Annotated in this window: 57 protein-coding genes, 1 tRNA gene, 3 pseudogenes and 1 riboswitch (1 of these 62 only partly in view); of the genes and pseudogenes, 32 read left to right on the top strand and 29 right to left on the bottom strand. The window is 60.4% G+C overall.

All coding sequences use genetic code 11. The features are described from left to right. Positions 1-65 precede the first annotated feature (65 nt). Together ygfZ and AACY19_RS20425 are read left to right on the top strand one after the other, a co-directional pair. Positions 66-1,007 (top strand): CAF17-like 4Fe-4S cluster assembly/insertion protein YgfZ, encoded by a 942-nt coding sequence (gene ygfZ / locus AACY19_RS20430; protein ID WP_339453372.1) that lies wholly within the window; start codon positions 66-68, stop codon positions 1,005-1,007. Between the two features lie 35 nt (positions 1,008-1,042). After that, the gene (locus AACY19_RS20425; protein WP_339453370.1) at positions 1,043-1,864 is read left to right on the top strand and encodes an HDOD domain-containing protein; all 822 of its coding nucleotides are present in this window, start codon (positions 1,043-1,045) and stop codon (positions 1,862-1,864) included. Between the two features lie 148 nt (positions 1,865-2,012). On the opposite strand, the gene AACY19_RS20420 is transcribed toward AACY19_RS20425, so the two are convergent. Together AACY19_RS20420 and AACY19_RS20415 are read right to left on the bottom strand one after the other, a co-directional pair. Next, the gene (locus tag AACY19_RS20420) at positions 2,013-3,398 is read right to left on the bottom strand and encodes a sensor histidine kinase (RefSeq protein ID WP_339453368.1); all 1,386 of its coding nucleotides are present in this window, start codon (positions 3,396-3,398) and stop codon (positions 2,013-2,015) included. Next, complete coding sequence (locus tag AACY19_RS20415) at positions 3,391-4,062, bottom strand: response regulator (protein WP_007898613.1); 672 nt, start codon at positions 4,060-4,062, stop codon at positions 3,391-3,393. The genes AACY19_RS20420 and AACY19_RS20415 overlap by 8 nt, the downstream gene beginning before the upstream one ends. A gap of 448 nt (positions 4,063-4,510) precedes the next feature. Here AACY19_RS20415 and AACY19_RS20410 point away from each other — a divergent pair, with 448 nt between their 5' ends. From AACY19_RS20410 to AACY19_RS20395, 4 genes are read left to right on the top strand one after another with little or no spacing between them, the layout of a single operon-like run. Next, complete coding sequence (locus AACY19_RS20410) at positions 4,511-5,488, top strand: Bug family tripartite tricarboxylate transporter substrate binding protein (RefSeq protein WP_339453365.1); 978 nt, start codon at positions 4,511-4,513, stop codon at positions 5,486-5,488. 56 nt (positions 5,489-5,544) lie between these two features. Next, a complete protein-coding gene (locus tag AACY19_RS20405; protein WP_339453363.1) occupies positions 5,545-6,003 on the top strand; it encodes a tripartite tricarboxylate transporter TctB family protein in 459 nt (152 codons plus the stop codon). Position 6,004: 1 nt separating this feature from the next. After that, the gene (locus AACY19_RS20400; protein WP_339453361.1) at positions 6,005-7,519 is read left to right on the top strand and encodes a tripartite tricarboxylate transporter permease; all 1,515 of its coding nucleotides are present in this window, start codon (positions 6,005-6,007) and stop codon (positions 7,517-7,519) included. Beyond that, the gene (locus AACY19_RS20395) at positions 7,512-8,546 is read left to right on the top strand and encodes an AbrB family transcriptional regulator (RefSeq protein WP_339453359.1); all 1,035 of its coding nucleotides are present in this window, start codon (positions 7,512-7,514) and stop codon (positions 8,544-8,546) included. Before AACY19_RS20400 ends, AACY19_RS20395 begins: the two co-directional genes overlap by 8 nt. A 119-nt stretch (positions 8,547-8,665) precedes the next feature. Here AACY19_RS20395 and ung read toward each other — a convergent pair whose 3' ends face one another. Continuing rightward, entirely contained in the window at positions 8,666-9,358 is a 693-nt protein-coding gene (ung, locus tag AACY19_RS20390; protein WP_339453357.1) for a uracil-DNA glycosylase, read from the bottom strand. Between the two features lie 132 nt (positions 9,359-9,490). Between ung and AACY19_RS20385 the strand changes: the two genes are divergently transcribed. Continuing rightward, positions 9,491-10,603, top strand: a complete 1,113-nt coding sequence (locus AACY19_RS20385) for an enoyl-CoA hydratase/isomerase family protein (RefSeq protein ID WP_339453355.1) — start codon at positions 9,491-9,493, stop codon at positions 10,601-10,603. Positions 10,604-10,660: 57 nt separating this feature from the next. On the opposite strand, the gene AACY19_RS20380 is transcribed toward AACY19_RS20385, so the two are convergent. Continuing rightward, complete coding sequence (locus AACY19_RS20380; protein WP_339453353.1) at positions 10,661-11,068, bottom strand: hypothetical protein; 408 nt, start codon at positions 11,066-11,068, stop codon at positions 10,661-10,663. A 342-nt stretch (positions 11,069-11,410) separates the two neighbouring features. Further along, positions 11,411-11,511, top strand: a riboswitch (guanidine-I (ykkC/yxkD leader). A gap of 63 nt (positions 11,512-11,574) precedes the next feature. On the opposite strand from AACY19_RS20380, the gene AACY19_RS20375 reads away from it, so the two are divergent. From AACY19_RS20375 to AACY19_RS20320, 12 genes are all read left to right on the top strand, one after another. After that, positions 11,575-12,642, top strand: a complete 1,068-nt coding sequence (locus AACY19_RS20375) for a putative urea ABC transporter substrate-binding protein (RefSeq protein WP_339453351.1) — start codon at positions 11,575-11,577, stop codon at positions 12,640-12,642. An 18-nt stretch (positions 12,643-12,660) separates the two neighbouring features. Then, positions 12,661-13,476 (top strand): ABC transporter permease, encoded by an 816-nt coding sequence (locus AACY19_RS20370; protein WP_339453349.1) that lies wholly within the window; start codon positions 12,661-12,663, stop codon positions 13,474-13,476. Continuing rightward, the gene (locus AACY19_RS20365) at positions 13,473-14,261 is read left to right on the top strand and encodes an ABC transporter ATP-binding protein (protein WP_339453347.1); all 789 of its coding nucleotides are present in this window, start codon (positions 13,473-13,475) and stop codon (positions 14,259-14,261) included. The genes AACY19_RS20370 and AACY19_RS20365 overlap by 4 nt, the downstream gene beginning before the upstream one ends. A 13-nt stretch (positions 14,262-14,274) precedes the next feature. Beyond that, positions 14,275-15,000 (top strand): urea amidolyase associated protein UAAP1, encoded by a 726-nt coding sequence (locus AACY19_RS20360; RefSeq protein ID WP_339453345.1) that lies wholly within the window; start codon positions 14,275-14,277, stop codon positions 14,998-15,000. Positions 15,001-15,011: 11 nt separating this feature from the next. Then, on the top strand, positions 15,012-15,653 hold the full coding sequence (locus tag AACY19_RS20355) for an urea amidolyase associated protein UAAP2 (protein ID WP_339453343.1): 642 nt from the start codon (positions 15,012-15,014) through the stop codon (positions 15,651-15,653). A gap of 281 nt (positions 15,654-15,934) precedes the next feature. Next, entirely contained in the window at positions 15,935-19,582 is a 3,648-nt protein-coding gene (uca, locus tag AACY19_RS20350; RefSeq protein WP_339453341.1) for an urea carboxylase, read from the top strand. Between the two features lie 24 nt (positions 19,583-19,606). Continuing rightward, positions 19,607-21,379 carry an allophanate hydrolase gene (atzF, locus tag AACY19_RS20345; protein WP_339453339.1) on the top strand — a complete coding sequence of 591 codons (1,773 nt, stop codon included), beginning with the start codon at positions 19,607-19,609 and terminating at the stop codon, positions 21,377-21,379. A gap of 201 nt (positions 21,380-21,580) precedes the next feature. After that, positions 21,581-23,068, top strand: a complete 1,488-nt coding sequence (locus tag AACY19_RS20340; RefSeq protein ID WP_339453337.1) for a sensor domain-containing diguanylate cyclase — start codon at positions 21,581-21,583, stop codon at positions 23,066-23,068. Next, a complete protein-coding gene (locus AACY19_RS20335) occupies positions 23,061-23,291 on the top strand; it encodes a cysteine-rich CWC family protein (protein WP_038358305.1) in 231 nt (76 codons plus the stop codon). The genes AACY19_RS20340 and AACY19_RS20335 overlap by 8 nt, the downstream gene beginning before the upstream one ends. A gap of 33 nt (positions 23,292-23,324) precedes the next feature. Continuing rightward, positions 23,325-24,017 (top strand): pseudouridine synthase, encoded by a 693-nt coding sequence (locus tag AACY19_RS20330; protein ID WP_339453332.1) that lies wholly within the window; start codon positions 23,325-23,327, stop codon positions 24,015-24,017. Between the two features lie 317 nt (positions 24,018-24,334). Then, complete coding sequence (locus AACY19_RS20325) at positions 24,335-25,219, top strand: alpha/beta fold hydrolase (RefSeq protein WP_339453330.1); 885 nt, start codon at positions 24,335-24,337, stop codon at positions 25,217-25,219. A 158-nt stretch (positions 25,220-25,377) separates the two neighbouring features. Further along, a tRNA-Gly gene (locus AACY19_RS20320) sits at positions 25,378-25,451 on the top strand. A gap of 13 nt (positions 25,452-25,464) precedes the next feature. Here the strand turns inward: AACY19_RS20320 and AACY19_RS20315 are convergent. Further along, a complete protein-coding gene (locus AACY19_RS20315; RefSeq protein WP_339453328.1) occupies positions 25,465-25,875 on the bottom strand; it encodes a hypothetical protein in 411 nt (136 codons plus the stop codon). A 366-nt stretch (positions 25,876-26,241) separates the two neighbouring features. On the opposite strand from AACY19_RS20315, the gene AACY19_RS20310 reads away from it, so the two are divergent. The 4 genes and pseudogenes from AACY19_RS20310 to AACY19_RS20295 all read left to right on the top strand — a co-directional run. Continuing rightward, entirely contained in the window at positions 26,242-26,421 is a 180-nt protein-coding gene (locus AACY19_RS20310; RefSeq protein ID WP_339453327.1) for a type II toxin-antitoxin system HicA family toxin, read from the top strand. A 36-nt stretch (positions 26,422-26,457) separates the two neighbouring features. Continuing rightward, positions 26,458-26,865, top strand: a complete 408-nt coding sequence (locus tag AACY19_RS20305; RefSeq protein ID WP_339453325.1) for a type II toxin-antitoxin system HicB family antitoxin — start codon at positions 26,458-26,460, stop codon at positions 26,863-26,865. Between the two features lie 143 nt (positions 26,866-27,008). Then, the gene (locus tag AACY19_RS20300; protein ID WP_102900239.1) at positions 27,009-27,326 is read left to right on the top strand and encodes a helix-turn-helix domain-containing protein; all 318 of its coding nucleotides are present in this window, start codon (positions 27,009-27,011) and stop codon (positions 27,324-27,326) included. Continuing rightward, a pseudogene (locus AACY19_RS20295) lies at positions 27,319-27,948 on the top strand (HipA N-terminal domain-containing protein); the annotation flags it as partial. The gene AACY19_RS20300 and the pseudogene AACY19_RS20295, both read left to right, overlap by 8 nt. A 278-nt stretch (positions 27,949-28,226) precedes the next feature. On the opposite strand, the gene AACY19_RS20290 reads toward AACY19_RS20295, so the two are convergent. After that, the gene (locus AACY19_RS20290) at positions 28,227-28,589 is read right to left on the bottom strand and encodes a DUF6124 family protein (protein WP_108225313.1); all 363 of its coding nucleotides are present in this window, start codon (positions 28,587-28,589) and stop codon (positions 28,227-28,229) included. A 571-nt stretch (positions 28,590-29,160) separates the two neighbouring features. Here AACY19_RS20290 and AACY19_RS20285 point away from each other — a divergent pair. Continuing rightward, positions 29,161-29,889, top strand: coding sequence for a class I SAM-dependent methyltransferase (locus tag AACY19_RS20285; RefSeq protein ID WP_339453316.1), 729 nt, complete (start codon positions 29,161-29,163; stop codon positions 29,887-29,889). Between the two features lie 40 nt (positions 29,890-29,929). Here the strand turns inward: AACY19_RS20285 and tam are convergent, their stop codons facing one another. Continuing rightward, positions 29,930-30,700, bottom strand: a complete 771-nt coding sequence (gene tam / locus AACY19_RS20280; protein WP_339453314.1) for a trans-aconitate 2-methyltransferase — start codon at positions 30,698-30,700, stop codon at positions 29,930-29,932. A 165-nt stretch (positions 30,701-30,865) separates the two neighbouring features. On the opposite strand from tam, the gene AACY19_RS20275 reads away from it, so the two are divergent. Beyond that, the gene (locus AACY19_RS20275; protein WP_339453312.1) at positions 30,866-31,276 is read left to right on the top strand and encodes a low affinity iron permease family protein; all 411 of its coding nucleotides are present in this window, start codon (positions 30,866-30,868) and stop codon (positions 31,274-31,276) included. 45 nt (positions 31,277-31,321) lie between these two features. Here the strand turns inward: AACY19_RS20275 and AACY19_RS20270 are convergent, their stop codons facing one another. The 8 genes and pseudogenes from AACY19_RS20270 to AACY19_RS20235 all read right to left on the bottom strand — a co-directional run. Beyond that, entirely contained in the window at positions 31,322-31,825 is a 504-nt protein-coding gene (locus tag AACY19_RS20270; protein ID WP_339453310.1) for a DUF4142 domain-containing protein, read from the bottom strand. A 76-nt stretch (positions 31,826-31,901) separates the two neighbouring features. After that, positions 31,902-32,057: a KGG domain-containing protein gene (locus tag AACY19_RS20265; protein ID WP_150795512.1), complete on the bottom strand. Its 156-nt coding sequence runs from the start codon at positions 32,055-32,057 to the stop codon at positions 31,902-31,904. Positions 32,058-32,173: 116 nt separating this feature from the next. Next, positions 32,174-33,523, bottom strand: a complete 1,350-nt coding sequence (locus AACY19_RS20260) for a sensor domain-containing protein (protein ID WP_339453304.1) — start codon at positions 33,521-33,523, stop codon at positions 32,174-32,176. Between the two features lie 84 nt (positions 33,524-33,607). Beyond that, complete coding sequence (locus AACY19_RS20255; RefSeq protein ID WP_339453302.1) at positions 33,608-34,246, bottom strand: LysE family translocator; 639 nt, start codon at positions 34,244-34,246, stop codon at positions 33,608-33,610. A gap of 60 nt (positions 34,247-34,306) precedes the next feature. Beyond that, a complete protein-coding gene (gene fos / locus AACY19_RS20250; protein WP_339453300.1) occupies positions 34,307-34,723 on the bottom strand; it encodes a fosfomycin resistance glutathione transferase in 417 nt (138 codons plus the stop codon). 4 nt (positions 34,724-34,727) lie between these two features. Further along, entirely contained in the window at positions 34,728-35,444 is a 717-nt protein-coding gene (locus AACY19_RS20245) for a hypothetical protein (RefSeq protein ID WP_339453298.1), read from the bottom strand. Between the two features lie 234 nt (positions 35,445-35,678). After that, positions 35,679-35,822 (bottom strand): hypothetical protein, encoded by a 144-nt coding sequence (locus AACY19_RS20240; protein ID WP_339453546.1) that lies wholly within the window; start codon positions 35,820-35,822, stop codon positions 35,679-35,681. After that, positions 35,814-35,930: pseudogene (locus AACY19_RS20235) on the bottom strand (LysR family transcriptional regulator); the annotation flags it as partial. The pseudogene AACY19_RS20235 and the gene AACY19_RS20240, both read right to left, overlap by 9 nt. Positions 35,931-36,283: 353 nt before the next feature. Between AACY19_RS20235 and AACY19_RS20230 the strand changes: the two are divergent. Then, positions 36,284-37,519, top strand: a complete 1,236-nt coding sequence (locus AACY19_RS20230) for a 2-amino-3-ketobutyrate CoA ligase (protein WP_339453296.1) — start codon at positions 36,284-36,286, stop codon at positions 37,517-37,519. A 68-nt stretch (positions 37,520-37,587) separates the two neighbouring features. Here the strand turns inward: AACY19_RS20230 and yiaY are convergent, their stop codons facing one another. Continuing rightward, a complete protein-coding gene (gene yiaY / locus AACY19_RS20225) occupies positions 37,588-38,736 on the bottom strand; it encodes an L-threonine dehydrogenase (protein ID WP_339453294.1) in 1,149 nt (382 codons plus the stop codon). A gap of 154 nt (positions 38,737-38,890) precedes the next feature. On the opposite strand from yiaY, the pseudogene AACY19_RS20220 reads away from it, so the two are divergent. Beyond that, a pseudogene (locus tag AACY19_RS20220) lies at positions 38,891-39,910 on the top strand (DUF4917 family protein). Between the two features lie 72 nt (positions 39,911-39,982). Here the strand turns inward: AACY19_RS20220 and AACY19_RS20215 are convergent. The 7 genes from AACY19_RS20215 to AACY19_RS20185 form a co-directional block, all read right to left on the bottom strand. Then, positions 39,983-40,327 (bottom strand): YegP family protein, encoded by a 345-nt coding sequence (locus tag AACY19_RS20215; protein WP_339453292.1) that lies wholly within the window; start codon positions 40,325-40,327, stop codon positions 39,983-39,985. Between the two features lie 158 nt (positions 40,328-40,485). Then, positions 40,486-40,791, bottom strand: a complete 306-nt coding sequence (locus AACY19_RS20210) for a ribbon-helix-helix domain-containing protein (protein ID WP_339453290.1) — start codon at positions 40,789-40,791, stop codon at positions 40,486-40,488. 13 nt (positions 40,792-40,804) lie between these two features. Next, the gene (locus tag AACY19_RS20205; RefSeq protein ID WP_339453288.1) at positions 40,805-41,386 is read right to left on the bottom strand and encodes a DJ-1/PfpI family protein; all 582 of its coding nucleotides are present in this window, start codon (positions 41,384-41,386) and stop codon (positions 40,805-40,807) included. 129 nt (positions 41,387-41,515) lie between these two features. Beyond that, positions 41,516-42,730, bottom strand: coding sequence for a class I SAM-dependent methyltransferase (locus tag AACY19_RS20200; protein WP_339453286.1), 1,215 nt, complete (start codon positions 42,728-42,730; stop codon positions 41,516-41,518). 150 nt (positions 42,731-42,880) lie between these two features. Further along, positions 42,881-43,498, bottom strand: coding sequence for a TPM domain-containing protein (locus tag AACY19_RS20195; protein WP_339453284.1), 618 nt, complete (start codon positions 43,496-43,498; stop codon positions 42,881-42,883). Positions 43,499-43,531: 33 nt separating this feature from the next. Then, complete coding sequence (locus AACY19_RS20190) at positions 43,532-44,290, bottom strand: TPM domain-containing protein (protein WP_339453282.1); 759 nt, start codon at positions 44,288-44,290, stop codon at positions 43,532-43,534. Positions 44,291-44,303: 13 nt separating this feature from the next. After that, positions 44,304-44,912 carry a LemA family protein gene (locus AACY19_RS20185; protein ID WP_339453280.1) on the bottom strand — a complete coding sequence of 203 codons (609 nt, stop codon included), beginning with the start codon at positions 44,910-44,912 and terminating at the stop codon, positions 44,304-44,306. A 260-nt stretch (positions 44,913-45,172) separates the two neighbouring features. On the opposite strand from AACY19_RS20185, the gene bglX reads away from it, so the two are divergent. Continuing rightward, a complete protein-coding gene (bglX, locus tag AACY19_RS20180) occupies positions 45,173-47,464 on the top strand; it encodes a beta-glucosidase BglX (protein ID WP_339453278.1) in 2,292 nt (763 codons plus the stop codon). A gap of 70 nt (positions 47,465-47,534) precedes the next feature. On the opposite strand, the gene AACY19_RS20175 is transcribed toward bglX, so the two are convergent. The 5 genes from AACY19_RS20175 to AACY19_RS20155 form a co-directional block, all read right to left on the bottom strand. Further along, positions 47,535-48,692 (bottom strand): phospholipase D-like domain-containing protein, encoded by a 1,158-nt coding sequence (locus AACY19_RS20175; RefSeq protein WP_339453276.1) that lies wholly within the window; start codon positions 48,690-48,692, stop codon positions 47,535-47,537. Between the two features lies 1 nt (position 48,693). After that, positions 48,694-49,284 (bottom strand): YceI family protein, encoded by a 591-nt coding sequence (locus tag AACY19_RS20170; RefSeq protein ID WP_339453274.1) that lies wholly within the window; start codon positions 49,282-49,284, stop codon positions 48,694-48,696. A 146-nt stretch (positions 49,285-49,430) separates the two neighbouring features. Further along, positions 49,431-49,727, bottom strand: coding sequence for an amidase (locus tag AACY19_RS20165; protein ID WP_339453272.1), 297 nt, complete (start codon positions 49,725-49,727; stop codon positions 49,431-49,433). After that, positions 49,724-50,794 (bottom strand): serine hydrolase domain-containing protein, encoded by a 1,071-nt coding sequence (locus AACY19_RS20160; RefSeq protein WP_339453270.1) that lies wholly within the window; start codon positions 50,792-50,794, stop codon positions 49,724-49,726. The genes AACY19_RS20165 and AACY19_RS20160 overlap by 4 nt, the downstream gene beginning before the upstream one ends. Before the next feature lie 149 nt (positions 50,795-50,943). Beyond that, positions 50,944-51,816 carry an acyl-CoA dehydrogenase family protein gene (locus AACY19_RS20155; RefSeq protein ID WP_339453268.1) on the bottom strand — a complete coding sequence of 291 codons (873 nt, stop codon included), beginning with the start codon at positions 51,814-51,816 and terminating at the stop codon, positions 50,944-50,946. Between the two features lie 154 nt (positions 51,817-51,970). On the opposite strand from AACY19_RS20155, the gene olsB reads away from it, so the two are divergent. Further along, on the top strand, positions 51,971-52,726 hold the full coding sequence (gene olsB / locus AACY19_RS20150) for an L-ornithine N(alpha)-acyltransferase (RefSeq protein WP_007916280.1): 756 nt from the start codon (positions 51,971-51,973) through the stop codon (positions 52,724-52,726). After that, entirely contained in the window at positions 52,726-53,520 is a 795-nt protein-coding gene (locus AACY19_RS20145; RefSeq protein ID WP_339453266.1) for a lysophospholipid acyltransferase family protein, read from the top strand. The genes olsB and AACY19_RS20145 overlap by 1 nt, the downstream gene beginning before the upstream one ends. 41 nt (positions 53,521-53,561) lie before the next feature. On the opposite strand, the gene AACY19_RS20140 is transcribed toward AACY19_RS20145, so the two are convergent. Further along, positions 53,562-54,146 (bottom strand): acyl carrier protein phosphodiesterase, encoded by a 585-nt coding sequence (locus tag AACY19_RS20140; protein ID WP_339453264.1) that lies wholly within the window; start codon positions 54,144-54,146, stop codon positions 53,562-53,564. 169 nt (positions 54,147-54,315) lie between these two features. Between AACY19_RS20140 and AACY19_RS20135 the strand changes: the two genes are divergently transcribed. Continuing rightward, positions 54,316-54,618, top strand: a complete 303-nt coding sequence (locus AACY19_RS20135; RefSeq protein WP_016771327.1) for an ArsR/SmtB family transcription factor — start codon at positions 54,316-54,318, stop codon at positions 54,616-54,618. Positions 54,619-54,652: 34 nt separating this feature from the next. Further along, a protein-coding gene (locus tag AACY19_RS20130; RefSeq protein ID WP_339453262.1) for an MFS transporter crosses the window boundary here: on the top strand, positions 54,653-54,683 show its 5' end (the start). The gene runs 1,136 nt beyond the window's last position; only the first 31 of its 1,167 coding nucleotides appear in the window; its start codon is at positions 54,653-54,655; the stop codon falls past the right edge of the window.

The following is a 54,683-nucleotide window of genomic DNA, read 5'->3' as shown; positions in this document are numbered from 1 at the left end:
TCAACTACCCATTTCAACAATGCCCCCTTATGATGTGCCCCAGACTTTTTACCCTGCGATGACCCATGGCCGATTCTGCTTTTTTCTGCACCCTGTCTCATGAAGGCGTTCTCGCGGTTCGCGGCGCGGATGCCGGAAAATTCCTGCAAGGCCAGTTGACCTGCAATATCGATTACCTGAGCGACAGCTGCGCCAGCCTCGGCGCCCGCTGCACCCAGAAAGGCCGTATGCAATCGAGCTTTCGCATCCTTCTGGAAGGCAACGGCGTGCTCCTGGCGATGGCCAGCGAGCTGCTGGAACCGCAACTGGCGGATCTGAAAAAGTACGCAGTGTTCTCCAAATCGAAACTGACCGACGAGAGCGCCGCATGGGTACGCTTCGGACTGGTGCAAGGCGAGGCCGCACTGAGCTGCCTCGGTCTGGACCTGCCGGTCGACACCGACAGCGTCGCCCGTCATGAAGGCCTGGTCGCGATTCGCGTCTCGCCGGATCGCGCCGAACTCTGGGTGCCTGCCGATCTGGCTGATGCGATCAAGGCCAAACTGGCGGTGACGCTCCCTGAAGGTGAGCTGAATCAATGGCTGCTGGGTCAGATCCGCGCCGGTATCGGTCAGGTCATGCCAGCCACCCGCGAGTTGTTCATCCCGCAGATGCTCAACCTGCAAGCCGTCGGCGGTGTGAGTTTCAAGAAGGGTTGCTACACCGGCCAGGAAATCGTTGCGCGCATGCAATACCTGGGCAAACTCAAGCGCCGCCTGTATCGCCTGAGCCTGGATGGCGCCGAGTTGCCGGAGCCGGGCACGCAACTGTTCGCGCCAAGCCACAACAGCTCCATCGGCGAAGTGGTGCTGGCCGCCCATGCCGGGCAAAACATTGAACTCCTGGCGGTGCTGCAGGCCGAAGCTGCCGAAGCCGGTGATTTGCATCTGGGCACCCTCGAAGGCCCCGCACTGCATCTGCTCGACCTGCCTTACGAACTGGATCGCGACCGCGAAATCCAGCGCTGATCGCAGCATTTGATGCAACACCCTAGAGAGTTTAAATGAGCGAACTGGCGGAAAAGGTCCAACAGGATTTGGTTGAGGCCATCGATAACGATGACCTGGTTCTGCCCACGTTGCCGGAAGTGGCCCTGCAGATTCGCAAGGCCGCCGAAGACCCGGAAATCAGCGTCAGCGACCTGAGCAAAGTGATCGGCCGTGACACGGCGCTGTCAGCGCGCCTGATCAAAGTGGTCAACAGCCCGCTGCTGCGTGCCGCGCAGGAAGTCACCGACCTGCACACCGCCATTACCCGATTGGGCATCAACTACAGCAGCAATCTGGCGATCGGCCTGGTGATGGAGCAGATCTTCCACGCCCGCTCCGACGTCGTCGAACAGAAGATGCGCGAAGTCTGGCGCAAGAGCCTGGAAATCGCCGGGGTCAGCTATGCGCTGTGCCGACGTTACACTCAGCTCAAACCCGATCAGGCTGCGCTCGGAGGCCTCGTGCATCAGATCGGTGTGCTGCCGATTCTGACCTACGCCGAAGATCACTACGAACTGCTCTCCGATCCGGTCAGCCTCAACCATGTGATCGACCACATTCATCCATTGCTCGGTGACAAGCTGCTGCGGGTCTGGGAATTTCCCGAGCGCCTGGTGGAGTTGCCGGGGCGGTATCAGGACTTCAAACGTGATTCGACCACCATCGATTACGTCGATCTGGTGCAAGTGGCCAGCCTGTATTGCCACAAAGGCACGGATCATCCGTTCGCGCGAATTGATCCGCTGACTGTGCCGGCGTTCAGGAAGCTCGGGATTGATCCGGAGAACAAAGCGCTGTGCGAAGACCTGGAAGAGTCGCGGACGATGTTTTACTGACCCGAGGCCGCGCCGCCCCATTCGCGAGCAGGCTCGCTCCCACAATGAAATGCATTCCCCTGTGGGAGCACAGCTGATTCACACATTGGAATCCATTCCCCCTGCGGGAGCGAGCCTGCTCGCGAAGGGGCCAGCAAAACCACCACAATCACCCGGCAATGAAACTGACCCGCACCTTCAACCCCGCCTGATCGCCATCATGCAAAGTGATCTGTGCCAGATGCGCCCGGCAGATCTCGCCGACAATCGCCAGCCCCAGCCCTGACCCCGCGACCTGCTGGTTGCGCCGGTAGAAACGCTCGAACACCCGATCACGCTCCTCCAGCGGGATGCCCGGGCCGTCATCTTCCACTTCAAGTATTGCCGGCGCGGTCACGCGCAAAATCACGTTCCCCCCCGGTGGCGTATGCGCCAAAGCGTTGTCCACCAGATTGCTCAGCAACTCGTTGAGCAATGTCGGTTCACCACGCAACCAGACCGGCTCATCGGCCTCCAGCGCCAGCGCCACCCCGCGCTTGTGCGCCAGCGGTGCCATGGCCATGCCCAGCTCCCGGGCCAACTGACTCAGATCGAGCAACTGCGCACCGCCCTCGGCAATCGCCCGTGCGCCGTTTTCCACGCGCGCCAAAGACAGTAGTTGATTGGCCAAATGAGTCAGGCGATCGGTGCTTTGCGCCGACGACTCCAAGGTGCTGCGCCACGTCTCGGATTCCGAGGAGCGCAGCCCCAATTCGAGCCGCGCTTTCAATGCAGCCAAAGGCGTGCGCAATTCATGGGCCGCATCGGCGATAAACTGCGCCTGACGCTCGAACTGTCCGCGCAAACGCTCAGTGAAATGGTTGAGTGCGCTGACCAACGGCCACAACTCGTGCTGCACTTCGACTAATGGCAATGGCCGCAAATCGTCAGACTGTCGCTCTTCCACCGCCGTGCGCAGGCGCTCCAGCGGTCGCAATGCCGCACTGACAGCAAACCACACCAGCAATAACGCGCCGACCGCCAACATGCCCAACCGCAGCAACGTGTCGGCCGCCAGACTGCGCGCCATGCTGACCCGCGCTTCGTCGGTTTCCGCCACACGGATTTCCGCCATGCCGTTCATGTTCGGTTCGCTCACCGCTTTCAGCAGGCTGACCACTCGCACGTTCTGGCCGTTGTAGGTGGCATCGTAGAAACGCGCCAGCGCGGGATAGCTGTCCGTGCGCTTGGTGCCGGGCGGCGGGCCGGGGAGGTTTTCGTAGCCGGAAATCAGCTTCTGGTGGATGTCGTTGACCTGATAATAAATCCGCCCGGCACTGTCGTAGGCAAACGTATCGAGGGCCACGTAAGGCACGTCGGCACTGAGGCTGCCATCGCGTTGCGAGAGCCCCGCAGCGATGGTCCGTGCCGAGGCGAGCAAGGTGCGGTCGTAAGCGGTGTCGGCAGCTTCGCGACCATTCCAGTAAGCGCTCAAGCCACTGGCGAGCATCAACACCACCAGCAACGACGCGAGGTTCCACAACAACCGCCAACGCAGGCTGCTGGGCTTATGCATCGCGGCTTTCCAGCAGATAACCGAGGCCACGGAAGGTCACGATGGCGACCGGTTGGCCGTCGAGTTTCTTGCGCAGCCGGTGCACGTAGATTTCGATGGCATCAGGGCTGGCTTCTTCGTCGAGGCCGAACACCTGCGCAGCCAATTGCTCCTTGCTCATCACCCGCCCCGGACGGGCGATCAGCGCTTCCAGCACCGCTTGCTCACGTGAGGTCAGGGTCAGCAGTTCTTCGCCGAGGGTGAAGCGCCGGGTGTCGAGGTCGTAGGCCAGCACACCACAACGCTGCTGGCGTTCACCGCCAAGGACACTGCGGCGCAACAGGGCTTTGACCCGCGCTTCCAGTTCCGTCAGTTCGAACGGTTTGGCGAGGTAGTCGTCGGCGCCGAGATTGAGGCCATGGACACGATCCTTCACATCACTGCGGGCGGTCAGCATCAGCACCGGCAGGTTCTTTCCCCGGGCGCGCAATCGCGCCAGCACTTCAAAACCATCCATGCGTGGCAGGCCGACATCGAGGATCGCCACGGCGTATTCCTCACTGCTCAATGCCAGGTCGGCGGCCACCCCATCGTGCAGCACGTCCACGGTCAGACCGGTGCTCTTGAGCGCCTGGGCAACGCTTTCGGCCAATTGCAAATGGTCTTCGACGAGCAGAACACGCATGGATTTTTACCTCGTTCAGGGATGGCCGGCGCCATGCTTTGTCGCGGAGTTTACAGCCGCAACCGCCGCTGTGAAGCCCGAAAACCGTGAAAGTCGGCTGAAAGGTTAGCGAAAGGTTAGCCCGTTAGAGTCGATCCACGGACAGTCCCGACTGCCGTCGCTGCCGCCACACAGCGCTACGAAAAACGCCACGAAGCGTTTTCGACCAATAAGAACAATAACGGAGTACAACCGCATGCCGTCCATGCCATCCAGGGCCCTGACACCGGCCCAGACTCCCAGCGTCCCTCCCGCCCTCAGCGGTTTTTTACCGCCGGGCCACACCGACTTCCTTTTCGATGCTCCATCGACCGCACTCGCGCCACGTCAAACTGCGCCCGCAGCTGAGCGAAGCGTTGCCCTTCGGTAATTCTGTACGTCTAAAACAACAACTCCCAAGGAGACTCAGATGAACTTGTCACTGCGTAAAGTTGCTCTCACCGCTGGCGCAATGCTGTTTGCCGGCCAACTGATGGCCGAGCCGAAACGTCCGGAATGTATCGCCCCGGCCTCCCCCGGCGGTGGTTTCGACCTGACCTGCAAACTGGTGCAAAGCGCACTGGTCAACGAAAAACTGCTGACCAAACCGATGCGCGTGACCTACATGCCCGGCGGTGTTGGCGCAGTGGCGTACAACGCCGTGGTCGCCCAGCGCCCGGCGGATGCCGGCACGCTGGTGGCGTGGTCGAGCGGTTCGCTGTTGAACCTGGCGCAGGGCAAGTTCGGTCGCTTCGATGAAACCAACGTGCGCTGGCTGGCAGCGGTTGGCACCAGCTACGGCGCCATCGCCGTGAAAAGCGATTCCCCCTACAAGACCCTCGACGATCTCGTCCAGGCGCTGAAGAAAGATCCAAGCTCCGTGGTCATCGGTTCCGGCGGCACCGTCGGCAGCCAGGACTGGATGCAAACCGCGCTGATCGCCAAGGCTGCCGGGATCAACCCGCGTGACCTGCGTTACGTCGCCCTCGAAGGTGGCGGCGAAATCGCGACCGCCCTGCTCGGCGGCCACATCCAGGTCGGCAGTACCGACATCTCCGACTCCATGCCGCACATTCAGAGCGGTGACATGCGCCTGCTCGCGGTGTTCGCTGACAAGCGTCTCGACGAGCCGGAAATGAAAGACATTCCAACCGCTCGCGAGCAAGGCTACGACATTGTCTGGCCCGTGGTACGCGGCTTCTACCTGGGGCCAAAAGTCAGCGATGAAGACTACGCCTGGTGGAAAGACTCGTTCGACAAACTGCTGGCCTCCGACGAGTTCGCCAAGCTGCGCGATCAGCGTGAACTGTTCCCGTTCGCCATGACCGGCCCGGAACTGGACACCTACGTGAAGAAGCAGGTCGCGGACTACAAAGTGCTGGCCAAAGAGTTCGGCCTGATTCAGTGATCGTCTCTGTCTAGCGGCTGCGTTCCCGGATGCGGGAACGCAGCACAGGAGCTCCCATGCTTATTCAACGCATTTTCGCCTCGGTGCTGTTGCTGGCCTGTGCCGGCCTGGCACTGATGGCGTGGCCGTACCAAGCGGCTTTTTCCTACGAACCGGTAGGCCCGCGTGCCTTTCCCCTATTGATGCTTGCCCTGATGGGTGCGGCACTGCTGTACATGGTGTTCCGCCCGGCGCCGATCAAACACAGTGACGATGAGCCGCCGCTGGATCGCGAAACCCTGACCAAGATCGGCATCTGCGTGGCGCTGCTGCTGGTGTTCGCCGGCACCTTCGAACCCCTCGGCTTCATCGTCGCCAGCATCGTCACCGGCGTTCCTATGGCCCGTCTCTACGGTGGCCGCTGGCTGCCCAGCGTGGTGATCATCAGCCTGATGGCCATCGGTCTTTACCTGCTGTTCGACCGTGTGATGGACGTTCCGCTGCCGCTCGGCCTGCTCAGCGTTCTGGAGAACTGATATGGATACTCTTGGCTATTTGGGTCAGGGTTTTGGCGTCGCGCTGAGCCCATACAACCTGGTGACTGCACTGTGCGGCACGCTGATCGGCACCGTCGTCGGCCTGCTGCCGGGCCTGGGCCCGATCAACGGCGTGGCATTGCTGATCCCGATTGCATTCGCCCTCGGCCTGCCGCCAGAGTCGGCACTGATCCTGCTGGCAGCGGTGTACCTGGGCTGCGAATACGGCGGCCGGATCAGCTCGATTCTGCTGAACATCCCGGGCGAAGCCTCCACCGTGATGACCACCCTCGACGGTTACCCGATGGCCCGCAAAGGCCTGGCCGGTGTCGCGCTGTCGCTGTCGGCATGGAGCTCGTTCATCGGCGCGTTTATCGCCACCTGCGGCATGGTGCTGTTCGCGCCGCTGCTGGCGAAATGGGCGATTGCCTTTGGCCCGGCGGAATACTTCGTGTTGATGGTGTTTGCGATTGTCTGTCTCGGCGGCATGGCCGGTGATCGTCCGTTGAAAACCTTCATCGCGGCGTTGATCGGTCTGTTCTTGTCGACCGTCGGCATCGACGCCAACAGCGGTGTTTATCGTTTCACCGGCGACAACATTCACCTGACCGACGGCATTCAATTCGTCGTGCTGGTGCTGGGCCTCTTCTCCATCAGCGAAATCCTTCTGCTGCTGGAAAAAACCCACCACGGCCAGGAAGCGGTGAAAGCCACCGGCCGCATGATGTTCAACTTCAAGGAAGCGGCGTCGGTGTTCGTGGTCAACGTCCGTTGCGGTGTGCTGGGCTTCATCATGGGCGTGTTGCCGGGTGCCGGCGCGACCCTCGCCAGCGCCGTGGCCTACATGACCGAGAAGCGCATCGCCGGTGCCAGCGGCAAATTCGGCGAAGGTGATGCCCGAGGCCTCGCCGCGCCGGAAACCGCCATCGGCGGCGCTGCCTGCGGCGCACTGGTGCCCATGCTGACCCTCGGCGTACCGGGTTCGGGCACCACTGCGGTGATGATCGGCGCCCTGTCGCTGTACAACATCACGCCGGGCCCGCTGCTGTTCCAGCAACAACCGGACATCGTCTGGGGCCTGATCGCGTCGCTGTTCATCGCCAACGTGATGCTGGTGGTCCTCAACATCCCGATGATTCGTGTGTTTACCCGCATCCTGGCCGTGCCGAACTGGGCACTGGTGCCGATCATCGCGATCATTACCGGGATCGGTGTTTACGCGGTTCACGCCACCACGTTCGACCTGTTCCTGATGATCGGCATCGGCATCTTCGGTTACATCCTGCGCAAGCTGGATTTCCCCCTGTCGCCGCTGCTGCTGGGCTTCATCCTCGGCGGTCTGATGGAGCAGAACCTGCGTCGTGCCCTGTCGATTTCCAACGGTGCACTGGAAATCCTCTGGTCGAGCCCGATCACCTTCGGTTGCTGGGTACTCACGGCGATCATGCTGTTGATGCCGATCCTCCGTATCTGGCGTAAGCGTTCGGCCGCGCGACGCGCCATCGTCGATGTTTGATCGGTCCGCCCTCAAATCCTGGTGGGGAACCCCGCTGGTCGGTCTGCTTGGCGGTTATATCGCCAGCCAGATCGGCTGGCCACTGCCGTGGATGGTCGGCTCGTTGCTGGCGATCATCCTCGTGCGCTGCCTGACCCCGTGGCAACTCACCGAAATCCCTGGCGGCCGCAAGTGCGGCCAGTGGATCGTCGGTATCGGCATCGGCCTGCACTTCACCCCGGTGGTGATGGAGCAAGTGCTCAGTCATTTCGGTTTGATCTTCTTCGGTGCGCTGGTCACCAGCCTGTCGGCGGTGGTCGGTGTGTGGTTGATGCGCCGTACCGGCGAGGATCGCGCCACGGCGTTTTTCTCGAGCATGCCCGGCGGTTCCGGGGAAATGGTCAACCTCGGCGCACGCAATGGCGCGATGCTCAGCCACGTGGCGGCGGGGCAGAGTTTGCGCGTGTTGGTGGTGGTGTTATGTGTGCCGGCGGCGTTCAAGTACCTGCTGGGCGATGGCAATCCGATTTCCCACGCTGGCAGCGTCGATTGGCGCTGGCTGGCGATTCTGTTTCCGGCGGGTGGTTTGCTTGCCTGGCTCTGGCAGCGCTTGCGTCAACCCAATCCGTGGCTGTTCGGGCCGTTGCTGGTGAGCGCGGCGGTGAGCATTGGCTGGGATCTGCACATTGGTTTGCCCAATGGCGGCAGTCAGATTGGCCAGTGGTTGATTGGCAGCGGCCTGGGTTGTCACTTCAACCGGCAGTTCTTCCGCCGTGCGCCGTCATTTATGGGGCGGACGCTGATTGGCACGGCGTTGACCATGTTGATCGCGAGTCTGGCGGCGTTGGGATTGAGTGCTTTGACTCATCTGGACTTGCGTTCACTGACCCTGGGCATGATGCCCGGCGGGATTGCCGAGATGAGCCTGACGGCAGAGACGCTGCAATTGTCGGTGCCGCTGGTGACGGCGATGCAGGTGATGCGGCTGTTGTTCGTGCTGTTTCTGGCGGAGCCGTTGTTCAAATACTGGAATCGTAGTCCCGAGTAAGTCTTCAAGACCGAGTGATCTTCTTCGCGAGCAAGCCCGCTCCCACATTGATTATGTGCACGCCGCAAAACCAATGTGGGAGCGGGCTTGCTCGCGAAGGGGCCTGCCCGGTCAACCGATCAAATCGGCGGCAAACGCCACTCGATCGGCGCCTCGCCATTCTGCTCAAGAAACTTGTTCGCACGGCCAAAGTGCCCGCAACCCAAAAACCCGCGATAAGCCGACAACGGCGACGGATGCACCGACGTCAGCACCAGATGCTTGGTCGCATCAATCAGCTTCTGCTTGCTCTGCGCATGCGCGCCCCAGAGCATGAACACCAGGTGCGGCTGCCGTTCGCTGACCACCTCAATGATCCGGTCAGTGAAAAACTGCCAGCCCTTGTCCTTGTGCGCGTTGGCGTTGGCGCGCTCGACGGTCATGGTGGTGTTGATCATCAACACACCCTGATCGGCCCAGCTCTGCAGGTAGCCGTGATTGGGGATGTCGATGTTCAGGTCGCGCTTCAACTCTTTGTAGATGTTGACCAGCGACGGTGGCGCGGGCACGCCCGGCTGTACCGAAAAGCACAGGCCGTGAGCCTGACCCGGACCGTGATACGGGTCCTGGCCGAGGATCACCACCTTCACTTTATCCAGCGGCGTCGAATTCAGCGCATTGAAAATCATCGGTCCCGGCGGATAGATTTCCTTGCCGGCCGCCCGCTCCTGCTGCAGAAACTGGCGCAACTCTGCCATATAAGGCTGGTCGAACTCAGCACGCAGTGCCTCCTTCCAGCTCGGTTCGAGTTTGATACGGTCGTCAGCAGTCATGGTCATACCCGGCAAAAACAATGGGGCGAACCCTAGGAAAGCCGACCACGCTTGTCAATTGATCTGACGCAGATCCGGCACTTTCCCCCACAACGATCATACTGATCGTTCAAATTTCCGATCGAGGTCACGATGAATCTGCACTTCGAAGAACTTACCGGCACCGACGGCGCCCGCATCGGTATCGCCAGCCTGGATGCTGAAAAGTCGCTGAATGCGCTGTCCCTGCCGATGATCAACGCCCTGAGCGACAAACTGAACGCCTGGGCCAAAGACCCGCAAATCGTCTGCGTGCTGCTGCGTGGCAACGGCGCCAAAGCCTTCTGCGCGGGCGGCGAGGTGCGCAGCCTCGTGGAAGCGTGCCGCGCCCACCCCGGTGAAGTACCGCCGCTGGCCGCACAGTTTTTCAGCGCGGAATATCGTCTGGATTACAGCCTGCACACCTATCCGAAACCGCTGATCTGCTGGGGCCACGGTTATGTGCTCGGCGGCGGCATGGGCTTGCTGCAAGGCGCGAGCACACGGATCGTTACGCCGAGCAGCCGCTTGGCCATGCCGGAAATCACCATCGGTCTGTACCCGGATGTCGGCGCCAGCTGGTTTCTTGCGCGGTTGCCGGGCAAGCTCGGTGTGTTTCTGGGCCTGACCGGCTCGCACATCAATGGCCGTGATGCAATCGATCTGGATCTGGCCGACCGCTTCCTGCTCGACGAACAGCAGCCCGATCTGATCGAAGGTCTGCTGCAACTCAACTGGCAGGAACAGACCGACATGCAACTCAACAGCCTGCTCAAGGCCCTGCAGCAGGAAGCCGTGGCGCAGATGCCCGAAGCACAGTGGCTGCCGCGCCGTCAGCAGATCGACGAACTGCTCGACGTCAGCGATGTGACGTGTGCCTGGAAGGCCATCAGCCTGCAACGCGACAGCAGCGACCCGTTGATCGCCCGCGCGGCGAAAACCATGAGCGAAGGCTCACCGCTGACTGCGCATCTGGTCTGGGAACAGATCATCCGCGCTCGGCATATGTCGCTGGCCGAAGTCTTTCAGATGGAATACACCCTGAGCCTCAATTGCTGCCGACACCCGGAGTTCAGCGAAGGGGTTCGTGCGCGGCTGATCGATAAAGATCAAAAGCCGCACTGGCATTGGCCGGACGTCAGCAGCGTGCCGGATGCGGTGGTGGAGGCGCACTTTCACAAGGTCTGGGAGGGGCGACATCCCTTGGCGGACCTGACGGCCTACTGATCAAATCGCAGACACAAAAAAGCGGCGCTCAATGCGCCGCTTTTCATTTGCGCTGGATTACCAGCGGTTGCCCCGCCCGTTGTGGTCGCCTCGACCGCTGTGCCGGTCGTAATGGCCGCGACCGCGATGATCGTTGTCCCATCCGCCGCGACGATGGCCGTCCCAGCGCCCGCGATCATTGCCGTGCCAGCGACGGCTTTCGTAATAGCGTGGAGCCGGTTGATAGTAGCGCGGCGCCGGTTGGTAATAACGCGGTTGCTGGTAGTACCGCGGTGCTGGCTGGTAGTAACGAGGCTGCGCGTAATAGGTGCTGCTACCTCTGTAATACGTGCCACCCGTGTTGTAGTAGGCCGGTGCAGGTGATGTGTAGACCTGAGAGCTGTAATACGAGTCCGCGTAGGAGTAGGGGGCGCAACCGGCAACGGAAAACATCAACGCAGCAAGCAGTAGAATTCGTCTATACATGGCGGCCTCCTGGACCGCGGGTTGGCCACACCAGCGACGCTGGCAGGCGCCAGTCGTTTAATCGGTGACTGACGAAAAATCAGACCGCGTTTTTCGCTTCCGGTGCGTTCCCGTAACAAGTTGAAACAAGTGATTTATGAAGCCTTGTTCATCCGCGACCACGCCATCATTCAGACGCTGCATCACGGTGCAGCCGCGCACCAACACAAAGCGCCACACCGCCCTTGTCTGCGAGCCGATGCAACCCGCACCCCCGTGCCAGAGCGCCTGTCGCAACTTGGCACGCGTCTCGCTTTAGCAAACCCGTGCAGGAGTCATCACAGGTTCGCGGCACCACAATTTGCAATGGCTGACTAGGGTTCCGGCTCGCACTCGCGAGTGGCTGGTCCGAGAGTTGGCGACCTCCAGTTGAGGTTACACGGCGGGACAAAAGCCCGGGAGACAAGCCACCGTTCGCGGTGCCGCGTTGCCTTCCTGTCCGCCCTTGATCAACTGGAGAATGCACCATGACCCGACTACGTTTGCCCGCCCTGCTCGCCGCTGCCTTCGCCGCGCTCATCAGCAGCCAATCCCCCGCCGCACAGAAAGACCACTTCAGCGTCTGCTGGACCATTTACGCCGGCTGGATGCCATGGGAATACGCCGGCAGCCAAGGCATCGTCGACAAATGGGCGAAGAAGTACGGGATCAAGATCGATGTCGTGCAACTCAACGACTACGTCGAATCGATCAACCAATACACCGCCGGCCAGTTCGACGGCTGCACCATGACCAACATGGATGCGCTGACCATTCCGGCCGCCGGCGGGGTCGACAGCACCGCGCTGATCGTCAGCGATTTCTCCAACGGCAACGACGGCATCGTCCTCAAGGGCGACGGCAAGACAGTCGCCGACCTCAAGGGCATGGACGTCAATCTGGTCGAACTCTCGGTTTCACACTATCTGCTGGCCCGCGCGCTGGACTCGGTCGATCTGACCGAGAAAGACCTGAAAGTGGTCAACACCTCCGACGCTGACATTTCCGCCGCGTTCAACACCGGGGAGGTCAACGCGGTGACCACCTGGAACCCGATGCTCTCGGACATCAAGGCCAAACCCGGTGTGACCGAAGTGTTCAACTCCAGCCAGATTCCCGGCGAGATCATGGACATGATGGTGGTCAACAGCACCACCCTCAAAGACAACCCGGCGCTGGGCAAGGCACTGACCGGCGCGTGGTTCGAAGTGGTCGAATTGATGAACGCGAAAAACGCTGCGAGCAAAGCCGCGCTGGAGCACATGGCCAAGGCCTCGGGCACTGATCTGGCCGGATTCCAGGCGCAACTCGACACCACCAGATTGTTCGCCACACCGAGCGAAGCGCTGAGTTTCGCCACCAGCAAACAACTGCCGGAAACCATGCGCAAGGTCGCTGAGTTCTCGTTCCAGCACGGCTTGCTCGGTGAAGGCGCGAAAGACACCAGCGCGGTCGGCATGGCCTTCGCCAACGGCGTGACCAGCGGCGACACCGGCAATCTCAAGCTGCGTTTCGATCCGACTTACGTGCAGATGGCTGCTGACGCCAAGCTGTAAGCCACGGAGGATTTGGCCATGCGCCTGATCAATCGCCACCCGGATCGCCCCAGTCGCCTGTTGTTGGTGATCCTGCCGTTCGCCCTGGTGCTGTTCGCCTACTTCATGGGCTCGGCCGAGCGCCTGACGGACAACCCCAACGACAAACTGCTGCCCAGCGCCGTGCAGATGAGCGACGCAGTGAAACGGCTGGCCTTCAATGCCGACAGCCGCACCGGTGACTATCTGTTGTGGCAGGACACCGCTTCCAGCCTGCGGCGTCTGGCCATCGGCCTTGGCATTGCCGCCCTGGCCGGGCTGTGCCTGGGCATTGCAGCCGGCACACTGCCGCTGTTCGGCGCGCCGTTGTCGCCGCTGCTGACGGTGCTGTCGATGGTGCCGCCGCTGGCGATCCTGCCGATTCTGTTCATCGTTTTCGGTCTGGGCGAGTTGTCGAAGGTCATGCTGATTGTCATCGGCATCACCCCGGCGCTGGCTCGCGATCTGGAACAACGTGCCCGGGAAATACCGGTCGAATTGCTGATCAAGGCACAGACCCTCGGCGCCTCGACCTGGACGCTGATGCTGCGGGTGGTGCTGCCACAACTGTTGCCGCGCTTGCTGATCTCGTTGCGGCTGATGCTCGGCTCGGCGTGGCTGTTCCTGATCGCGGCCGAAGCGATTGCCTCCACCGACGGTCTCGGCTACCGGATTTTTCTGGTGCGGCGCTATTTGGCAATGGATGTGATTCTGCCCTACGTGGTGTGGATCACCCTCCTCGCCTGGCTGATGGATTGGGGCCTGAAATACCTGACCCGTCGCGCATTCCCTTGGTATGAAGGGGCGGCCAAATGAGCTTCATCAGCGTAAAAAACGTCTGGCAACAATACGCCGATCAGGTCGTGCTCGAAGGCTTGAACCTGAGCGTCAACGAGGGCGAATTCTGCACCCTGGTCGGCGCATCCGGTTGCGGCAAATCGACCTTCCTGCGCCTGCTGCTCGGTCAGGAAACGGCGAGTCGCGGCGAAATCCTGCTCGACGGACAGCCGCTCGCCAGCGAACCGGACGCCAGCCGTGGCGTGGTGTTCCAGCGCTACTCGGTGTTCCCGCATCTGAGCGTGCTCGACAACGTCGCCCTCGGCCTCGAACTGCCGCGTGCGCCGCTGCTGGGGCGGTTGTTCGGCAACGCCAAGCGTGAGGCGCGCGAACAGGCCGCGGCATTGCTCGACAAAGTCGGCCTCGGCCATGCGCTCGACAAATACCCGGCGCAATTGTCCGGCGGCATGCAGCAACGGTTGGCGATAGCCCAGGCGCTGATCATGAAACCGCGCGTATTGCTGCTCGACGAACCGTTTGGCGCGCTCGATCCCGGCATCCGCAAAGACATGCACGCCTTGCTGCTGGAACTGTGGCGCGAGACCCGACTGACGGTGTTCATGGTCACTCATGACCTGGCCGAGGGCTTCAGCCTTGGCACGCGTCTGCTGGTGTTCGACAAGGTTCGCCTCGACCCGCACGCCCCCGGCGCTTATGGCGCGCGCATCACCTACGACATCCCTTTGAACAGCGACCGCCGCGCCCAGCGCGCCGCCGTCGACGCCCTGCCGTTGCCACTGGCAGGCGCCCTTCGCACCGCTTGAGAGGACTGCTCCAATGACTGATTCGACCCAATTGTTCCCCCCGTTTGCCGAAGAAATGCTCCCCGGTGGCGGCCACCGTTCCTTCGTGTTGAAGCGCGGCCAATTGCTGCGCCTGACCGATCTGCGCGGCGGCGCCAACGTCAGCCTGACCTTGCTCAACGCCAATGAAAAAACCGAGCGGCTGAACCTGCCCGACAGCCTCAAATGCCAACACACCGCCAAGCTCACTGCCGGCCACTGCCTCTACTCGGACATGGGCCGCGTGCTGGCCGCGATCACCGCTGACACCTGCGGTTGGAGCGACAGCCTCGGCGGCGTGCTCTGCGCCGAAGAAGTCGCGCAGAAGTACGGCCAAGGCCGCTACCAGGAACTGCGCAACGGCTTCTTCCGCAACGGCACCGACAACCTGCTGGTGGAACTCGGCAAGTGGGGCCTGGGGCTCTCCGATCTGCTGATGACCCTCAACCTGTTCAGCCGCGTCAACGTCGATGAGACCGGGCGCTTCCACTTTGTCGAGGGCAACGCCAAGGCCGGCGACTACATCGAGTTGTACGCGCCGATGGACACGCTGGTGGTGCTCACCGCGCTGCAACACCCGATGGACCCGTCGCCCGAGTACGCGCCCAAACCGCTGAAGCTGAGCTGGATGAACGCCGACGCCAGCGTCGCCGAGCACTGCCGCACTTCGCGCCCGGAAAATGAGCGCGGCTTTATCAACACCGACCGTTTGTTCGCCTGAGGTTCGCTGCCATGTCAGTCGCTATCGCCACTTCGCAAAACCAACCCGACACAGCGGTGTACCGCGCCACGATCCCGGCCGGTGAACCCTGGCTGCTGGAGGTCAAGGCCGGCCAGACCCTGCGCATCCTCGACCTGGAAGGCAACCAGGCCGTCGATACGTTGTTCTACAGCCTCGCCAATCCCAAGGAACGCTACGACGTGCAGCGCACGCTGCGCCGGCAAAACAGCGTCTACCTGAGCACCGGCAGCGTGCTCTATTCCAACCTCGGCCACGCGATGCTGACCATCGTCGCCGACACCTGCGGGCGCCACGACACCCTCGGTGGCGCGTGCGCGCAAGAGAGCAACACCGTGCGTTACGCCCTGGAAAAACGCTACATGCACAGCTGCCGCGACAACTACCTGCGCGCCTGCGCCCATGACGGGCGACTGAGCAAAGGCGACATCGGGCCGAACATCAATTTCTTCATGAATGTGCCGGTCACGGCCGATGGCGGGCTGACCTTCGAGGACGGGATTTCGGCGCCGGGCAAGTACGTCGACTTGCGCGCGGAGATGGATGTGATCGTGCTGATTTCCAACTGCCCGCAGTTGAACAACCCTTGCAACGCCTACAACCCGACACCTGCGGAGCTGCTGGTATGGAACTGAAAATCGGTCGGTTGCGCCGTTGGCTGTTCGCCCTGTGCCAGGCCCGTTCCGGCCAGTGCCTGAAATCCCCCAAACATCCCTGATCAAAATGTGGGAGCGAGCTTGCTCGCGAAGGCGTCGCATCAGAAACATCAATGCTGACTGACACATCGCATTCGCGAGCAAGCTCGCTCCCACAGGGGATCTGTAGTGATTTGAAGTCGGTGTTTTTTCATCCGGGACGGCCCGGATGTCTGTCGAAAAACGGCGGGACGGCCCGCTTCCCCTTCAGGGGTTATGCCATGTTCGAAAAAGTCCTCATCGCCAACCGTGGCGCCATCGCCTGCCGCATCCTGCGCACCCTCGCCTCACTGCAGGTCAACGGCGTGGCCGTCTATAGCGAAGCCGACGCCGCCAGCCTGCACATTCTGCACGCCGATGAAGCCCACAGCCTCGGTGAAGGCGCCGCCGCCGGCACCTATCTGGCCGTCGACAAGATCCTCGCCATTGCCAAGCAAAGCGGCGCCACAGCGATCCATCCCGGCTACGGATTCCTGTCCGAGAACGCAGCGTTCGCTGAAGCCTGCGAAGCGCAGAACATCGCTTTCATCGGCCCGACGCCGGAGCAACTGCGCGTGTTCGGCCTCAAGCACACCGCCCGCGCGCTCGCCAGACAGTACGGTGTGCCCATGCTCGAAGGCACCGAACTGCTCGACAGCCTCGACGCCGCGCTGATCGCCGGCGAGCAGGTCGGCTACCCGGTGATGCTGAAAAGCACTGCGGGCGGTGGCGGCATCGGCATGCGCGTGTGCCGCAGCGCCAGCGAGTTGAGCGAATCCTTCGAAGCGGTGAAACGCCTCGGCCAGAACAACTTCAGCGACGCCGGCGTGTTCATCGAGAAGTACATCCAGCGCGCCCGCCATCTGGAAGTGCAAGTGTTCGGCGACGGTCGCGGAGAGGTCATCGCCCTCGGTGTGCGCGACTGCTCAGTGCAGCGGCGCAATCAGAAAGTCCTCGAAGAAACCCCGGCACCGAACCTGCCCGACGGCATGGCCGATGAACTGTGTGCGGCGGCAATCCAACTGGCAAAAGCGGTGAACTACCGCAGCGCCGGCACCGTGGAATTCGTCTTCGACAGCGAGGCGCAACGTTTCTATTTTCTTGAAGTGAACACACGCTTGCAGGTGGAACACGGCGTCACCGAACAGGTCTGGGGTGTCGATCTGGTGCGCTGGATGGTGGAACTGGCCGCCGGTGATCTGCCACCGTTGAGCGAGTTGTATCGCCAGCTGAAACCTGAAGGCCATGCGATTCAGGCACGGTTGTATGCGGAAGATCCGGGGCGCGATTTCCAGCCGAGCCCGGGCTTGCTGACGGCGGTGGAATTTCCGCCGGCCAACGGCATTCAACTGCGCATCGACACCTGGGTTGAGGCCGGTTGCGAGATCCCGCCGTACTTCGATCCGATGATCGCCAAGCTCATCACCTGGGCGCCGACCCGCGAACAGGCGCGGGCCGAACTGCATCAAGCGCTGGGCGACAGTCTGTTGTACGGCGTGGAAACCAACCGCGAATACCTGCGGCAGATTCTGCTCGACACGCCGTTCGCCATCGGCGAGCCGTGGACCCGTTGCCTGGAAGGTCTGGTCTATCGCGCCAACACGTTCGAAGTGCTCAGCGCCGGCACTCAAACCAGCGTGCAGGACTATCCGGGGCGCCTCGGCTATTGGGCCGTGGGTGTCCCGCCGTCGGGGCCGATGGACAGCCGCGCGCTGCGGCTGGGCAATCGTCTGCTTGGCAATGCCGAAGGTGCAGCGGCACTGGAAATCACCATGAGCGGGCCGCTGCTGCGTTTCAATTGTGCAGCGGTGATCGCCGTGACGGGCGCGCCGATTGGCCTGACGCTTGAAGGGGCAAGCGTGCCGATGAACACCGCGTTGCTGATCCCGCCGGGCGCGACGTTGCATCTGGGCAGCATCAGCGGCGCCGGCGCCCGCAGTTATCTGTGCCTGCGCGGCGGTTTACAGGTGCCGGATTATCTGGGCAGCAAAAGCACCTTTACCCTTGGTCAGTTTGGCGGGCACGGTGGTCGGGCGTTGCGTGCGGGTGACGTGTTGCATGTGCCTGCTTTGACCGATCACAGCAGTGGGCAACAATTGGCCGAGGCCCACGTTACCGCGTTGCCCGCCGTGCGGCAGATCCGGGTGATCTACGGACCGCACGGCGCACCGGAATATTTCACCGAAAACTACATCGGCACGTTCTTTGAAACCCGATGGGAAGTGCATTTCAACTCCAGCCGCACCGGTGTCCGGCTGATCGGGCCGAAGCCTGAATGGGTGCGCGCCGACGGCGGCGAGGCCGGGTTGCATCCGTCGAACATTCACGACAATCCGTATGCCATCGGTGCGGTGGATTTCACCGGTGACATGCCGGTGATTCTTGGCCCGGATGGCCCAAGCCTTGGCGGGTTTGTCTGCCCGGTGACGGTGATCGAAGCGGACCTGTGGCAACTGGGGCAGCTCAAGGCTGGCGACAACATCCAGTTCATCCCCGTCGACCTCAAGACCGCCCGCGATCTCGCCTGTCAATGGGATTCCCCCTGTGGGAGCGGGCTTGCTCGCGAAACCGGTGTGTCAGACACATTGATGTTGCCTGACACGGCCTCTTCGCGAGCATGCCCGCTCCAACAGGGCTTGGTGTCGCCTGTGGTGTTGGCGCTGGGTCAGGGGGATCGGCAGCTTGTGGCGCGGGTTTCCGGGGATACGCATCTGTTGCTGGAAATCGGCGCGCCTGAACTCAATCTTGTTTTGCGCTTTCGCGCCCACGCGCTGATGCAGGCACTGGAAAGCAAAACCCTGCACGGCGTAATCGACCTCACCCCCGGCATTCGCTCGCTGCAAATCCACTACCAGCCCGAGCAACTGCCGCTGGCCGATCTGCTCGGCATCATCGCCGGCGAGTGGGACGCGGTGTGCGCCGCCAACGACCTGCAAGTGCCGTCGCGCATCGTCCATTTACCGCTGTCCTGGGATGATCCGGCCTGCCAGTTGGCCATCGAGAAATACATGACCACCGTGCGCAAGGACGCACCGTGGTGCCCGAGCAATCTGGAGTTCATTCGTCGCATCAACGACCTGCCCAACCTCGACGAAGTGCAGCGCACGGTGTTCGATGCCAGCTATCTGGTGATGGGCCTCGGCGACGTTTATCTCGGAGCGCCCGTCGCCACGCCGCTCGATCCGCGCCATCGTCTGGTGACGACCAAATACAACCCGGCACGCACCTGGACCGCCGAGAATTCGGTGGGCATCGGCGGCGCCTATATGTGCGTCTACGGCATGGAAGGCCCCGGCGGTTATCAGTTTGTCGGGCGCACCTTGCAGATGTGGAATCGCTACCGCGAAGTCGCCGCGTTCGACGGCAAACCGTGGCTGCTGCGCTTCTTTGATCAGATTCGCTTCTACCCGGTCAGCGCCGAAGAATTGCTGCGTATCCGCCGCGATTTTCCACTGGGACGCTTCGACCTCGACATCGAACACAGTCAGCTCAACCTTGCCGACTATCAGGCTTTTCTCAATCGCGAAGCCGAGGGCATCAGCGCCTTCCGCGCCCGGCAACAGGGCGCCTTCACCGCCGAGCGCGAACGCTGGATCGCCAGCGGTCAGGCGCACTTCGACAGCGAGGAAGCGGTGGCCGAACCCAGTGAAGACGCGCCGCTGGCCGATGACGAACACAGCGTCGACAGCCACATCGCCGGCAATCTCTGGCAGGTGCAGGTCGAGGTCGGCAGCCGTGTCGCCGCAGGCGATGTGCTGGTGATTCTCGAGTCGATGAAGATGGAAATCCCGGTGCTTGCGCCACTGGCCGGGGTGGTGCGCGAGATTCGCGTGCAGCCGGGTTCGGCAGTGCGCGCCGGACAACGGGTCGTGGTGCTGGCACTCGACTGAAGCCAATTGGATAAGGATCTACTCATGAATCTGCAACTCGATGTTCTGCGCCATGCCTATCGCAATGGCGACACCACACCGCGTCAACTGCTGCTGAAACTACGGGAAAAAGCGGCCGCGCTGAACCCGGATTATCACCTGTTCATCCACTTGCTCAGCGCCGCCGAACTGGAACCCTATCTCGCTGCCCTCGACGGGCGCGACCTCGACAGCCTGCCACTGTACGGCGTGCCGTTTGCGATCAAGGACAACATTGATCTGGCGGGCATTCCCACCACCGCCGCGTGCCCAGACTTCGCGTCTGTGCCAGAACGCTCGGCGACCATCGTCGAGCAGTTGATCGCCTTGGGGGCGATTCCGCTGGGCAAGACCAATCTCGATCAATTTGCCACCGGGCTCAATGGCAGCCGCTCGCCTTATGGCGCGTGTCCGAACAGTGTGTTGCCGGAGTATCCGTCCGGCGGTTCCAGCGCCGGTTCGTCGCTGGCAGTGGCATTGGGCGTGGCGAGTTTTGCCTTGGGCACCGACACCGCAGGCTCCGGTCGGGTGCCGGCGGCACTGAACAATCTAGTCGGGTTGAAGGCGAGCAAGGGGCTGATTTCCACGGCCGGAGTGCTGCCCGCATGCCGCACGCTGGATTGCGTGACTACGTTCACCGCCACTGCGCGTGAGGCCAGCCAGTTGCTGGCGCTTGTCGCCCAACTCGATCCGCGCGATGAATACAGCCGTCGCAACCCATCGTGGAATGACGGCTCGGCGTTTGGTGCGCCACGGGCGTTTCGGTTCGGTGTGCCGCGCGCGCAGGACCTCGAATTTTTCGGCTGCGTCGAAGGCCCGCTGCTGTTCGGCGATGCCATCGACCGGCTCAAGGCCTTGGGTGGCGAAGCGGTCGAACTGGATCTGTCGCCGTTCCTTGAAGCCGCGCGCTTGCTTTACGAGGGGCCGTGGGTCGCCGAGCGCTACAGCGTGGCGGGCGAATTGATGGAACAAAATCCCGAGGCCGTGTTGCCGGTGATCCGCGCTGTGCTCGCCAAGGCGCCGGCGGTGACCGGCGTGCAAACCTTCCGCGCGCAATATCGGCTGCAAGCCTTGAAAGCCCTGTGCGATCAGGCCCTCGAAGGCCTCGACTGCGTATTGACCCCAACCATCGGCCGCCCGGTGACGCTGGCCGAACTGCACGCCGAACCGGTGCTGCGCAATTCCGAACTGGGTTACTACACCAACTTCATGAACCTGCTCGACTACGCTGCCGTCGCCGTGCCAAGCGGGTTTATGAGCAATGGATTGCCGTGGGGCGTGACGCTGTTTGGCCGCGCGTTCACCGATCAATATCTGCTGAGCGTGGCCGATGCGCTGCAGCGTCAAGAGGATTGCGACCTGCCGACACCGGCGAACGCAGCGCGCCATGATCGCGCACGCATCGTGGTGTGCGGCGCGCATCTGCAGGGGTTGGCGCTGAACTGGCAACTGACTCAGCGCGGTGGGCGCTTGCAGGAGGCGACGTTCAGTTCCCCGGACTACCAACTGCATGCGTTGGCCGGCGGCCCGCCATTGCGGCCGGGCATGGTGCGGGTCAAGGAGGGCGGCGTGGCGATTGCGGTGGAAGTGTGGGAGTTGCCGAGCAGCGAATTGGGCTCGTTCCTCACCGGAATTGCGGCACCGCTTGGACTGGGCAAGGTGCAACTGGCGGATGGGCGTTGGGAGAGCGGGTTTATCTGCGAACCGTATGGTTTGGAGGGTGCGCTGGATATCAGTCATCTGGGCGGGTGGCGGGCTTACCTCAAAACCCTGGCCTGACTCTCCCCCCCTGTGGGAGCGGGCTTGCTCGCGAAAGCGGTGCGTCCTTCAACACTGATGCGACTGACCCACCGCCTTCGCGAGCAAGCCCGCTCCCACAAGTGCAAGGCAGGAACGACCATTCGCGCCGCACATGAAGCAGTTATTTTCACGCAGGGCCACTAGAATGCATGCCATCGGGCCACTGCCAACGGATCTGCCATGCCGCTTCGTTCTCCCCTGTACTCGCAACGCTCGCTGGTTCTGACGCTGATCGCTCTGCTCGGCGCCGGGTTCCTCGCGACTTCACTGCTGAGTTACTACGCCTCGCGCGCGTCGATCCGCGACAACATCGTCAACACCGAACTGCCGCTGACGTCCGACACGGTCTACTCGGAAATCCAGAAAGACCTCGTCAGACCGATCCTCATTTCCTCGATGATGTCCCGCGACACCTTCATGCGCGACTGGGTGGTCAACGGCGAGCAGAACCCCGAGCAAATGACCCGCTACCTCGACGAAGTCATGACTCATTATGGTGCCTACACCGCGTTCTTCGTTTCCAACGCCAGCCTCACCTACTACCACGCCAAAGGTGTGCTCAAGCAGGTCAAGGTCGATGAACCGCGCGATGCCTGGTACTTCCGCGTCCGCGACATGCAAGCCCCTTACGAAATCAACGTCGATCCCGATCTGGCCAACAAGGACAACCTGACTTTCTTCATCAACTACAAAGTCTACGACTACAACAACCGCTTCATCGGCGCGGCCGGCGTAGGCCTGACGGTGGATGCAGTGATCAAGCTGATCGACAGGTATCAACAGCGCTATCAACGCAGTGTGTATTTTGTCGACACCTTCGGCCGCCTCGTGTTGACCGGCGCCGAAGGCGGGCCACAAGGCGCGCATATTGGTCAGAGCCTGAGCGAACTGGAGAGCATGAAAAGCCTGATCAGCCAGTTGCCCAAACCGCACACCGGCAGTTACGAATACTCCGCCCACGGCCAGGGGCATTTCCTCAATGTCCGGTTTATTCCGGAGTTGAACTGGTACCTGTTCGTCGATAAACGCGAGGACGGCGCACTGAGCGAAATCCGCCAGTCGCTGTACCTGAACCTGCTGATTTGCCTGCTCGTCACGCTGATCGTACTGGCCTTGCTCAACCGCGTGATCAAGCGCTTCCAAGCCAAAATCCAGGCCCAGGCGACTCTCGACAGCCTTACCGAACTGCCGAACCGGCGTGGCTTCGACATCCTCGCCGCGCAAGCTCTGCACGAAGCGCAACGCGAGACCAAACCGCTGACGGCATTGTTGCTCGACCTCGATCACTTCAAGGCGTTGAACGACACCTACGGACACATGGCCGGTGATCAGGTGTTGATCGGTTTTGCCCGCGATCTGCAAAGTTGTCTGCGCCACGCCGACATCGTCTGCCGCTGGGGCGGTGAGGAATTTATCGTATTGTTGAAGGACACAGACGGCGACACCGGTCAGAAAATTGCCGAAAAGATCCGCCAACACGTCGAACAGCACGAATATGCCTACAACGGCCACCGCCTCAATCTGACGGTGAGCATCGGCGCCACCACCCTGCAACGCGATGACACCTTGCACAGCCTGCTGTCGCGGGCCGATCATGCGATGTACCGGGCCAAACAAACCGGTCGCAATCGCACCTGCGTGGAAATGCCTCACTCGACTTATGCCTGATTCTGACGTGAAACCCGACCTTTGCCCGGCCTGCGGTGCCCGCAACGACTGCAGCCTGGCCGACCCGCGCACCGCCGACCGTGAATGCTGGTGCTATGGCGTGAGCATCGACCCCGCCGTGCTTGAAGCGCTGCCACCAGAACTGCGCAACCAATCCTGCCTGTGCCCGCGCTGCGCTCAGGTCGAGGCGCAACTGCAAGCGGCCAAGCGGCCAATCCCGTAAGATGCGCGCCCCTGAATCTGCCGAATCCTGACCATGCGCGTCGACCGTTTCCTCAGCAACCTGCCCCGCTACAACCGTCAGCAGGTTCGCCTGTTGCTGGTGGAAAAGCGCGTGCGGGTTGACGGAAAAATCGTCAGCGATCCGCACAGCGAAGTGCTGGAATTCAGCCGTGTCGAAGTCGATGACGAAGTTTTGCAAAGCGGCAAACCGGCGCGTTATTTCATGCTGCACAAGCCGCCAGGCTGCGTCAGCGCCACCCGCGATCCGCAACACCCCACAGTGCTCGACCTGCTCGATGAACCCGACAAGGACGACCTGCACATCGCCGGACGCCTGGATTTCAACACCACCGGCCTGATGCTGATCACCAACGACGGCGCGTGGTCGCGTCGCCTGACCCAGCCGCAGACCAAACTGCCGAAGGTGTATTACGTCGAGACCGAACAGGAGATTGGCGCGCAATACGCGATCACTTTTGCCGAGGGGATCTACTTCGCCTTCGAAGACTTGACCACGCAACCGGCGCAACTGGAGCTGCTCGGCCCACGCTCGGCACGGCTGAGCATCGTTGAGGGGCGTTACCATCAGGTGAAGCGCATGTTTGGTTTCTTCAACAACAAAGTGCTGCGCTTGCACCGCGAATCCATGGGGCTTCTGCACCTCGATAACGCGCTAAAACCGGGCGAGTACCGCGCTTTGCGCACCGAAGAGATTCATTTGTTCTAAGCCCGCGACCGCTCAGCAGAAGTTGTCGAACAATTTACCAACGGCACTTGCGCGATGCCGACTCCCCTGCTTGAATCAGGACGTCGGCCAGATTGTGACCGATGAGTCACAACATACCTCTAAGAAACTTTTTGTCGGTCGTCAGCCCTCAGGGTTGCGCCTCAGCCGACAGACTGCCCGCCAATAACAATACCCGTCGACCTGCCTTACCGGATCGACATGGGCCAAGCAAATTCCAGGCGTATGCCTACCTGTCACAAAGCTCGTGCAATCTCTATTTGCGCGCATACCCGCTTGCTTGCCAGGAGTCTTATGACATGAGGCCAGAAATCGCTGTGCTGGATATACAGGGTCAGTATCGGGTTTACACGGAGTTCTATCGCGCAGACGCCGCAGAAAAGACCATCATCCTGGTCAACGGCTCGATGGCTACCACTGCGTCGTTTGCACAGACTGTGAAAAACCTGCACCCGCAATTCAACGTGGTCTGCTACGACCAGCCCTACGCGGGCCGGTCAAAAGCCCACAACCGCCATGAGAAACATCTGACGAAGGACGTCGAGGGGCAGATTCTGCTCGAGCTCATCGACCACTTCGCCGCCGAACACGTGCTGTCGTTCTCCTGGGGCGGCGCCGCGACCCTGGTCGCCCTCGCCCACCAGCCACGGCGGATTGAACGGGCGGTGATCAGCTCGTTCTCGCCGGTCATCAACGCGCACATGCTCGACTACCTCGAACGCGGCGTCGACTACCTCGGCCAACGTGACGGCGACCGCGTCGGCCATCTGGTCAACAACACCATCGGCAAACACCTGCCGTCACTGTTCAAGCGCTTCAACTATCGCCACGTCAGCAGCCTGGCCGAGCACGAATACGGGCAGATGCACTTCCACATCAACGACGTGCTGCACAGCGACCGGCAGTGCTATCTGAATGCCGCGAAAAAGATCAACGTGCCCGTGCTGTTTCTAAACGGCGAATGGGACGAATACACCGCTGCCGAAGACGCACGCCTGTTCGGTAACCACGTGGCCCAGAGCACGTTTACCACGCTGCAAGCCACCGGGCACTTTCTCGACATGGAACACAAAGCGGCATGCCGCGACAGCCAGAACGCCTTGCTCGGCTTTCTGAAACCGGCGCAACAGGCCAGCCGAACGCGTTACTCGTTTGTTCAGGATCAACATGCATTGGCTATTTGAAAAAGAGTCGTCGCGAGCGAGGCTGCGGGACTGAGATTTTGCTTTTCTCACCGCAGTGCTCGCCCGCGATTGACCGTTTTAAACGATTTAAAGCGTTCATGAGCAAAAGAAAAACTTCAAATCCGTGGCCGAGTCTGGTACAAAGTCAGCCGCTCTGAGCGGGTATAGTTTAATGGTAGAACAGTAGCTTCCCAAGCTTCCGACGAGGGTTCGATTCCCTCTACCCGCTCCACTCAATTTTTGTCTCACGTTGTGTTTTTTGACGGGGGATGCAGGAATAGAAAAACCGGCCTACAGGGCCGGTTTTTTTGTGGCTGGGATTTGAGGTTGGTAAAAGGGGAGTACGCAAGCCCATTCGCAGACTTCATCCTGCTCGGTGACATTTTCGGATGAGGCGTTCGCGAAGCGGCTTCTGAAGCAACGAGTGCCGGTTGCTTTCGATTGTGCTGAAGGCTCGGAGAAGGAGGAGCGGCCTCGTTTAAGAGCAGTTCAGCCCCAAGCAACACTTCGATGATGCGATCCTTACGATAGGTTTTAGGAAAGGTATCGCTGGCCGATCGTCCTTGAATGTAAACCGAATTCTCTGACCATTGAATCAACTCTCGCTGACTTAAATCGCCCTTTGCATCTCTATAGCTGAATTTTAGAGTCGACATCCGTTTCACTCCCTTCTGACGATCACATGGCCAAATTCCATGCATTACTACGCTGGCTTTATCGAGAGGTGATTTCCTCTCAACAGGCTCGTTGAATTTCCATGACCTTCGCCCATTAGAGTTCAACGTTAGCTGCCCGAGCAGTGACGTCAGAAAAAGATGTGTTCCATCATTTTGCAGCGGAAGATCGCCACATGAACATAAGCAAAACCCGGTAACACACCCACCTCGCTATCGCTTCTGCCTTACCTAGACTGCGGCAAGCCACCCCGCCCGTCAGAGGACGACGATCGACCGGTGGTTATAGTGTTGATCATATTAATTCAATAGGTATAGTACCCACCAAGCACACCACAGGGAGGTGTTGTGAATAGCCGTTTTTTAATCGGCCAACTCGTCGCAGACGGTTGGTATCCGGTACGGATCAAAGGAAGTCACCACCACTTCAAGCATCCGACCAAACCAGGACTGGTCACCGTGCCACATCCGAAAAAGGATCTGCTGAAGAAAACGGCCATCAGTATTTTGCAGCAGGCGCTGCTTTGACTCTCTGAGTCAGTTGCGCCATGGAGGACAACAAATATGCTCTACCCGATTGCGATTTCAATTGGCGATGACCAACACGCCTGGGGTGTAGAAGTCCCGGACATTCCTGGATGCTTTTCCGCCGGAGAGGATCTGGACGATGCCGTCGCCATGGCTCGCGAAGCCATTGAAGGTCATTTCGAGATTCTCGCGGACGACGACGCCCCCATTCCAGCGGCCAGCAAACTGAACCTGCACGTGGCCAACCCGAAATACGCCGGTTGTGCTTGGGCCGTGGTCGATATAGATGTCGTGAAGTACTTGGGCAAAGCCCAGAAACTCAACATCACTTTGCCGGGGCATTTGCTTAACCGCATTGACGAATATGTGTTGCATCACCCGGAAGAAAAAAGCCGCTCGGGCTTTCTGGCGTCGGCGGCTCTGAAAGTTTTGCAGCAGGGTTGAACCATGGCGCGTCAACCCGTGCTGGCCTATCCTACCCATTAAACCTAAATACATTTTCTTGTGAGTTAAATTATTTTTTTAGGTTTAATCCACAGTATATTGTGTACTGATAATCAAAACTGAACGCCGACGGTACACACGACATGCTGGATTTAAGCCTCACTACCGCGAGCGAGATCGTCAAACGGATTTGCCAACGCCTGCGCACAGAGCGATTGGCCTTGGAGATGACACAAGCAGACGTGGCCGCTCGCGCGGGCATTGCGACGAATACGGTGTCAAACCTTGAAGCCGGTCGTAATGTCAGTTTCGACAACATGGTGCGAGTGGCGATGGTGCTCGGACGCGAAAAGGAGCTCGAAGGGTTGTTTCTGCCAAGGCTCGAAACTCTTGACGATATGATTCGCTACGAAAAGACGGCCAAGCGTCATCGCATCAAAAGGAAAGCCGACAATGCTTGAACAAGTTGACGTCTACTACGAGGGCTGGGGTGAACGTTGGCGGTGGGGCACACTTGCTACGACGAAAGCCCTGACCGGTCGCCCGCAGGTCATGTTTGAGTACAGCGATGAGGCAAAAAACAGAGGGCTGGAACTCTCGTCCTTGAGGCTTCCATTACAGGGAGCCAGGTTAAACCGGGATTTCCCGTCACATCAGTTGGGACTGCCTGGGCCGGTTTATGACTCGCTGCCAGATGGCTGGGGCATGTTGCTGATGGACCGATTGTTCAAACGTCGTGGCCTCAACCCCGTGCGAATAGGTCCTTTGGAGCGGCTAGCCTACATTGGCAACAATGCCATGGGGGCCATGTCGTTTGAACCTGTTGCGCCCGAGGCGCTGGAACCGCAAATGCATGTTCCCATCGAGCTGCTCGCGTCCGAAGTGCAGGAGGTACTCAAAGGTAAAGGTGGAGAGCTTCTCCAGAAACTGCTACTGGTCGGAGGCTCTCCACAGGGCGCCCGACCCAAAGCGCTGGTGTATCGCGATCCGCACACTGACGCCTTTACTACGGCTGCCACTCCCGGTTTCGAAGCCTGGTTGGTGAAGTTTCCGGCTCAGCAAGAACATCCCGAGGTGTGCGCCAATTGGAAGAGAAAACCTGCTCATCCTTGCAGTGGAGGCTGAAGTAAACGCCGCTACGGCCGCCGACATCATTGACAGATTTTGCGAGGTAGCTAGCCGATTCTCAGCCATGGCTGAAAGTTTGTATCCGGGTGTGATCACCCAGGAAACCTTGCGCACCATTCAACAACGCATCGACCAAAACATCGGGCTACTTGCCTGAGTTCGTGCTGCCAATTAGCAGTCTCGAGAAACCGGCACTAATTGGCCGGTTTCTTTGGCGTCCTAAAGCGATCGGGTTAACCCGCTGGCACGACCTTATCCAGGGCCTGATTCACCGCCAATTCCCCCAACATGACCACCTGTGCGATGCCGAGTGCGGTCTTGCGGTGTGAGGTGTCCAGCAGCGCGGCGAAGTTGTTGAGCATGGTGGTGGCAGAGCCGAGTGTTTCGCTGGCGTTGGCCAGCAGAGACTCGGTGTCGTAGGCAGGATTGGCGAGGTACATCGGTTCGGGTTCGTGGTTGGAACCCATGATTCTGGCCGTGGGGCTGAGATAGTGGTCGAGCGCGCGTTCAGCGGCTTCGTGGAATTTCTTTGAGTTGGGTGATTCGTAGGGGGATGCCGGATCGGTTTCCGGCGGATTGGGCGTAACCTTGAACATTGGATTGAGACCTTTTAGTAAGGCCGCAACCGATCTCGCTACTAAACGGATGGGTGGCAGCTGTGCGCAAGTTAGTAGACCGGACCCCAATCCAAATCCGGCGCACCCGAGGGCGCCATGCGCACAGCCACCATCAGGTGCAAGCATTTGCCTGACTGAGTGGAACTCATGCAGCTATTTGAATTGAAGATTGCAGGCTACTAAACCCGATCACTGGAAATCAGTGACGCGAACCAAGTTACCGACCGCCTCCCCAGCGCACAAGCCGGCGGATTCTGGCGCACCAGTAGGCAACGGCGCAAGGTTTTGTAGGCTTCAGGACGTAACGCCGCACCGCGTTAAACGCCATCCTCAGAAGGCGTTTATGCAGCGGAAAAACACAGCGATTTTTCCGACATTACAGATCGACAACACTCCACCGGTTTTCACCCTCCGCACAACCGACTAGCATTTCCCCATCGACCACCACCCTCCCCCTGCGCGGCCATCGACGAATACGCGCCACTACTTTCGAGGGATTCCATCGCGGCCACTTTGCCGCTGACGACCGAACGCAAAAGAGCCTTTCACCATGACGCAAAACATTTACGACGACCCCGAATTCTTCCAGGGCTACAGCCAGATGAACCGCTCTATCGGCGGCCTCGACGCGGCGCCGGAGTGGCCGGCGCTCAAGGCTCTGCTGCCGTCCATGCACGGTTTGAACGTGGTGGATCTGGGCTGCGGTTATGGCTGGTTCAGCCGTTGGGCCATCGAGCATGGCGCGGCCAACGTGCTGGGGCTGGATGTCTCGGAGAAAATGCTGGAGCGCGCGCGGGCGACCACAACGACGCCGAACATCCGTTATGAACGTGCCGATCTGGAACGCCTCGACCTGCCTGCCTGCAATTTTGATCTGGCTTACAGCTCACTGGCGCTGCACTACATCAAGGATTTGCCGGGGCTGTTTGCGCACCTGTACACCGCGCTGAAACCGGGTTCGCACTTCGTGTTTTCCATCGAACATCCGATCTTCATGGCCCCGCGTCATCCGGGCTGGCTGGTGGACAGCGAAGGCAATAAACGCTGGCCGCTGGACAGCTATCAGATGGAGGGTGAACGGGTGACAAACTGGCTGGCTGAGGGCGTGATCAAACAGCACCGCACAGTGGGGACATTGCTCAACTCGCTGATCGACGCAGGGTTCACGATTCGTCATGTCAACGAATGGGGACCGAGCGATGCCGACGTCGCGGCGCAACCGGCGCTGGCGGAAGAACGAGAACGTCCGATGATGATGTTGGTAGCGGTGCAGCGCTGAGCCCTAACCCTCTCCCAGAGGGAGAGGGGGGCAATTTATTTCAGCGCGTCGCAACGATAAACAACCGTGGAAACGGCAACAGCACCGAGCCATCCGTCAACGCCGGATAAGCCTTCCTGACCTGCGCCAGATACTGCTCCAGGTACTGCGCCTTTTCCGACTCGCTCAACGGACTCAAAAACGGAATCAACCCGCTACCCTTGAACCATTCCACCACCCCCGCCGCCCCGCCAGACAGCTGATGGTGATAGGTCGTGCGCCACACATCGACCCGCGCACAATGCGGTCGCAGCATCGAGAAATAATCACTGGCACTCGCCATGTCAGTACGCTGCCCCGCAGCGCCGCCGAGCTTGCTCGCCCACGGGCCCTTCGCGGCGACTTCACGCATCAAGTGGTGTGAGGGTTCATTGAGGTTATCCGGCATCTGGATCGCCAGACTGCCACCGGCCGACAACTTGCTCGCCAACGCCGGCAACAACGTCGCGTGATCCGGCACCCACTGCAACACGGCGTTGGCGAAAATCACATCAAACGGCCCGCCATCGGCCCACTGATCAATCTCGGCCACCTCGAACTGCAACTGCGGCAAGCGCTTGCGCGCGGCGTCGATCATGTCAGGCGAACTGTCGAGCCCACTGACGCGCGCTCCTGGAAAACGTTGAACCAGCAACTCCGTCGAATTGCCGGGGCCACAACCGATATCGACCACTGTTCGCGCTTCAGGCGCGGGAATCGCCGCCAGCAGATCCCGGGCCGGGCGGGTGCGTTCATCTTCGAAAGCGACGTATTGTTTGGCGGACCAACTCATTGCGTTCTCCTGTCGGGGCATTTCAGCGGTTCGACACCATACCTCTATCTGGCGCGCCTGCCTGCCCTACCAACGTCCGGTGACGTCAGCGGATTTGTAATCAGAATTTTCCACCCGCCGCAGATGTCTGAATTTCATGCACTCGCCCCCATAAGGAAAACGGCCATGAAATTCGCAAAAATCTCCCAAAAACTCGCGATGGTGGCCGGCAGTCCCAAGACCTTCATGAGCGCGTTGATCCTGATCGGACTGTGGGGTTTGAGCGGGCCCATTTTCGATTACAACGACACCTGGCAACTGATCATCAACACTTCCACCACGATCATCACCTTCCTGATGGTGTTCCTGATTCAGAATACGCAGAACCGCGACACTGACATTCTGCACTTGAAAATCGATGAGTTGCTGCGGGTGAGCAAAGAGGCGCAGAACGCGATGCTCGGACTGGAGGCGCTGGATCTGAAGCAGTTGGAGGCGTTGCGCAGGCACTACCGCTCGCTGGGCGAAGGTGAGGTGTTCAATCTTGAGGGGCTCGGTGAAAAGAGCAAGCCGACGCAGGATTTGAATGAGTGTTGAAAACAGAAAACGGCGCGTTTGCGCCGTTTCCTTGAACTCTGCCGACTAGCGACTGGCCTGCAGCTGGCGGGCCATTTGCAGATGATTTTGCAGTTTCGGCAGCGTCTCGTCAGCGAAGGCCTTGATCTCCGGCACGTCGGTAGTCTGCGCTTCCTGCTGAATCTGTTCGATGGCCTCTTCGGTGGCTTTGACCTGACTGGCGGCGTAGGCCTGATCGAAGGTGTCACCGTCCTTCACTTGCGGCATCAACTCCTTGGCCTTGTCGGCCAGTTCCTCGCGGGGTGCGACGGGCAGGTCGAGCTTCTTGGCGATTTTCGCCAAGTGCTGATTGGCCGTGGTGCGGTCGTTGATGACGACGATGGTGTAGTCCTTGACCTCTTTGGATTCGGCCTTGCCGTGAGCCAGTCGACTGGCCTCGATGTCGGCCATGCCTTTGGCCGAGGCATCGTTGATGAAATCGGCGGGCGACTGGGCAAAAGCAGTACTGGCACACAGGCCCAACAGCGATGCAAAACTCATGGTGCGTATATGGGTGGCCATCCGGCTCATGGTCGCGCCCTCCTCACTTGCGAAATTCAAGCGGGAGCTGACGCCCCCGCCTCTCAATCAAAACTACCTTCACCGACTATTTCGATTTCTGAGCGGGCTTGCGGCCCATGTCTGGTTTTGGCTCTTTGTCGACAGTCGTTGTGGTGGTTTTCCCACCTTTGCGACCGGCTTCAGAGGCCTTGGTTCGATCGTTGGCGAAGTTTCCCGAGTTCGAGTTCCTTGAATCAGGCATGATTCTCTACCTCTTGGTAATGATCGTGGCGAGCAGGTGCCCGCCTTGATTGAGAATTTTCTGGCCGCCAAAGGTTTAGAAAATTTGCAGTTGCCGCGACGAACGGCGGCGACGGATCAGCTATTGAGCGCGTGATGGTTCAAGCGTTTGGCGGCGTACATCGCCTGATCGGCATGGCGGAACAGTTGCTGTTCTTCACTGCCGTGCTCTGGATAGCGGGCAACGCCGATGCTGGGTTCGATGTGCAGATTGTGACCATCGAGGCGCATCGGTTGCACCAGTATCTGTCGGATCTTTTCCGCCACGCCGTCAGCATCTTCCGAAGCCTGAACGCTGTGCAGCAGCACAACAAATTCATCGCCGCCAATTCTGGCCACGGTGTCGCTATCGCGCACGCAACCCTTGAGGCGATTGGCGACGGTTTGCAGGAGCATGTCGCCGACGGCGTGACCAAAGGTGTCGTTGACCTGTTTGAAGCGATCCAGATCGACATACAACAACGCCATATGCCCGGATTGCTCGCGAGCGCCGGCCAGTGCGGCCTTGAAGCGATCACGCAGTAATTCGCGATTGGGCAGTTGCGTCAGTTGATCGTATTGCGCCATGCGCCGCAGCCGAGCGTGCAATTGCTGGCGCTCTATGGCCGTCGCGACCTGGGCGCAAACGTATTGCAGCAATTCCTTGTCCTGCTCGGTGTAGCGTTCGCCACCGGGCAGGCTTTTGACGATCAAGGCGCCGATGGTGCCGTTTTTCGAGTTCAACGGTACACCGAGCCAACAAGGCGAGTTCTGCCCCGCCACCAGTTCGGCGAATTCAGCCGGGGAATCCGCACTGTCCGGCGTCAGCAGAATCGGCTGGCCGCTTCGGATCACTTCCGCGCACAGGCGTCCGGTGACGGTGCCCGGCTGCTCGGGCTGCAATTCATGATCGTCGACGTGATAAGGGAAATTCAGTTGCGCGCAGTGCTCGTCGTACAGCGCGACAGAAAAATTCAGTGCCGGCAGCCATTCACCAATGATCAGGTGAATGCGTTTGAACAGCGCAAGCAGATCCTCGGCCACATGTGCCGCTTCGGAGATCGCGTACAGCGCAGCCTGTCGCGATTCAGCCTGCTTGCGCTCGGTGATGTCGCGGGCGACCGCAATGCGTAGTTGATCGACTTCCGACCAGCGCGCCGACCAGAGAATGTGGGCGACGCTGCCATCCTTGCGCAGGTAACGGTTTTCGAAGTTGAGCTTGGGCTCGCCGCCCATGATTTCGCTGGCAGCCGCAAGCGTGCGTTGGCGATCCGCCGGGTGCACCAGGTCGATCATTTGCCGGCCGATCAATTCTTCAGGCGAATAGCCGAAAACGCGCTCACAGGCGGCACTGACAAAAACAAATCGACCCTGCTTGTCCACCGCGCAAACGGCGTCCAGCAACAGGTCGATGTAACTCGCCAACGGCGCGGAATTTCGGCTTTCCATGGTTCAGTGTGGATGTCCGGATAATGCAGCACTGATCGATCAACCATCCCTGACCTCTTGATTGCGCATCCCTGCACGCACGTCTCAAGCCTTGTTCGGCATCAATCCCGGCAGCGCATGCGCCAGTGCGTTGATGGCGAAACCGATGAACATCACGCCGCACAGCCGGGTGATCAGCAACTCATGGCGTTGATAGATCGTGCGTACCCGCTGCGCGCCGACCACGCCAATGAGGATAGCGTAGGCCAGCAGGCCGCCGAAGAAACTCAGGGCAATCAGTGCCGGCAGCATCGACCAGTTGAGCAATTCGGCGCGGCTCGACAGCAACGCCGTGAAGGTCGCCACCGCCACCGGGTACGCCTTGGGGTTGGTCAGGCCGAACAGGATGCCGTGCCAGAACGGATTGCGCGCCGCTCCCTGCGGCGCGTCACCGTCACGGCGCCGAGCGCGCACCGCACGCCAGCCGAGCCAGAACAGGTACAGGCCGCTGAGCACACCGAGCACATCGAACGCGGTACTGCCGATTTCCCGGGCGCCGACAATCGCGATCAGCGCGGTGCTGCACCAGACCACATCGCCGAGCAGATGCCCGCAAAGAAACCCCGCCCCGGCCCGCCGCCCGTGGGCTGCACCGATGCCGAACACCGCCAGCACGCCCGGCCCGGGCGTAATGCCGTAAATGAAACCCGAGGCCAGCACGGCCATTAGCAACGATGGAGTCATGGAAAACCTGCAAGCGCCAGAATACGTGGTCGCCAGTCTATAACAGACAAATGTGTCTGATCATGACTCGTCGTAAAAACGCATGCCGGCATACGTTTTTTGCCGACACGCTGCCAGCCGTGAAGCGAGATCGCCGACATGGGCCTCGAGTTTATGGCCGTCGGGATCGAGAAAGTAGAACGATGCACCTTCGCTGCGGTTATCACGCCATTCCTGCACGTTCGCCGCTTTCAACCTGTCGACGAAGAGAGGGAAATTCCTGGCATCGAGGCTGAAAGCGTAATGGGTGTAGCCGGTGCCGGGCCCGGTTTCGCGCAGTGGATCGAGCGACAGGCACAACCACAATCCCGGCAACGAGAGATAAGCCCCGGCGTCCCAACTGGCCTCGACGCGCAGTAGCAGCAGATCGCCGTAGAACGCGAGGCTGCGCTCCAGATCGCTGACTGCGAGGGTCAAGTGGTTGAGGCCGGTAAGCATCGCGTCAGTAACCTCTGAAGTCTTCGGGGACGATGTATTGCTGACCATCGTAGACCAGCGTGATTCGTGTCTGCTTCAGATACGCGGTTTTCGAGAGGCACTCTTTGCCCGACTGGGTGTTGGTCACTTTAGTGCCGTTGGTGGTGATGAGCAGATCGGCCAAGCCATGGTGGCTGGTCGAACCGATTTCGACGGTGCGACGGATCTTCTTCACATACCCTTCGCAGTCATTGGTGAACTCACCGTTGCTCTTGGCGACGACCAGCCCCTCCAGCACCGGACGCAACTCCGCGCCTTCGCGGACATACAGAGCCAGATCGGTTTTCTCGTAAGGATTGGCGCGGGAGCTGTGGGAAAACCTTGAGCGCAGACCAAACGCCCGCACGCCAGGCGTCAGGCGGTAGCGAGCCGTGTCAATGCGCACATCTTCCAGGCGCACCGCATCGGAGTTGTAAGCGCCCGGTTTACGGTAAGTGGCGATGGGCCTGGCGTCGCTGGCATTGAGAATCGCCAGATCCAGATCGAAGGCTCCGGCATCGTCCCCGCCGGCATCGGCCAGGTAGGTGGACTTGACCGAAATCGCCTGACTCGGGAAGGCCGGCCAGACAATGCAACGCGACATGGATTTGCCGTCAAAACGCTGGGTGGTGCAGGCGGCTTGGGCTTGGCTGGTGATGGCCAGCAAACCAAGGGAAATCAGGAGTCTGGTTGGAGTGAGCATTGTTCTTCCTTGATAAAAATCGTGTTGAGCAGGCTGGTTACAGGCCTTTGAAGCCGGGTGGCAGAACGTATGACTTTCCGTCATAACGCAGTGTGGTCAGCACGGATTTGTACACCGTGGTTTTATCTTCACAGGCATCGCCCTCTCCCTCGCTGGTTGTACCCGTTTCCCGAGTTTTGACGATCAGGTCCGCGTACCCGTGGGAGCTCGTTTTCGCGACTTCCAAGGTTCTTGTCATTTCGCTGCGTTGTCCAGTGCACGTGTCATCCCACTCGCCGCTGCCTGCCCCGCCAGCCACCAACCGCACAATGCCGCACACCCGATCCAGTCAGACTTCACTGTCACTTCACGCTCCTTGATCACGTTTCTGCCGCGCACTATCCCCTCCTCAATCCTGCGATTCAACCCATTCAGCGCCTGATCCCCACCCCGTCGCTTGTGCCACGCCAGCACAAACGTGGAGGGCGGTGTCTTGAACGGGAGTGGCTGTTGGCTGGTGTTGTGAATCCATGAACTTTCAGTGACCGGAAGTTCGTCTTCGCGAGCAAGCCCGCTCCCACAGTTGAAATGCGTTTCTCCTGTGGGAGCGGGCTTGCTCGCGAAGGCGTAAGGACAGGCGCCCAGACGTTCAAGCCGTAGGACGCCGCCAGCAATGAGCCATTCAGGTCGGACAAGCGAATGATCCGGGACTTTTCGAGGTTCCGCCCTACAGACAAAACGCCGACAACCCTCAGCAATGGCAGAAACGTCCGATTCTGGCCTGACGCGTGCCTCGGTAAAGTTTGGCAACACACACATTGCAACATCCCATGGATCGTAATGCTCAAGGAATGTCATCAATGCATCACACGCCCTTCACCCCGCACACGTTTTCCAACTACCGCAAAGCCATTGCCCTGGGCGATCACGACTGGCAAATCGCCGAGAGCGGAAAAATCTCCGGCCTCAACGTCGAAATCCGCCGCCCCAACCTTTTGCTCGACCAGCACGGGCGTCAGTTCCATCATTTCTGCACCACGTCCTATCTGGGCCTGGATCACCATCCGGCGCTGCTCGAAGGCGCGATCAATGCCCTGCGCGACACCGGTTCGCTGCGCGTCGCCAACTCGCGCAATCGCTGCAAACTGGCGATTCTGGAGCACTACGAAAGCGAGCTGTCGCATCTGTTTGACGCTGTGTGCCTGAGCAGTCTGTCGTGCAGCGCGGCCAGTATCGGGGTTCTGCCGTTACTTGCCAGCGGCGTGTTCACGCACAACCGCCCGCCAGTGATGGTGTTCGATCATCTGGCGCATTACTCGATGAGTCATCTGAAGGCCAGTTGTGCCGATGAAACCCAAGTGCTGACCTGTCCACACAACGACATGGATTTTCTTGAATCGGTATGCCAGCGACACGCCACGGTCGCCTACATTGCCGACGGCGCCTACAGCATGGGTGGCGTAGCCAACCTCGACGGTCTTTTGTACCTGAAGGATCGCTACGGCTTGTTCCTTTATGTGGACGACTCTCACGCGCTGTCCACCGTGGGCTTGAATGGCGCCGGGCTGGTGCGCCCAAGGATGCCGGCGCTGGAAGACGACTGCCTGATCGTCGCATCGCTGGCCAACGCCTTCGGCGCCAGTGGTGGTCTGGTGATGGTTGGCAATCTGCGGCAAAAGACGTTGATCCAGCGATATGGCGGCCCGAGCAATTGTTCGCAAAGCCTCAACTGCGCCGCCATCGGCGCCGGTCGGGCATCCATCGAGCTACATCGCAGCGCCGCTTTTTCGGCGATACAGAAACAGCTCCAGGCTAACATCGCGCTGTTTGACAGCCTGATCAGCACCGAGCAACACGGCAGCAGCATGGCCATCCGCTTGATCAGTTGCGGTCAGGCATCGAAGGCCAACCGTGTAGCCATCGAGCTGGCCGAGTCGGGCTTTTTCACCCGCGCGGTCTTTTTTCCGGTGGTTGCACAAGGCAAGGCCGCCATCAAAATCACCTTGCGCGCCGACATGCAGGCGTCGCTGATCCGGCGGTTCTGTGAGGCGGTCACTGAACTGTTGCGCACGCATCGCTGCGATCCCGATGACTGATCGTTTGGCGTGCTGCTGGCGGTCGGCGCGATGCTCTGGGTGAGGTTCGCGCCGTCGCCTGCCAACCCTTAGAAAGCGTTGCGGAAGATTTCCTCGATCTGGCGTTGATCCGCCGCCCGAGGGTTGGTCAAACCGCAGGCGTCTTTCAGCGCATTGCCGGCAAGCACCGGAATGTCGGCGAGCCTGGCGCCGAGTTCGCGTAATCCCCCGGGAATCTCGACGTCCCTGGCCAGGCACCGAATCGCCGAAATCGCCGCTTGCGCGCCCTCTTCCGGGCTGAAACCTCGAATGTCCGCGCCCATCGCGTGAGCCACATCGGTCAGCCGGTCGGCGCAGACCAGCGCATTGAAGGTCTGCACATGGGGCAACAGCACGGCATTGCACACACCGTGGGGCAAGTCATAGAAACCGCCCAATTGGTGAGCCATCGCGTGGACGTAACCGAGGGACGCGTTGTTGAACGCCATGCCGGCGAGGAACTGCGCGTAAGCCATGTTCTCCCGCGCGGCGAGGTCACTGCCGTCGCGCACGGCCAGGCGCAGGTTGTTGCTGATCAGGGTCATGGCCTTCAGTGCGCAGGCGTCGGTAATCGGGTTGGCCGCTGTGGAGACATAGGCTTCGATGGCGTGGGTCAAGGCGTCCATCCCGGTGGCGGCCGTCAGGTGCTTGGGCATCGCGACCATCAGCTCGGGGTCGTTGACCGACAGCAGTGGCGTGACGTTGCGGTCAACGATGGCCATTTTCACGTGGCGTGATTCGTCGGTGATGATGCAGAAGCGGGTCATTTCGCTGGCAGTGCCGGCGGTGGTGTTAATGGCGATCAGCGGCAATTGCGGCTTGCTCGATTGATCGACGCCTTCATAATCGCGGATCTGCCCGCCGTTGGTCGCGCACAGAGCGATGCCTTTGGCGCAGTCGTGGGGCGAGCCACCGCCGAGGGACACGACAAAATCGCAGCGGCTTTCCTTGAGCAAGCCCAGCCCGGACTCGACGTTGGCAATGCTCGGGTTCGGCTTGGCGCCGTCGAAGATCACAGAATCGATGTCCTGCATCGCCAGCTTCTCGGCCACCATAGTCGCGACGCCCGCCTTGGCCAGCCCCGCGTCGGTGACGATCAGCGCTTTGCGAAACCCGTAGTTGCGAATCGCGATCATGGCTTCGTCGAGGCAGCCATTGCCCATGATGTTGACCGCCGGAATGAAAAAGGTGCTGCTCATGGTGCGTCTCCTGACAGGGGCCGAATCGACGGCTGCGATCTGGCGGATGCCTACAGGATCGACCGATCAGTCACCGCGGATGTTGATCTGGCTCAATGCCCGCACGTGATAAAGTCGCCACCCATCAGCCCCTTTGTTTGAGACCGCCTACGCAATGACCGATTTTCTGGATGTCGACGCCACCCTCGAAGACTGGAATGCCCTGCGCGCGACCACTGAATTTCGTGGCTTGTTGCTGGGCAATGGCGCCAGCCGCGCCGTGTGGGACGACTTCGGCTACGACTCGCTGTTCGAGAACGCCCGCACCGTGGAAGAGAAACCGCTGAGCCCGTCGGAACTGGCGGTGTTCGATGCCATGCAGACGCGCAGCTTCGAGCAAGTCCTCGGCGCGCTGAAAACCACCAGCCGGGTCAACAAGGCCCTGGCCGTCAGCTCGGCGGCGCCGCGCAATCGCTACTACGCGATCAAGGAAGCACTGATCAACACCGTGCACGCCATGCACATTCCGTGGCGCCTGGTGCAGACCTCGACGCTGGCGACGCTGAATGCGGAACTGACGCGCTTTCGCACGGTGTTCACCACCAATTACGACCTGCTCAACTACTGGGCGCTGCAACACCAAAGCGAGGCCATCGACGACCTGTTCAACGGCGCGAATGCCAGTTTCGATCTGAGCGAAAGCAGCACCGATAAACCACGTCTGCTGTACCTGCACGGCGGTCTGCACCTGGTGCGCAACCAGGACGGCACCGCGCGCAAGCTGACCTAGACCGAGGGCACGTTGCTTGGCAGTTTCGCGATCAACAACACCATCAAGACGCTGGATGACGTGCCGCTGTTCGTCACCGAAGGACCGAGCGCGGACAAGCTCAAGACCATTCGCAGTTCGGATTACCTGTCGTTCTGCTACGAGCAGTTGCTGGAGCATGGCGACAATCTGTGCATCTTCGGCCATGCCCTGGGCGAGCAGGATGCGCACATCGTTCGCGCGCTGCGTTTAGCGAAACCGAAGACTGTGGCGATCTCGATTTACCCGCGCAGTGCGGCGTTCATTCAGCATCAGAAGCGGCATTACGCGAAGGTGTTTGAAGGGACCGGTGTTGAGTTGCGGTTTTTTGATGCCAAGACGCATGCGCTCGGCAATCCGAAGTTGTCGGTGCCCGTCGAGGTTTGATGCAGGCCTGACTGACGCTTTCGCGAGCAAGCCCGCTCCCACAGGGGATTTTTGGTGGATGTGAAAACAGGTTCAGAGGACGGGCAAGGTCTTGTCCTTGATCACTTTGCTCGGTCCGTTCGCCTTGACACTGGCGATGCCTTTATCGCACGCAGCATCCGATGAATAGGCTTCGCTGCTGCCGATGATCTGGTGGTTGGCGGCCTTGAGATTGAAGTACGGATGGCCGTCCTTGGTGGACTTTTTCTCGTAGCGTTCATCCAGCGGACTGTTGGTCTGTACCGAAGCAATGCCGTTATCGGCGGCTGCGCGGGTGGTGTACAGCTCACTGGTCAAAATGGTTTCGGCATTCGCCGCTTTCAGCACGAACCTGAACTGGCCGTTGCTGCTTTTACTGACTTCGTACCATCCGGACATGCGCGTTTCTCCTTGGGCGGTTGAGAGGTTTCGCGCTTCAGAGTAAAGACCAGTCCGGGTTATCTGTCGCTTGCACTGGCCCTATCGCGCATTCCACTTGGAGAACGCGGTCGAAAGTGGGAGCGAGCCCGCTCGCGAATGAGGCAACCCGGTGTCAGCTATTTCATTACCGTCCGCACCACTGAAAGCTCCGGAGCACTCACCCGTCGCTGCGACAGATAGCGCATACAACTCACCCGCAGGAACGAGGCAAAATTCACCACTTCGCCGCGATAATCCATCACTTCTTCATACAGCTTGGCGATGAGCTGGTTGGTGGTCATACCGTCGACCTCGGCGATCTCGCTGAGGATGTCCCAGAACTGATTCTCCAGGCGCAACGTCGTCACCACGCCGCAGATGCGCAACGAGCGCGAGCGTGATTCGTAGAGAATCGGGTCAGCCTTGACGTAGAGCTCGCACATGGCCGAATCCTCGTTACAGGGTGATTTGGGTGCCGAGCAAACCGAGGAATCCGGCCAGCCAGTTCGGGTGCGCCGGCCAGGCCGGCGCAGTGGCCAGATTGCCTTGAACGTGGCCGTCCGTCACCGGGATGTCGATGTACGTACCGCCCGCCAGTCGCACTTCCGGGGCACAGGCCGGATAGGCGCTGCATTCGCGACCTTCGAGCACGCCCGCCGCCGCGAGCAGTTGGGCACCGTGGCAGACCGCCGCAATCGGCTTGCCGGCCTTGTCGAAGGCACGCACCAGGTCGAGGACTTTTTCGTTGAGGCGTAGGTATTCCGGCGCACGACCGCCGGGAATCAACAGCGCGTCGTAGCCGGATTCACTGACGTTGGCGAAATCGAAATTGAGGGCGAACAGGTGACCGGGTTTCTCGCTGTAGGTCTGATCGCCTTCAAAGTCATGGATCGCGGTGCGCACGGTCTGGCCGGCGGTTTTGTCCGGGCACACGGCGTGGACGGTGTGACCGACCATTTGCAGGGCCTGGAACGGCACCATCACTTCGTAATCTTCGACGTAATCGCCGACCAGCATCAGGATTTTTTTCGCGGCCATGGGGAGGTCTCCTCTGGGAAATGCCTGGGAGTGTTCAAGGTAGACCTATTCGAGAGTTGCGGGTAACAACCGGCTACTACCTGAAAGACCGTGTCATCGTTCTTCGCGAGCAAGCCCGCTCCCACACGATCAGAGATAACCATCGGCGCGCAGCAGGGTCTCCAGGCAGTGCTCGCTGATGTTGTAGAAGTCTTTCAACGCCTGAATCTTCACCAGCAACTGCGCCGGGTCCACCGGTTCGGTACGTTTGACAGCGAGGATCATCTTGTTCTTGTTAGTGTGTTCCAGCGAGATGAACTCGAACACTTTGGTCTCGTAGCCACACGCTTCAAGGAACAGCGCGCGCAAACTGTCGGTGACCATTTCCGCCTGCTGACCGAGGTGCAAACCGTATTGCAGCATCGGCTTGAGCAGCGCCGGACTCTGGATCTGCAGGCGGATCTGTTTGTGGCAGCACGGCGAGCACATGATGATCGACGCGCCCGAACGGATGCCGGTGTGGATGGCGTAATCGGTGGCGATATCACAGGCATGCAGGGCAATCATCACGTCCAGCTCGCTCGGCGCCACGCTGCGCACGTCGCCGCACTTGAATACCAGCCCCGGATGATCGAGCTTCGCCGCCGCGGCGTTGCACAGGTTGACCATTTCTTCACGCAACTCGACGCCGGTGACTTCGCCTTCGGCGTTCAAGGTGTTGCGCAAGTAATCGTGAATCGCGAACGTCAGGTAACCCTTGCCCGAACCGAAGTCCGCCACCCGCACCGGTTTGTCCAGCGCCAGCGGCGACGAGGTCAGGGCATGGCTGAACACTTCGATGAACTTGTTGATCTGCTTCCACTTGCGTGACATCGCCGGGATCAGCTCGTGCTGCGCGTTGGTCACGCCCAGGTCCTTGAGGAACGGACGGCTCAGTTCGAGAAAGCGGTTTTTCTCACGGTTGTGCTCGGCGGACGGGGCTTCGCGCAATTGCTGAGGTTTGCTCTTGAACAGCGAGCTCTTGCCCTTTTTGCTGTATTCAAGCTGCGCTTCGTCAGTCAACGCCAGCAAATGCGCATTTTTGAACGAGGCCGGCAGCAGCGCGGCAATCGTCGCCACTCCTTCGCTCAACGGCAGGTTCTTGGTGATGTCGCGCGTCTTGTAGCGATAGACGAAGGACAGATTCGGCTGCGCCTTGACCGTTACCGCTTTGATGATGACCCGCTGTAGATCCGCCTCTTCGCCGACGTATTTGGCCAGCACCAGTTTGATGAAGCCGTTCTGCTCGAGGCTGGTTTGCAGCAGCTCGATGAACTGGGCGTGGTGATCGGGCGCGGGCTTGGTTGCAGGAGCAGTAACGGACATGGAAAAGCGGCCTCGGACGGGCGAAATCGGGAATGGCGGGTATTTTAGGGGGGATGGGGGTTGGGGACACGCTCTTATTTACCCAACGGTTGTTAGAAGCGCCCTCACACTGGCCCTCCGGGAGAGGGCCAGTGTGAGGGGCTTTGGCTTTTAGGCCAACACCACCAACCGATTCGGCAACTCATTGCGCACCTGCGTCACCGGCACATGCACTTTGAGCAATTCCCCACACGCCTCAATACACGTCACAAACCCTTCCAGCGTGCGGCCCTGCCTGACCTGCTCGGTAAACGACGCCACTATCGCGTCCCAATGCCTGTTATCCAGCCGGGTGGAAATCCCTTCATCCACCAGAATTTCCACATAGCGCTCGGCCTCACAGACAAAAATCAGCACCCCGGTACTGCCCACTGTGTGATGCAGGTTCTGCTCGAGAAACTGCCGCCGCGCCAGGTTCGATGCGCGCCAGTGGCGCACGCGGCGCGGTACCAGATGCGTGGTGATTTTCGGCAAACGAAACAGCAGGCACAGGACGATGAAACTCACCCACTGCACCAACAGCAGGCTGTGCGTGTTCAGCCAGCCGGTCAGGTAGTGCACGACGCCGGGCACCACCAGCGCCAGCAGGCTGGCCCACAGCAACGGGATGTACGCGTAGTCGTCGGCGCGGGCCGCCAGTACCGTGACCAGTTCGGCGTCGGTGTCGCGCTCGACCCGGGCAATCGCCTCGGCGACTTTGCGTTGTTCGTGTTCAGTCAGTAATGCCATGTTGAAAAGTGCCTGCTCATTATTCTTTTAAGGTCACCAGCCGCCGGATGAACCACCGCCGCCGAAACTGCCCCCGCCGCCGCTGAAGCCCCCGCCTCCACCACCGCCGCCGCCAAAACCGCCGCCACCGCCGAAGCCACCACTGCCCCCGGAGCCGCCACGGCCGGCAGGCAGGATACCGAGCATCTGGCAGACAAACACCGTCAGGATGAACAACATCACTAAAAATACGAACAATCCCGGGTGCCGCGAGATGAAATCACTGGACGGATCACCGCTCGATTCATACACCGTCGAGGGCTCATCCAGCGGATTACCGCCGAGCACCACCAGCATCGCCGCGACGCCATCACTGATGCCCTTGCTGAAGTTGCCGGTCTTGAAGGCGGGTGTGATGACTTGGTGGATGATCACCGACGTCTGCGCATCGGTGAGCCGGTCTTCCAGACCATAACCGACTTCGATACGCAGTTTGCGCTCGTCACGGGCGACGATCAGCAGCGCGCCGTTGTTCTTGTCCTTTTGCCCGATGCCCCAGTGGCGACCGAGTTGAACGCCGAAGTCCTCAATGGTCGTGCCTTGCAGATCCGGCAGCGTGACAACGACCAGTTGCTCGCCGGTCGCCTGTTCGTGGGCCTGTAACTGCTGGCTCAGTTGCGCGCGCACGGACGGCTCGAGCATCTGCGCTTCGTCCACTACCCGCCCGCTCAGCGCCGGGAACGTCAACTCGGCCCGGGCGCTGACGGCGAACAGCCACAGCATCAGCACCAGGCCCATTTTCAACACACGCATGGGCAACCTCGAATCAGAACTTCACTTCCGGGGCCTTTTCCGCACCGGGCGTGGTGGCTTCGAAGGTTTCGCGGATCGGCAGATCGCTGTACATCACGCTGTGCCAGAGGCGACCGGGGAAGGTACGAATCTCGGTGTTGTATTTCTGCACCGCCAGAATGAAGTCGCGGCGCGCCACGGCAATGCGGTTTTCCGTGCCCTCGAGTTGCGATTGCAGGGCGAGGAAGTTCTGGTTGGCCTTCAGATCGGGATAACGCTCGGACACCACCATCAAACGGCTCAAGGCACCGGTCAGTTGATCCTGGGCCTGCTGGAACTGCTTGAGCTTCTCGGGGTTGTCGAGGGTGCTGGCATCGACCTGGATCGACGTGGCTTTGGCCCGCGCCTCGATGACAGCGGTCAGGGTTTCCTGCTCATGAGCGGCGTAGCCCTTCACCGTTTCCACCAGATTGGGGATCAGGTCGGCCCGCCGCTGGTACTGGTTCTGCACCTGGCCCCACGCCGCCTTGGCCTGTTCGTCGAGGGTCGGGATATTGTTGATGCCGCACGCGGTCAGCAGCGTGGCCAGCACCAGCAGCGTGGCGACCTGTAAACGTGAGCGAAAGGTTGGACTTGCATTCATCGCAGTGATGCTCCTTGGCACATATCATTATAAAAACCGAGCGCGAAACATTCTCAGCGGGCTCTTGGGGCATAATCGGCCGCGTCGCTGGATTACGACGGGGCAATGGGCTAAAAAGTGCCCTGCGTGATCATGCTGCCAAGTGTTGGCTGCCGTTTTGGCTCTGGTTCTTTGAGCCTGTACCCGAACAACAATAGTCGCTCCCTAAATTTTGGCTGGCCGGCGTTGCATTGCCGCTTGGGCCCTTGAGAAAAACATTCATGAAGAAGCTGTGTTTGCTGGGTCTGTTCGTCAGCCTGGCCAGTCATCAAGTATTGGCCGCCACGACCCCGGTACCTCTGGAAAACAAGGACGCGTTCATCACGAATCTGATGAGCCAAATGACCCTCGATGAAAAGATCGGCCAATTGCGCCTGATCAGCATCGGCCCGGAAATGCCTCGCGAGCTGATCCGCAAGGAAATCGCCGCCGGCAAAATCGGCGGCACATTCAACTCGATCACCCGCCCGGAAAACCGTCCGATGCAGGACGCGGCGATGCGCAGCCGCCTGAAGATTCCGATGTTTTTTGCTTACGACGTGATCCACGGTCACCGGACGATTTTCCCGATTCCACTGGCCCTGGCGTCAAGCTGGGACATGGACGCCATCGGCCAGTCCGGTCGCGTTGCCGCCAAGGAAGCCGCCGCCGACAGCCTCGACATCACCTTTGCGCCGATGGTCGACATCTCCCGCGATCCGCGCTGGGGTCGCAGCTCCGAAGGTTTCGGTGAAGACACCTACCTGACCTCGCGTATCGCCAAGGTCATGGTCAAGGCCTATCAGGGCGACACCCCGAGCGCCGCCGACAGCATCATGGCCAGCGTCAAGCACTTCGCCCTGTATGGCGCGGTCGAGGGGGGTCGCGACTACAACACCGTCGACATGAGCCCGGTGAAGATGTACCAGGACTACCTGCCGCCGTACCGCGCCGCGATTGATGCCGGTGCTGGCGGTGTCATGGTGGCGTTGAACTCGATCAACGGCATTCCGGCCACCGCCAACACCTGGCTGATGAACGATCTGCTGCGCAAGGACTGGGGCTTCAAGGGCCTGGCGGTCAGCGACCACGGCGCGATTTTCGAACTGATCAAGCACGGCGTCGCCCGTGACGGGCGTGAAGCGGCGAAGCTGGCGATCAAGGCCGGCATCGACATGAGCATGAACGACACTCTGTACGGCAAAGAGCTGCCGGGGCTGCTCAAGTCCGGCGAAATCGAACAGAAAGACATCGACAATGCCGTGCGCGAAGTGCTCGCGGCCAAGTACGACATGGGCCTGTTCAAGGACCCGTACCTGCGCATCGGCAAGGCTGAAGATGATCCGGTCGACACCTACGCCGACAGCCGTCTGCACCGCGCCGAGGCTCGTGAAGTCGCGCGTCGCAGCCTGGTCTTGCTGAAGAACCAGAACGAAACCCTGCCGCTGAAGAAAGACGCAAAAATCGCGCTGGTCGGACCACTCGCCAAAGCCCCCATCGACATGATGGGCAGTTGGGCGGCCGCCGGTCGCCCTGCGCAATCGGTGACCCTGTTCGACGGCATGAGCGCGGTGATCGGCAACAAGGCGAACCTGATCTACGCCCGTGGCGCCAACATCACCAGCGACAAGAAGGTGCTGGATTACCTCAACTTCCTCAACTTCGATGCGCCGGAAGTGGTCGATGACCCGCGCCCGGCCAGCGTGCTGATCGACGAAGCGGTGAAAGCGGCCAAGGACGCCGACGTGATCGTGGCAGCCGTGGGCGAGTCCCGTGGCATGTCCCACGAATCCTCCAGCCGTACCGACCTGAACATCCCGCAAACCCAGCGCGAGCTGATCCGTGCGTTGAAAGCCACCGGCAAACCGCTGGTATTGGTGTTGATGAACGGCCGTCCGCTGACCATCCTCGAAGAGAATCAGTCGGCTGATGCGATTCTGGAAACCTGGTTCAGCGGCACCGAGGGCGGCAACGCCATCGCTGACGTGCTGTTCGGCGACTACAACCCGTCAGGCAAACTGCCGGTGACCTTCCCGCGTTCCGTGGGCCAGATCCCGACGTACTACAACCACCTGAGCATTGGCCGGCCGTTCACGCCGGGCAAACCGGGCAACTACACCTCGCAGTATTTCGATGACACCACCGGGCCGCTGTTCCCGTTCGGCTATGGTTTGAGCTACACCCAATTCGCCCTGAGCGACATGGCGCTGTCCTCGACCACCCTGAACGCCACCGGCAAGCTCGACGCCAGCGTCATGGTGAAAAACACCGGCAAGCGTGACGGCGAGACCGTGGTGCAGTTGTACATTCAGGACGTTACCGGCTCGATGATTCGCCCGGTGAAGGAACTGAAAAACTTCCAGAAAATCATGCTCAAGGCCGGCGAACAGAAAGTCGTGCACTTCACCATCACCGAGGATGACCTGAAGTTCTATAACGCCCAGCTCAAATACGCGGCAGAGCCTGGCAAGTTCAACGTGCAGATCGGCCTGGATTCCCAGGACGTGACGCAGCAGAGCTTTGAGTTGCTGTAAGAACTGAAGCTACACACAAAACCTGTGGGAGCTGGCAAGCCAGCTCCCACAGTGTTTTGGGGTGTTGCAACTAGCCGCGTCTATCCAGGATATTGACCACCACCCGATCCACCCAGCCCCAGATCCGCTGCTTGACCCGTCGCCACAATGGCCGGCGCAGCCATTCCTCCAGACTCACCCGCTGACTCAGCCCGAAGTCCTTCACGAAACTCGCCTCCACCGCTGCCGTCAACGACGGGGCCAGCGCTTCCAGATTGGCTTCCAGATTGAAGCGCAGGTTCCAGTGGTCGAAATTGCACGATCCGATGCTGACCCAATCGTCCACCAGGACCATTTTCAGGTGCAGGAAACATGGCTGATATTCGAAAATCTGTACGCCAGCCTTGAGCAGGCGCGGATAGTAGCGATGCCCGGCGTAACGCACCGACGGGTGATCGGTGCGCGGCCCGGTCAGCAGCAAGCGCACATCAACGCCGCGCGCGGCAGCCTTGCGCAGGGAGCGGCGGATTTTCCAGGTTGGCAGGAAGTACGGCGTGGCCATCCAGATGCGTGTTTGCCCGCTGTTCAACGCACGGAACAACGACTGCAAAATGTCGCGGTGTTGACGGGCATCGGCATACGCCACGCGGCCCATCCCCTCGCCCTTGTCCGGCACGCGCGGCAAACGCGGCAGACCGAAATGCGCGGCCGGACGCCAGGCGCGGCGATAGCGGTTGGCAATCCATTGCCGATCAAACAGCAATTGCCAGTCGATCACCAACGGGCCACTGATTTGCACCATCACTTCGTGCCACTCACTGGTGTCGTGGCCCGGTGTCCAGAATTCGTCGGTGACGCCGGTACCGCCGACCACCGCCAGGCATTGATCGACCAGCAGCAATTTGCGGTGATCGCGATAGAAGTTGCCGACCCAGCGCCGCCAGCTCAGGCGGTTGTAAAAGCGCAGTTCGACACCGGCTTTGGTCAGGCGCTGGCGCAGCGTGAGGGTAAACGCCAGACTGCCATAGTCATCGAACAGGCAACGCACCCGCACACCGCGCTCGGCCGCCAGCACCAGCGCCTGCACGATGGCTTCGGCGCAGGCGCCAGCCTCGACCAGATACAGTTCGAGTTCGATCTGTTCCCCGGCGCCGGCGATGTGCTCAAGCATGCGCGGAAAAAATTGCGGGCCATCGATCAACAGTTCGAAGTGGTTGCCATCGCGCCACGGAAATACCGCGCCGCGCATGTCAGCGCGCCGTGAAGATCAGCACCGCACCCACCGGCACCGACAGACTGATGGCCGACAGATCGGCGAGTTTGCGCAGGCTTTCCAGCCCCGGCACGAGGTCGAAATCCTCGGCATTGATCACCAGCGGTTCCAGGGTCACCACTTGAAAACGGCGGTCATCGAGGCGCGTCGCCAACAATTCAGCGGGGTACTCGTGCTGCTTGCCGTGCAGGTTGACGGTCAGCGGCAGGCGCAACTCCAGCTGCGCGCCGGGGGCCAGATCGTTGATCGGGCGCAGGTCGATCTGGGTGGTGATGGTCGCTTCGGGGAATTGCTCGATCTGGAACAGCTCCTTGCGCATGCGCTCGTCGCGCAGCGGGATGCCGCTGTTGATCGAGTCCAGCTCGACTTCGACTTCGGCGCGACCATTGGGGTCGACCTTGCCATGCAGCACAAGAAAGCGCTGCACTTCGGAAATATTGGCGTTTTTCGTGCTGACGAACGACAGTCGCGACGACTCGCCGTCCAGATACCAATTGGCCTGCGCCGGCAGCGCGACGGCGACCAATAGCAGACTGGCGAAGGCTTTACAGAGGGAGCGGTTGAACATTGAACACTCAAGGGGCCGATAAACCTGCACGAACCTTAACCGCCCATGGGGTTATTGCAAACATCAAGATCAAAAGATCGCAGCCTGCGGCAGCGCCAGGGGAATGCATTTCATCTGTGGGGGCCTGGTTCGCAGGGGGAGCATGTTCAAGGGTTGAGGCGACAGCCCTGCCGTTCGCCCAACCACTGCGCTCTGTTGCTGCGCCCCATGCCGCTGACGGTGATGGTTTTGCTGGCGCTGTCATCGCTGAAAGCGCTGGTCGGCAACCACTGTTTCACGTAGCCGCGGCAATATTGAGCATCGTTGTTCATCACGTAGCGGCACGAACAATATTCCTTGGCGGTGTACGCGCTGATGATGTCCGGGAAGGCCCACAGGTTTTCGCGCTCGTAGACGATCCAACCGAGCAACAGCACGAGTAGCAACAGCAAAAAGCGCTTCATGGCCGCACCGCCTTCAACACTCGCTTGAGCAGTTCGTTGTGGCGGTAGCTGCCGTCGCGGTCATCGGCATAACGCACGATCACCAGTTTCTCGCCGGGAATCACGTACAACGCTTGGCCCCAGTGACCGAGGGCGGCGAAGGTGTCGGGCGGTGCATCGGGCCATGGAGCGGCGGCGCCATCCGCCGGGCGATTGAGCCACCATTGGCCGCCGGGTACGGCTTCGTCCTGATGGGCCTTGTAACCGGCGAAGGGTTCAAGGTTGAACGCGACCCAATCCCTGGGCAGTAATTGCCGATCCTTCCAGCGCCCGTCGCGGGCCATCAACAGACCGACGCGCGCCAGATCCCGTGCGGTCAGGTAAGCGTAAGACGACGCGACAAACGTGCCGCTGGCATCGGTTTCCCAAACGGCGTGACGGATGCCCAGCGGCTCGAGCAAAGCCGTCCACGGATAATCCGCATAACGCGGGCCGACGATGGTCTTCAGCGCCGCCGCGAGCAGATTGCTGTCGCCGCTGGAATAGCGGAACGCCTGCCCCGGTTCGGCGTATGTCGGGTGGTCAGCGGTGAACGCGGCCATGTCGCGGTGTCCACGGGTGTAGAGCATTGCCACCACCGAGGATTTCAGCGGGGCGTATTCGTAGTCTTCCTGCCAGTCGATACCGGAGGCCCAGTGCAGCAAGTCGGCGACTTTGATCTTCGGGTGTTGTGCCAGTGGCGTGTAGAACCTGGCGGCGGGATCTTCGAGTTTGAACAGGCCTTCGCCGTAGGCCACGCCGAGGACCGTGGCCATCAGGCTTTTGCTGATCGACCAGGTCAGGTGCGGGGTTTGTGCTGTGGTCGGGCCGGCGTAGCGTTCGTAGATGATCTGGCCGTCGCGGATGATCAGCAGCGCATCGGTGCGGATGCCTTGGCGAGTGGTGTCGTCGCGAGCCGCGAAAGCATAACTTTCCAGTGCTTCGGTGTCGGTGATCATCTGGCCGGTTGGCCATTGTTCATCCGGCCATGGTTCGGCGTGAACGGTGAAGCTGATCAGCAGCAGGAACAGCGACAGGCCTTTGCACATGATGAGGGCTCTGGGAATGAACTGGCTGAGACTAGTCGGGGTTTATGACAGGTGTGTGGTGATATTGAGGCCGCTCCCACAGGGGACCGCGTTTTTTCAATTGAAATGCGATCAAACTGTGGCAGCGAGCCTGCTCGCGAAGGGGCCAGTCAAGCCTGCGCCAAAGCCTTGGCCAAACGCTTGGCCCGAGCCCCCGCCGCCAACTGCATCACCCCCTGATCGCGCCGCCACATCTGCGCCCAATCCGAGTCACCCAGCACCAGATCAACCTCAACCTCGAGCGCATCAAACTGCGCAAACAACCCACCGAGCAACACATGCCCCGCCGGATTGTTCGGCGGCTGCCGACTCATCTCCGCACACCCGGCCAACAGCGCCAGCAAGCGCAAGAGCAGCGCTTGCGGCCAGTCGCTGTCCTGACCGACGCCGTACAGCCACGCCGTCATCGCGCTCAGCACATAGACGTCTTCAAGCGTGCGAAACGGTTTGACGTAAGCATCCCAGCCATCCCCCGCCAACAACTCGCACAACGCCCCATCGAGCTGCAAACGGCCATGGCTGATGTCCGGCATCAACGGCAGCGCCGGCAGTTTTTCCACGGTTACGCCGGGCTCGCCGGGGTACACCACGGCCAGACTCAGGCGCGGACTTTCGCCCGGCTCGTCACTGCGCGCCGCAATCAGCAGCCAATCCGCCGCGTCACCGGCGGTGACGAAATCCTTGCGCCCGCTCAAGCGCAGATCGCTCAGCCGTGTCTGCATGTCCGCCGGCCGCAGACTGCGCTGTTCGGTCGCACACAACGCACCGAGGCTCAGCGGCGCACTCGGCCAGAGCATGCGCAATGCCGCTTGATAACCGACCAGAAACGCCAGCCCTGGGGTGGCCATCCGCCGCCCGCCCGCGACCGCCAGTTCGAATGGCGTGACGTTGCCCAGTTGCTGCAACAACGTTGCAAACCCCTCGCTCAGGTCAGCAGCGGCGGGCAATCGTTCACGGCTGTGCAGCAGATCTGACCAGGGCATAAGAGGCTCCTTGTGGGCTGTCATATAAGCATCACCGAACGTTCATGGCGATGACACCGGGGCTACATAGCCTGACTTTGCACAACATGGCTGCATAAAGAAAGTCGATCGGCTGCAACCCTCGACGGGTTAAAGGCCCGTATGGAGATTCACAATGACTCAGATCGCCCGCATCAGCGACACCGGCAATGAACGCCGCCTGCAAGCCGAACGCCTGATCGGCGCCGAAGCCTTGCAGCAAGCCCAGGCCTTGCGATTCAACGTATTCAGCGGCGAGTTCAACGCCAAGCTCAAAGGCGCAGAACTGGGTCTGGACATGGATGATTATGATGTTCACTGCAGCCACATCGGCGTGCGTGATCTGAACACTGGCCGTCTGGTGGCGACCACCCGTCTGCTCGATCACACCGCCGCCAGCAGCCTCGGAAAGTTCTACAGCGAAGAAGAATTCAGCCTGCATGGCCTCGCCCATCTGCAAGGCCCGATTCTGGAAATCGGCCGCACCTGCGTCGACCCGGCGTACCGCAACGGCGGCACCATCGCCGTGTTGTGGGGCGAGCTGGCCGAAGTGCTGAATCAGGGCGGCTACAGTTATTTGATGGGCTGCGCGAGCATCCCGATGCAGGACGGCGGCATCCAGGCCCACGCGATCATGCAACGTCTGCGCGAACGCTATCTGTGCACCGAACACCTGCGCGCCGAGCCGAAAAACCCGCTGCCGACGCTGGATATCCCGTCGAACGTGATCGCCGAAATGCCGCCCCTGCTCAAGGCCTACATGCGCCTGGGCGCGAAGATTTGCGGCGAACCGTGCTGGGACGAAGATTTTCAGGTCGCCGACGTGTTCATCCTGCTCAAGCGCGACGAACTCTGCCCGCGCTACGCCAAGCACTTCAAGGCGGCGGTGTGATGAGCCGGCTGCGGGTGTACGCGCGGATCGCGCGAGTGCTGCTGGTGGTGTCGCTGGGGTTGACCATGGCCAGCGTCTTCGGCGTTTTTGAGCGCATTGGCCTGGCGCATTCGATGGAGCGGCGCCAGCGTTGGTCGCGCTTCTTCATGGCACGCTTGGGCAACGCCCTGCCCTTTCGCGTGACCGTGCACGGTGAGTTGCCGAAACAGCCGATGCTGTGGGTCAGCAATCATGTGTCGTGGACGGATATTCCACTGCTCGGCATGCTCACGCCGCTGTCGTTTCTGTCCAAGGCCGAGGTGCGCACCTGGCCAGTGGCCGGTTGGCTCGCGGCCAAGGCTGGCAGCCTGTTCATCCGCCGAGGGTCGGGCGACAGCCAGTTGATCCGCAAACAGATGACCCGTCACCTGCAAACCGAGCATGCGCTGCTGATGTTCCCGGAAGGCACCACCACCGACGGCCGCTCGCTGCGCACCTTTCATGGTCGCTTGCTGTCGGCGGCGATTGATTCCGAGGTGATGCTGCAACCGGTGGCGATCCGTTATCTGCGCGACGGCGAAATCGATGGGCTGGCGCCATTCATTGGTGACGATGACTTGCTCTCGCACCTGATGCGTTTGTTCAGTCATGATTGCGGTGATGTCGAGGTGCACCTGCTCAAGCCGATTGCCTGTCAGGGTCGGGAGCGTGCAGCGCTGGCGTTCGAAGCGCAGCAGGCGGTGCAGAAGGTGTTGTTTGGTGAGGTGGCGAAACCTGCCGAACCGCGCCGTGCCGGCGAACTGATCGCTGCCTGAAATACAGTTCCCTGTGGGAGCGAGCCTGCTCGCTCCCACATTCAGATCTTCAGTGATTCGGGGGGTTGGGCGAAGTCCTGGAGTTGCGGGTAGAACAAACGGAAGTCTTCACTCAACGGCTCATACAATCGCCGCAATTCCTGCATCGCCCCCGCCAGCTCTTCCGGACGGGTCAGTCGCCGCGAGATCCCGCGCAACACCTGCTCCAGCACTTCGAATTCCTGATACGAGCCCAACCAGTCATTGGCGACCATGTGCGGGGCGATCTTTGCCAGCCGTTCGGGCAACTGCCGCTCACGGGTCAGTACCCGATAGACGTCAGCCGTAAAAATCTCCAGCGGCTGATCGGCATACAACCGCCAGTCCCGCGCCAGGCAATGATCGAAAAACACATCGAGCACGATGCCCGCGTAACGCCGTCGCGTCTCGGTGAACCGCCCCAAGGCGATGTCCACCCGCGGATGACGATCAGTGAACACGTCAATCCGGCGATGCAGTTGAATCGCGGCTTCCACCTCCGGCGCAAACTGCCCTTGCAGCCGGCCTTTGACGAAGTCGCCATACAGGCTGCCGAGCAATTGACCGGGACGCTGCCCACCCAGATGTAAATGTGCGAGATAGTTCATGGGCGCAGCTTAGCACCGCGCTCTGCCATCGACATCTCCCCATATCGTTATAACCCGATATAGCGATTTGCATGCTCATCAGATCAAAATCATATTGGTATATCGCGAATTACCGATTTAAAGTTCGCCTCATCGCGATATAGCGTTTTACACAACCGAGCCCCCTGCCATGAACCTTGACCTCGACGAAATAATAAAAGCCCTGGCGCACCCAGTACGGCGAGACATCCTCAACTGGCTGAAAGACCCGAAAGGCGAATTCCCGGAACAGTTGCACAACCACGAGTACGGCATCTGTGCCGGGCAGATCGATCAGCGCTGCGGCCTGTCGCAGTCGACCGTTTCTGCGCACCTCGCGACGTTGCAACGCGCAGGGCTGATCAGCAGCCAGAAGGCCGGTCAATGGCACTTTTTCAAACGCAACGAGGACGTGATACAGGCGTTCCTCAGCACACTCAGTAAAGAGCTCTGACCCTTAACGTCAGCCAGCCGACAAGGAAACAAGCATGCCCCTCTCGCTACTCATTCTCGCCCTGA

The sequence above is a fragment of the Pseudomonas sp. EA_5y_Pfl2_R50 genome (assembly GCF_963970475.1).
Lineage (GTDB): Bacteria > Pseudomonadota > Gammaproteobacteria > Pseudomonadales > Pseudomonadaceae > Aquipseudomonas.
Note: the sequence above shows the minus strand (reverse complement) of the source record. Positions and strands in the feature narration are given on the sequence as shown.

Excerpts from the sequence above, each read along its gene's own strand:
- AACY19_RS20165 (WP_339453272.1), bottom strand. The coding sequence starts at position 49,727 with ATGAAGCGCTTTTTGCTGTTGCTACTCGTGCTGTTGCTCGGTTGGATC.
- ygfZ (WP_339453372.1), top strand. The coding sequence starts at position 66 with ATGGCCGATTCTGCTTTTTTCTGCACCCTGTCTCATGAAGGCGTTCTC.
- AACY19_RS20190 (WP_339453282.1), bottom strand. The coding sequence starts at position 44,290 with ATGCGTGTGTTGAAAATGGGCCTGGTGCTGATGCTGTGGCTGTTCGCC.
- AACY19_RS20315 (WP_339453328.1), bottom strand. The coding sequence starts at position 25,875 with ATGTCGACTCTAAAATTCAGCTATAGAGATGCAAAGGGCGATTTAAGT.
- AACY19_RS20325 (WP_339453330.1), top strand. The coding sequence starts at position 24,335 with ATGAGGCCAGAAATCGCTGTGCTGGATATACAGGGTCAGTATCGGGTT.
- AACY19_RS20195 (WP_339453284.1), bottom strand. The coding sequence starts at position 43,498 with ATGGCATTACTGACTGAACACGAACAACGCAAAGTCGCCGAGGCGATT.
- AACY19_RS20405 (WP_339453363.1), top strand. The coding sequence starts at position 5,545 with ATGCTTATTCAACGCATTTTCGCCTCGGTGCTGTTGCTGGCCTGTGCC.
- AACY19_RS20265 (WP_150795512.1), bottom strand. The coding sequence starts at position 32,057 with ATGCCTGATTCAAGGAACTCGAACTCGGGAAACTTCGCCAACGATCGA.
- AACY19_RS20365 (WP_339453347.1), top strand. The coding sequence starts at position 13,473 with ATGAGCTTCATCAGCGTAAAAAACGTCTGGCAACAATACGCCGATCAG.
- bglX (WP_339453278.1), top strand. The coding sequence starts at position 45,173 with ATGAAGAAGCTGTGTTTGCTGGGTCTGTTCGTCAGCCTGGCCAGTCAT.
- AACY19_RS20360 (WP_339453345.1), top strand. The coding sequence starts at position 14,275 with ATGACTGATTCGACCCAATTGTTCCCCCCGTTTGCCGAAGAAATGCTC.
- fos (WP_339453300.1), bottom strand. The coding sequence starts at position 34,723 with ATGCTTACCGGCCTCAACCACTTGACCCTCGCAGTCAGCGATCTGGAG.
- AACY19_RS20215 (WP_339453292.1), bottom strand. The coding sequence starts at position 40,327 with ATGTCCGGATGGTACGAAGTCAGTAAAAGCAGCAACGGCCAGTTCAGG.
- yiaY (WP_339453294.1), bottom strand. The coding sequence starts at position 38,736 with ATGAGCAGCACCTTTTTCATTCCGGCGGTCAACATCATGGGCAATGGC.
- AACY19_RS20185 (WP_339453280.1), bottom strand. The coding sequence starts at position 44,912 with ATGAATGCAAGTCCAACCTTTCGCTCACGTTTACAGGTCGCCACGCTG.
- AACY19_RS20340 (WP_339453337.1), top strand. The coding sequence starts at position 21,581 with ATGCCGCTTCGTTCTCCCCTGTACTCGCAACGCTCGCTGGTTCTGACG.
- tam (WP_339453314.1), bottom strand. The coding sequence starts at position 30,700 with ATGAGTTGGTCCGCCAAACAATACGTCGCTTTCGAAGATGAACGCACC.
- AACY19_RS20260 (WP_339453304.1), bottom strand. The coding sequence starts at position 33,523 with ATGGAAAGCCGAAATTCCGCGCCGTTGGCGAGTTACATCGACCTGTTG.
- AACY19_RS20400 (WP_339453361.1), top strand. The coding sequence starts at position 6,005 with ATGGATACTCTTGGCTATTTGGGTCAGGGTTTTGGCGTCGCGCTGAGC.
- AACY19_RS20375 (WP_339453351.1), top strand. The coding sequence starts at position 11,575 with ATGACCCGACTACGTTTGCCCGCCCTGCTCGCCGCTGCCTTCGCCGCG.
- AACY19_RS20330 (WP_339453332.1), top strand. The coding sequence starts at position 23,325 with ATGCGCGTCGACCGTTTCCTCAGCAACCTGCCCCGCTACAACCGTCAG.
- AACY19_RS20135 (WP_016771327.1), top strand. The coding sequence starts at position 54,316 with ATGAACCTTGACCTCGACGAAATAATAAAAGCCCTGGCGCACCCAGTA.
- uca (WP_339453341.1), top strand. The coding sequence starts at position 15,935 with ATGTTCGAAAAAGTCCTCATCGCCAACCGTGGCGCCATCGCCTGCCGC.
- AACY19_RS20415 (WP_007898613.1), bottom strand. The coding sequence starts at position 4,062 with ATGCGTGTTCTGCTCGTCGAAGACCATTTGCAATTGGCCGAAAGCGTT.
- AACY19_RS20140 (WP_339453264.1), bottom strand. The coding sequence starts at position 54,146 with ATGAACTATCTCGCACATTTACATCTGGGTGGGCAGCGTCCCGGTCAA.
- AACY19_RS20145 (WP_339453266.1), top strand. The coding sequence starts at position 52,726 with ATGAGCCGGCTGCGGGTGTACGCGCGGATCGCGCGAGTGCTGCTGGTG.
- AACY19_RS20270 (WP_339453310.1), bottom strand. The coding sequence starts at position 31,825 with ATGAGCCGGATGGCCACCCATATACGCACCATGAGTTTTGCATCGCTG.
- AACY19_RS20300 (WP_102900239.1), top strand. The coding sequence starts at position 27,009 with ATGCTGGATTTAAGCCTCACTACCGCGAGCGAGATCGTCAAACGGATT.
- ung (WP_339453357.1), bottom strand. The coding sequence starts at position 9,358 with ATGACTGCTGACGACCGTATCAAACTCGAACCGAGCTGGAAGGAGGCA.
- AACY19_RS20210 (WP_339453290.1), bottom strand. The coding sequence starts at position 40,791 with ATGTGCGAGCTCTACGTCAAGGCTGACCCGATTCTCTACGAATCACGC.
- AACY19_RS20155 (WP_339453268.1), bottom strand. The coding sequence starts at position 51,816 with ATGCCCTGGTCAGATCTGCTGCACAGCCGTGAACGATTGCCCGCCGCT.
- AACY19_RS20290 (WP_108225313.1), bottom strand. The coding sequence starts at position 28,589 with ATGTTCAAGGTTACGCCCAATCCGCCGGAAACCGATCCGGCATCCCCC.
- AACY19_RS20245 (WP_339453298.1), bottom strand. The coding sequence starts at position 35,444 with ATGCTCACTCCAACCAGACTCCTGATTTCCCTTGGTTTGCTGGCCATC.
- AACY19_RS20385 (WP_339453355.1), top strand. The coding sequence starts at position 9,491 with ATGAATCTGCACTTCGAAGAACTTACCGGCACCGACGGCGCCCGCATC.
- AACY19_RS20175 (WP_339453276.1), bottom strand. The coding sequence starts at position 48,692 with ATGCGCGGCGCGGTATTTCCGTGGCGCGATGGCAACCACTTCGAACTG.
- AACY19_RS20370 (WP_339453349.1), top strand. The coding sequence starts at position 12,661 with ATGCGCCTGATCAATCGCCACCCGGATCGCCCCAGTCGCCTGTTGTTG.
- AACY19_RS20285 (WP_339453316.1), top strand. The coding sequence starts at position 29,161 with ATGACGCAAAACATTTACGACGACCCCGAATTCTTCCAGGGCTACAGC.
- AACY19_RS20355 (WP_339453343.1), top strand. The coding sequence starts at position 15,012 with ATGTCAGTCGCTATCGCCACTTCGCAAAACCAACCCGACACAGCGGTG.
- AACY19_RS20255 (WP_339453302.1), bottom strand. The coding sequence starts at position 34,246 with ATGACTCCATCGTTGCTAATGGCCGTGCTGGCCTCGGGTTTCATTTAC.
- AACY19_RS20335 (WP_038358305.1), top strand. The coding sequence starts at position 23,061 with ATGCCTGATTCTGACGTGAAACCCGACCTTTGCCCGGCCTGCGGTGCC.
- AACY19_RS20305 (WP_339453325.1), top strand. The coding sequence starts at position 26,458 with ATGCTCTACCCGATTGCGATTTCAATTGGCGATGACCAACACGCCTGG.
- AACY19_RS20200 (WP_339453286.1), bottom strand. The coding sequence starts at position 42,730 with ATGTCCGTTACTGCTCCTGCAACCAAGCCCGCGCCCGATCACCACGCC.
- AACY19_RS20425 (WP_339453370.1), top strand. The coding sequence starts at position 1,043 with ATGAGCGAACTGGCGGAAAAGGTCCAACAGGATTTGGTTGAGGCCATC.
- AACY19_RS20420 (WP_339453368.1), bottom strand. The coding sequence starts at position 3,398 with ATGCATAAGCCCAGCAGCCTGCGTTGGCGGTTGTTGTGGAACCTCGCG.
- AACY19_RS20205 (WP_339453288.1), bottom strand. The coding sequence starts at position 41,386 with ATGGCCGCGAAAAAAATCCTGATGCTGGTCGGCGATTACGTCGAAGAT.
- olsB (WP_007916280.1), top strand. The coding sequence starts at position 51,971 with ATGACTCAGATCGCCCGCATCAGCGACACCGGCAATGAACGCCGCCTG.
- AACY19_RS20170 (WP_339453274.1), bottom strand. The coding sequence starts at position 49,284 with ATGTTCAACCGCTCCCTCTGTAAAGCCTTCGCCAGTCTGCTATTGGTC.
- AACY19_RS20395 (WP_339453359.1), top strand. The coding sequence starts at position 7,512 with ATGTTTGATCGGTCCGCCCTCAAATCCTGGTGGGGAACCCCGCTGGTC.
- AACY19_RS20275 (WP_339453312.1), top strand. The coding sequence starts at position 30,866 with ATGAAATTCGCAAAAATCTCCCAAAAACTCGCGATGGTGGCCGGCAGT.
- AACY19_RS20410 (WP_339453365.1), top strand. The coding sequence starts at position 4,511 with ATGAACTTGTCACTGCGTAAAGTTGCTCTCACCGCTGGCGCAATGCTG.
- AACY19_RS20380 (WP_339453353.1), bottom strand. The coding sequence starts at position 11,068 with ATGTATAGACGAATTCTACTGCTTGCTGCGTTGATGTTTTCCGTTGCC.
- AACY19_RS20160 (WP_339453270.1), bottom strand. The coding sequence starts at position 50,794 with ATGTGCAAAGGCCTGTCGCTGTTCCTGCTGCTGATCAGCTTCACCGTT.
- atzF (WP_339453339.1), top strand. The coding sequence starts at position 19,607 with ATGAATCTGCAACTCGATGTTCTGCGCCATGCCTATCGCAATGGCGAC.
- AACY19_RS20230 (WP_339453296.1), top strand. The coding sequence starts at position 36,284 with ATGCATCACACGCCCTTCACCCCGCACACGTTTTCCAACTACCGCAAA.